At 69.7% G+C, this 57,045-nt stretch carries 49 protein-coding genes (2 of these 49 cut by a window edge); 27 read left to right on the forward strand and 22 right to left on the reverse strand.

Annotation, left to right across the window (positions count from 1 at the left end):
- The 3 genes from folB to SY84_RS11420 form a co-directional block, all read left to right on the forward strand.
- Positions 1-126, forward strand: the 3' portion of a protein-coding gene (gene folB / locus SY84_RS11410) for a dihydroneopterin aldolase (RefSeq protein ID WP_046844115.1). Its footprint begins 258 nt before the window's first position; only the last 126 of its 384 coding nucleotides appear in the window; its start codon lies beyond the left edge, outside the window; its stop codon occupies positions 124-126.
- On the forward strand, positions 123-638 hold the full coding sequence (gene folK, locus SY84_RS11415) for a 2-amino-4-hydroxy-6-hydroxymethyldihydropteridine diphosphokinase (protein ID WP_046844116.1): 516 nt from the start codon (positions 123-125) through the stop codon (positions 636-638). Before folB ends, folK begins: the two co-directional genes overlap by 4 nt.
- Before the next feature lie 91 nt (positions 639-729).
- A complete protein-coding gene (locus SY84_RS11420) occupies positions 730-1,224 on the forward strand; it encodes a hypothetical protein (protein ID WP_046845162.1) in 495 nt (164 codons plus the stop codon).
- Between the two features lie 74 nt (positions 1,225-1,298).
- Here the strand turns inward: SY84_RS11420 and SY84_RS11425 are convergent, their stop codons facing one another.
- The 4 genes from SY84_RS11425 to SY84_RS11440 are packed head-to-tail and all read right to left on the reverse strand — an operon-like array spanning position 1,299 to position 3,074.
- Positions 1,299-1,613: a hypothetical protein gene (locus SY84_RS11425; protein ID WP_046844117.1), complete on the reverse strand. Its 315-nt coding sequence runs from the start codon at positions 1,611-1,613 to the stop codon at positions 1,299-1,301.
- 24 nt (positions 1,614-1,637) lie between these two features.
- Positions 1,638-1,979: a YraN family protein gene (locus SY84_RS11430; protein ID WP_046844118.1), complete on the reverse strand. Its 342-nt coding sequence runs from the start codon at positions 1,977-1,979 to the stop codon at positions 1,638-1,640.
- Between the two features lie 13 nt (positions 1,980-1,992).
- Entirely contained in the window at positions 1,993-2,616 is a 624-nt protein-coding gene (locus SY84_RS11435) for an HAD family hydrolase (RefSeq protein ID WP_046845163.1), read from the reverse strand.
- A gap of 41 nt (positions 2,617-2,657) precedes the next feature.
- Positions 2,658-3,074, reverse strand: a complete 417-nt coding sequence (locus tag SY84_RS11440; RefSeq protein ID WP_046844119.1) for a putative dsRNA-binding protein — start codon at positions 3,072-3,074, stop codon at positions 2,658-2,660.
- Positions 3,075-3,104: 30 nt separating this feature from the next.
- Between SY84_RS11440 and SY84_RS11445 the strand changes: the two genes are divergently transcribed.
- The 3 genes from SY84_RS11445 to SY84_RS11455 all read left to right on the forward strand — a co-directional run bounded on the left by SY84_RS11445 (position 3,105) and on the right by SY84_RS11455 (position 5,585).
- Entirely contained in the window at positions 3,105-3,581 is a 477-nt protein-coding gene (locus SY84_RS11445) for a hypothetical protein (protein ID WP_046844120.1), read from the forward strand.
- A gap of 158 nt (positions 3,582-3,739) precedes the next feature.
- Positions 3,740-4,981 carry a uracil-xanthine permease family protein gene (locus SY84_RS11450; RefSeq protein ID WP_081424577.1) on the forward strand — a complete coding sequence of 414 codons (1,242 nt, stop codon included), beginning with the start codon at positions 3,740-3,742 and terminating at the stop codon, positions 4,979-4,981.
- Positions 4,982-5,054: 73 nt separating this feature from the next.
- Positions 5,055-5,585: a hypothetical protein gene (locus SY84_RS11455; protein WP_046844121.1), complete on the forward strand. Its 531-nt coding sequence runs from the start codon at positions 5,055-5,057 to the stop codon at positions 5,583-5,585.
- Positions 5,586-5,645: 60 nt separating this feature from the next.
- On the opposite strand, the gene uvrB is transcribed toward SY84_RS11455, so the two are convergent.
- On the reverse strand, positions 5,646-7,661 hold the full coding sequence (gene uvrB / locus SY84_RS11460; protein WP_046844122.1) for an excinuclease ABC subunit UvrB: 2,016 nt from the start codon (positions 7,659-7,661) through the stop codon (positions 5,646-5,648).
- Positions 7,662-7,870: 209 nt separating this feature from the next.
- On the opposite strand from uvrB, the gene SY84_RS11465 reads away from it, so the two are divergent.
- The 3 genes from SY84_RS11465 to SY84_RS11475 are packed head-to-tail and all read left to right on the forward strand — an operon-like array spanning position 7,871 to position 13,049.
- A complete protein-coding gene (locus SY84_RS11465; RefSeq protein ID WP_046844123.1) occupies positions 7,871-10,372 on the forward strand; it encodes a polynucleotide kinase-phosphatase in 2,502 nt (833 codons plus the stop codon).
- Between the two features lie 46 nt (positions 10,373-10,418).
- Entirely contained in the window at positions 10,419-11,810 is a 1,392-nt protein-coding gene (locus tag SY84_RS11470; protein WP_046844124.1) for a 3' terminal RNA ribose 2'-O-methyltransferase Hen1, read from the forward strand.
- 18 nt (positions 11,811-11,828) lie between these two features.
- Positions 11,829-13,049: a TCR/Tet family MFS transporter gene (locus SY84_RS11475; RefSeq protein WP_046844125.1), complete on the forward strand. Its 1,221-nt coding sequence runs from the start codon at positions 11,829-11,831 to the stop codon at positions 13,047-13,049.
- Between the two features lie 26 nt (positions 13,050-13,075).
- On the opposite strand, the gene SY84_RS11480 is transcribed toward SY84_RS11475, so the two are convergent.
- On the reverse strand, positions 13,076-13,990 hold the full coding sequence (locus SY84_RS11480) for a LysR substrate-binding domain-containing protein (protein ID WP_046844126.1): 915 nt from the start codon (positions 13,988-13,990) through the stop codon (positions 13,076-13,078).
- Between the two features lie 154 nt (positions 13,991-14,144).
- Here SY84_RS11480 and aceE point away from each other — a divergent pair, with 154 nt between their 5' ends.
- Positions 14,145-16,835: a pyruvate dehydrogenase (acetyl-transferring), homodimeric type gene (aceE, locus tag SY84_RS11485; protein WP_046845165.1), complete on the forward strand. Its 2,691-nt coding sequence runs from the start codon at positions 14,145-14,147 to the stop codon at positions 16,833-16,835.
- Positions 16,836-16,923: 88 nt separating this feature from the next.
- Complete coding sequence (gene aceF / locus SY84_RS11490; protein ID WP_046844127.1) at positions 16,924-18,651, forward strand: dihydrolipoyllysine-residue acetyltransferase; 1,728 nt, start codon at positions 16,924-16,926, stop codon at positions 18,649-18,651.
- A 72-nt stretch (positions 18,652-18,723) separates the two neighbouring features.
- Here the strand turns inward: aceF and SY84_RS11495 are convergent, their stop codons facing one another.
- The 3 genes from SY84_RS11495 to SY84_RS11505 all read right to left on the reverse strand — a co-directional run bounded on the left by SY84_RS11495 (position 18,724) and on the right by SY84_RS11505 (position 21,900).
- Positions 18,724-19,587 carry a carbohydrate ABC transporter permease gene (locus tag SY84_RS11495; protein ID WP_081424578.1) on the reverse strand — a complete coding sequence of 288 codons (864 nt, stop codon included), beginning with the start codon at positions 19,585-19,587 and terminating at the stop codon, positions 18,724-18,726.
- Entirely contained in the window at positions 19,577-20,515 is a 939-nt protein-coding gene (locus SY84_RS11500) for a carbohydrate ABC transporter permease (protein WP_046844128.1), read from the reverse strand. Before SY84_RS11500 ends, SY84_RS11495 begins: the two co-directional genes overlap by 11 nt.
- 89 nt (positions 20,516-20,604) lie before the next feature.
- Positions 20,605-21,900, reverse strand: a complete 1,296-nt coding sequence (locus SY84_RS11505) for an ABC transporter substrate-binding protein (RefSeq protein WP_081424579.1) — start codon at positions 21,898-21,900, stop codon at positions 20,605-20,607.
- 183 nt (positions 21,901-22,083) lie between these two features.
- Here SY84_RS11505 and SY84_RS11510 point away from each other — a divergent pair, with 183 nt between their 5' ends.
- Entirely contained in the window at positions 22,084-22,920 is an 837-nt protein-coding gene (locus SY84_RS11510) for an NAD(P)H-binding protein (protein ID WP_052751132.1), read from the forward strand.
- 19 nt (positions 22,921-22,939) lie between these two features.
- Here the strand turns inward: SY84_RS11510 and SY84_RS11515 are convergent, their stop codons facing one another.
- The gene (locus SY84_RS11515; RefSeq protein WP_046844129.1) at positions 22,940-23,611 is read right to left on the reverse strand and encodes a glycerophosphodiester phosphodiesterase; all 672 of its coding nucleotides are present in this window, start codon (positions 23,609-23,611) and stop codon (positions 22,940-22,942) included.
- 136 nt (positions 23,612-23,747) lie between these two features.
- Between SY84_RS11515 and SY84_RS11520 the strand changes: the two genes are divergently transcribed.
- From SY84_RS11520 to SY84_RS11530, 3 genes are all read left to right on the forward strand, one after another.
- On the forward strand, positions 23,748-24,563 hold the full coding sequence (locus tag SY84_RS11520) for a MerR family transcriptional regulator (protein WP_245621329.1): 816 nt from the start codon (positions 23,748-23,750) through the stop codon (positions 24,561-24,563).
- Positions 24,564-24,634: 71 nt separating this feature from the next.
- A complete protein-coding gene (locus SY84_RS11525) occupies positions 24,635-25,570 on the forward strand; it encodes an SDR family oxidoreductase (RefSeq protein WP_157882967.1) in 936 nt (311 codons plus the stop codon).
- 69 nt (positions 25,571-25,639) lie between these two features.
- Positions 25,640-26,728 (forward strand): App1 family protein, encoded by a 1,089-nt coding sequence (locus SY84_RS11530; RefSeq protein WP_157882968.1) that lies wholly within the window; start codon positions 25,640-25,642, stop codon positions 26,726-26,728.
- Positions 26,729-26,821: 93 nt separating this feature from the next.
- On the opposite strand, the gene glgX is transcribed toward SY84_RS11530, so the two are convergent.
- The 4 genes from glgX to SY84_RS11550 all read right to left on the reverse strand — a co-directional run bounded on the left by glgX (position 26,822) and on the right by SY84_RS11550 (position 33,962).
- Positions 26,822-28,939: a glycogen debranching protein GlgX gene (glgX, locus tag SY84_RS11535; protein ID WP_046844131.1), complete on the reverse strand. Its 2,118-nt coding sequence runs from the start codon at positions 28,937-28,939 to the stop codon at positions 26,822-26,824.
- A gap of 406 nt (positions 28,940-29,345) precedes the next feature.
- The gene (locus SY84_RS11540) at positions 29,346-30,164 is read right to left on the reverse strand and encodes a hypothetical protein (protein ID WP_046844132.1); all 819 of its coding nucleotides are present in this window, start codon (positions 30,162-30,164) and stop codon (positions 29,346-29,348) included.
- A gap of 85 nt (positions 30,165-30,249) precedes the next feature.
- Positions 30,250-31,224 (reverse strand): ABC transporter substrate-binding protein, encoded by a 975-nt coding sequence (locus tag SY84_RS11545; RefSeq protein ID WP_046844133.1) that lies wholly within the window; start codon positions 31,222-31,224, stop codon positions 30,250-30,252.
- Between the two features lie 140 nt (positions 31,225-31,364).
- On the reverse strand, positions 31,365-33,962 hold the full coding sequence (locus SY84_RS11550; RefSeq protein ID WP_157882969.1) for a glycoside hydrolase family 9 protein: 2,598 nt from the start codon (positions 33,960-33,962) through the stop codon (positions 31,365-31,367).
- A gap of 526 nt (positions 33,963-34,488) precedes the next feature.
- On the opposite strand from SY84_RS11550, the gene SY84_RS11555 reads away from it, so the two are divergent.
- The 3 genes from SY84_RS11555 to SY84_RS11565 all read left to right on the forward strand — a co-directional run bounded on the left by SY84_RS11555 (position 34,489) and on the right by SY84_RS11565 (position 38,641).
- Positions 34,489-35,268: a glycoside hydrolase family 16 protein gene (locus tag SY84_RS11555; protein ID WP_046844134.1), complete on the forward strand. Its 780-nt coding sequence runs from the start codon at positions 34,489-34,491 to the stop codon at positions 35,266-35,268.
- A gap of 26 nt (positions 35,269-35,294) precedes the next feature.
- The gene (locus tag SY84_RS11560; protein ID WP_328512056.1) at positions 35,295-36,317 is read left to right on the forward strand and encodes a LacI family DNA-binding transcriptional regulator; all 1,023 of its coding nucleotides are present in this window, start codon (positions 35,295-35,297) and stop codon (positions 36,315-36,317) included.
- Between the two features lie 98 nt (positions 36,318-36,415).
- Complete coding sequence (locus tag SY84_RS11565; protein WP_052751133.1) at positions 36,416-38,641, forward strand: glycerophosphodiester phosphodiesterase family protein; 2,226 nt, start codon at positions 36,416-36,418, stop codon at positions 38,639-38,641.
- Positions 38,642-38,869: 228 nt separating this feature from the next.
- Here the strand turns inward: SY84_RS11565 and SY84_RS11570 are convergent, their stop codons facing one another.
- Positions 38,870-39,253, reverse strand: a complete 384-nt coding sequence (locus tag SY84_RS11570; protein ID WP_157882970.1) for a GNAT family N-acetyltransferase — start codon at positions 39,251-39,253, stop codon at positions 38,870-38,872.
- Between the two features lie 23 nt (positions 39,254-39,276).
- Positions 39,277-40,761 carry a proline--tRNA ligase gene (gene proS, locus SY84_RS11575; protein ID WP_046844135.1) on the reverse strand — a complete coding sequence of 495 codons (1,485 nt, stop codon included), beginning with the start codon at positions 40,759-40,761 and terminating at the stop codon, positions 39,277-39,279.
- A gap of 108 nt (positions 40,762-40,869) precedes the next feature.
- Between proS and SY84_RS11580 the strand changes: the two genes are divergently transcribed.
- From SY84_RS11580 to SY84_RS11595, 4 genes are all read left to right on the forward strand, one after another.
- Complete coding sequence (locus tag SY84_RS11580) at positions 40,870-41,370, forward strand: NADAR family protein (RefSeq protein WP_046844136.1); 501 nt, start codon at positions 40,870-40,872, stop codon at positions 41,368-41,370.
- 51 nt (positions 41,371-41,421) lie between these two features.
- The gene (locus SY84_RS11585; RefSeq protein WP_052751135.1) at positions 41,422-41,685 is read left to right on the forward strand and encodes a DUF2171 domain-containing protein; all 264 of its coding nucleotides are present in this window, start codon (positions 41,422-41,424) and stop codon (positions 41,683-41,685) included.
- Positions 41,686-41,889: 204 nt separating this feature from the next.
- Entirely contained in the window at positions 41,890-42,726 is an 837-nt protein-coding gene (locus SY84_RS11590) for an alpha/beta fold hydrolase (RefSeq protein ID WP_046844137.1), read from the forward strand.
- A 117-nt stretch (positions 42,727-42,843) separates the two neighbouring features.
- A complete protein-coding gene (locus tag SY84_RS11595) occupies positions 42,844-44,790 on the forward strand; it encodes an alpha-amylase family protein (protein WP_052751136.1) in 1,947 nt (648 codons plus the stop codon).
- Positions 44,791-44,805: 15 nt separating this feature from the next.
- Here the strand turns inward: SY84_RS11595 and SY84_RS11600 are convergent, their stop codons facing one another.
- A complete protein-coding gene (locus SY84_RS11600) occupies positions 44,806-45,984 on the reverse strand; it encodes a sensor histidine kinase (RefSeq protein WP_245621330.1) in 1,179 nt (392 codons plus the stop codon).
- Positions 45,985-46,165: 181 nt separating this feature from the next.
- Between SY84_RS11600 and SY84_RS11605 the strand changes: the two genes are divergently transcribed.
- A complete protein-coding gene (locus SY84_RS11605) occupies positions 46,166-46,600 on the forward strand; it encodes a response regulator (RefSeq protein WP_046844140.1) in 435 nt (144 codons plus the stop codon).
- A gap of 81 nt (positions 46,601-46,681) precedes the next feature.
- On the opposite strand, the gene SY84_RS11610 is transcribed toward SY84_RS11605, so the two are convergent.
- The 3 genes from SY84_RS11610 to SY84_RS11620 form a co-directional block, all read right to left on the reverse strand.
- Positions 46,682-47,677 (reverse strand): inorganic phosphate transporter, encoded by a 996-nt coding sequence (locus SY84_RS11610; RefSeq protein WP_046844141.1) that lies wholly within the window; start codon positions 47,675-47,677, stop codon positions 46,682-46,684.
- A gap of 11 nt (positions 47,678-47,688) precedes the next feature.
- Complete coding sequence (locus SY84_RS11615; protein ID WP_046844142.1) at positions 47,689-48,327, reverse strand: DUF47 domain-containing protein; 639 nt, start codon at positions 48,325-48,327, stop codon at positions 47,689-47,691.
- Positions 48,328-48,443: 116 nt separating this feature from the next.
- Positions 48,444-51,506 (reverse strand): alpha-amylase family glycosyl hydrolase, encoded by a 3,063-nt coding sequence (locus tag SY84_RS11620; protein WP_046844143.1) that lies wholly within the window; start codon positions 51,504-51,506, stop codon positions 48,444-48,446.
- A gap of 111 nt (positions 51,507-51,617) precedes the next feature.
- Between SY84_RS11620 and SY84_RS11625 the strand changes: the two genes are divergently transcribed.
- A complete protein-coding gene (locus SY84_RS11625) occupies positions 51,618-51,902 on the forward strand; it encodes a DUF427 domain-containing protein (protein ID WP_046844144.1) in 285 nt (94 codons plus the stop codon).
- A gap of 14 nt (positions 51,903-51,916) precedes the next feature.
- Here SY84_RS11625 and SY84_RS11630 read toward each other — a convergent pair whose 3' ends face one another.
- Together SY84_RS11630 and SY84_RS11635 are read right to left on the reverse strand one after the other, a co-directional pair.
- On the reverse strand, positions 51,917-53,260 hold the full coding sequence (locus SY84_RS11630) for a TrkH family potassium uptake protein (protein ID WP_046844145.1): 1,344 nt from the start codon (positions 53,258-53,260) through the stop codon (positions 51,917-51,919).
- On the reverse strand, positions 53,257-54,672 hold the full coding sequence (locus SY84_RS11635; protein WP_046844146.1) for a TrkH family potassium uptake protein: 1,416 nt from the start codon (positions 54,670-54,672) through the stop codon (positions 53,257-53,259). Before SY84_RS11635 ends, SY84_RS11630 begins: the two co-directional genes overlap by 4 nt.
- A gap of 52 nt (positions 54,673-54,724) precedes the next feature.
- Here SY84_RS11635 and SY84_RS11640 point away from each other — a divergent pair, with 52 nt between their 5' ends.
- From SY84_RS11640 to SY84_RS11650, 3 genes are all read left to right on the forward strand, one after another.
- Positions 54,725-55,798: a methyltransferase domain-containing protein gene (locus tag SY84_RS11640; RefSeq protein WP_046844147.1), complete on the forward strand. Its 1,074-nt coding sequence runs from the start codon at positions 54,725-54,727 to the stop codon at positions 55,796-55,798.
- Between the two features lie 83 nt (positions 55,799-55,881).
- Entirely contained in the window at positions 55,882-56,871 is a 990-nt protein-coding gene (locus SY84_RS11645; protein WP_046844148.1) for a Gfo/Idh/MocA family protein, read from the forward strand.
- 31 nt (positions 56,872-56,902) lie between these two features.
- Positions 56,903-57,045, forward strand: partial view of a hypothetical protein gene (locus tag SY84_RS11650; protein ID WP_046844149.1) — the start only. It continues 793 nt past the right edge of the window; the window shows 143 of its 936 coding nt (coding positions 1-143); the start codon lies at positions 56,903-56,905; the stop codon falls past the right edge of the window.

The following is a 57,045-nucleotide window of genomic DNA, read 5'->3' on the forward strand; positions in this document are numbered from 1 at the left end:
CGCATCCTGCGCGAGCAGCCGCGTCTAACGCACGTCACCGTGCGCGTGCACAAACCCTTCGCGCCGCTGCCCGGCGTGTTCCGCGACGTGTACGCCGAACTGACCCTGCGCCGCGAGGACCTGTGAGCGCCCCGCAGACCGCCGCGTTCATCGCGCTGGGCGCCAACCTGGGCGACCCCCTGACCACCCTGCGCTGGGCCGTGACCGAACTGCGGACCCTGGGGACGGTGAAGGCCCTGTCGCGGCTGTACCGCACCGCGCCCGTCGGCGGACCCGCCGGGCAGCCCGAGTACCTGAACGCCGCGACCTGCCTGCACACCCCCCTGAGCGCCCCGGACCTCCTGGCGGGCCTGCACGACATCGAGGCCCGCGCCGGACGCACCCGCGCCGAACGCTGGGAAGCCCGCACCCTCGACCTCGACCTGATCCTGTACGGCCAGCTGACCAGCGACGCGCCGGACCTGCTGCTGCCCCACCCGCGCGCGTGGGACCGCGCGTTCGTCCTGGCGCCCCTGAGCGACCTGCACCCGCACCTGACGCACCCCGCGACCGGCGAGACCGTCAGCGCCGCACTGGCCCGCACCGACCGCCGGGGCGTGGAAGCCCACATCGACGACTGGTACAACGACTGGCACTGACCCGCGCCCGACCGGGTTCCCCACCCGGTGACCACACTGCGGCGCCGCCCGCCATTCCCAGGCGGCGCGGGACGCTATGCTGGGCAGTGACATGAGCAAGCACACCACATCCACCAGCCACGGAGGCGCTGGCCGCGCGCTGCTGTGGGTTGCCATCCTGCTGACCGTGGCCCTCCTGGGCTTCGTGACCGCCACCGCCGTCCGCGCCAACCCCATCTACAGCGACCGGGACGCCAACGGCATCAGCAAGTACAAGTTCATCGAGGCCTGCAAGGAAATCGCACACGACACCGAGGAACTCACCGTCGGCGCGATGGGCCAGGCCATTCCCCTCAAGACGCTGGTCGAGCAGAGCAGCCCCCTGAAGGCCGGGGATGAACTGCATGCCGGGATCGAGGCGGAACCCGCCGAGATCATCAAGGCCACCCAGACCGTCGAGGGCGGCGGCTGGACACTCACCGCACCCGTCACCATCGCCGTGCACAGCGGCGAGCGCGTGAACACCCTGGGTCAGCTGCCCATGGCCTGCACGCACGACAAGAAGACCGGCAAGACCACCGCGACCCTGAACCTTCCCGGTCAATAAGCGCAGAACACAGAAAGGCCCCGGCGGACGCATCTGCCGGGGCCTTCCCCTGTCTCTGGAAGATCCCGGAGCCGCTACAGCACGACGTCCAGGCCGCTCAGGCACTCCTCGGCAATCGCGCGGGCCAGCGGATCCCGGGTGCTGCGCGCGTAACTGACGCCCAGTTGCAGGTGCCGTTGCCCGTCCGGGCCGCCCAGCAGCTCCAGCGTCTGGAAGAACGCCAGGTGCGTGTGCGCCAGCAGCACGTCCCGCGTCCGCTCGGGCGGCAGGACGCTCAGGAGGTCCAGCGCCTCGCGGTACAGGCGCAGCGCCCGCGCCTGATCGCCCTCCACGGCACTCTCCCGCCCCAGTTGCAGGGCGCGGGCGGCCGACAGGTAATCACTGCGCATGCCGGGGATTCTAGCGCGGGCCGGTCACTCGACCGCGTGCAGGCTCAGCGTGCCTTCCCCGGCGCTGCCGTCGATGGTCAGCACCTCCAGGCGGCACGGCAGGTCGTCGCGGCCCAGTTCGCGCGTCAGGTAGGTCAGCGCGGCCCGGTGCATCAGCGCCAGCTTGCGCGGCGTGACGGACTCCGCCGCGCTGCCGAAGCGCGCCGAGCGCCGCTGGCGGACCTCGGTGAACACCAGCGTCCCGCCCGGCTCGCGCGAGATCACGTCGATCTCCCCGCCGGGAATGCGGTAGTTGCGGGCCAGCACCTCGCGGCCCAGCCCGCTCAGGAACGCGGCGGCGCGGTCCTCGGCCTGCGCGCCCTTCACGCCGCGTACCCGCTCAGGCCAGCCACGCCGCCCAGCCCGTGAAGTCCGGCACGGCCAGCGCCGCCCCTGCCGCCAGCAGCGCCGAGTCCGGCGCGGTGGTCGTCAGGGCCACCACCCGGCAGCCCGCCCCGGCCGCGCTGCGCACACCGTTCACGGCGTCCTCGTGCGCGAGGCAGTCGGCGGCATTCAGGCCCAGCCGCTGCGCGCCCAGCAGGAACGGCTCCGGGTGAGGTTTGCCGCGCGTGACGTCCTCGCCCAGCACCCGCGTCACGAAGCGCGGCCCGAAGCCCAGCTGCTCCATGCCGAACGCCACGTTCACCGCGTCAGCACTCGTGACCAGCGAGAACGGAATCCCGCGCCCATCCAGGGCGTCCAGGTAGGCGCTCAGGCCCGCCACCTCGCGCAGCGCGCCCGCCGCCAGGGACCGGTAGCGGCCCTCCTTCGCGTCGTGAAAGCGGGCGGCCAGCGCCTCGTCCGGGTAGGTGCCGGTCAGGCGCTCGATGATCTCCGGATTGCGGCCCCCGTCCACCTTGTGGTCCAGGTCAGCTGGCGAGAGGTTCAGGCCCAGCACCTCCAGCGCCACCTCCTGCCACGCCTGCCGGTGAAAGGCGTTGTTCGCGGTCAGGACGCCGTCCATGTCGAACAGCACCCCGGCGGGCCGCCACGGCCACGCGCCGCTCACAGGGGGTCTGGCCCGTGCCCGAGATCCAGCAGCAGCTCGCGGTACAGGCGGCCCGCGTCGCGGCGCACGTCGTCCAGCGAGGCGTCCTCGTCCGCGAACTCCGTGGCGGTCTCCAGCGCGGCCTCCAGCACCCCCGCGTAGATCGGCCAGCGGCCGGCGGGGGCCTCGTCGTGGACCTCCTCGGAGTCCGCCATCGGCTCGCCGTCCAGCACGCGCAGCGCCGAATCCGCCGCCGCCCGCTCGGCGTCCTTGCGGCTGCGGCCCGATCCGCCCTCGCCCAGCGGCTCGCCGCCGATCCGCACCGTCACGTGGAACGTCCGCTGGTGGGGCGGACCGTCGGACGACACCTCGAATTCCGGCGCGCCCAGGCCCAGGCTCAGGGCGCGCGCGATCAGGTCACCTTTCGCGTTCATGCACCCCAGCCTACCCGCTACGCTGAGGGTATGCGTCTCCCAACCCTCCTGCTGCCCCTGCTGCTCGGCGCGGCCCTCGCCGCCCCGGCCCCCGCGTCCGTCCAGCCGGGGCAGACCTGGACGCTGAGCGCCACCACCTTCGACGGCGAGGTACTGAGTACCACCCTGCGCCTGCCCGCTGCGCCGCCCGCCCCCACCGCGCCCGGCACCTACCGCGCCGACCGCGGCAGCCTGCTGCTGGACGTGCAGGCCGACACGCTGATCGCCCTGGACCTGAAAGACGCCCGCGAGGGCGGGCTGGGCCTCGCCTGCGCGCTGCGCCTGAGCACCCTGGGTCAGCCCGGCGCGACCGGCGTGCTCGCCAGCGGCCCCCTGAGCGACCTGCCCGCCGCGCTGGAACGCGCCCTGGCCGTTCTGGACGTGACCCGCACGCCGCAGGAACAGGCCGACGCCGCGCGCGAACTGCGCCTGGGACAGTGCACCCTGACGCTGGCCCCCACGCCCTGACCACCCGGCGCTGCCCGCCTGCCCGGCACCCACCCGTCCGGTGACCACCTGACCAGCCGCCGGGCCGCGGGTGCGCTACCCTGAACCCCCGGAGCAACGCCGCCCCCACCCGCCCCTCCCGCGCGGGTGCCGACCCATGCCCTCCGGAGGCCCCCGCCGTGACCCTGACCCCCACCCGCCCCAGCGCCCGCCAGATCGTGCTGGGCCTGCAACACTCCATCGCCATGTTCGGCGCGACCGTCCTGGTCCCCATCCTGGTCGGCCTGTCCCCCAGCGTCGCGCTGTTCGGTGCGGGCGTCGCCACGCTGCTGTTCCACCTGCTCACGCGCGGCCAGGTCCCGATCTTCCTGGGCAGCTCCTTCGCGTTCATCGCGCCCACCGCGCTGGTCGTCAAGGAATTCGGCCCTGCCGCCGCCGGGGGCGGCCTGATCGCCGCCGGGGCCATGTACCTGCTGTTCAGCGGCCTCGTGAAACTCCTCGGCGTAGGTCGCCTGCTGCGGGTGTTCCCGCCCGTCGTGACCGGCCCCGTCATCATCGTGATCGGCCTGGGCCTGAGCAGCGTCGCCGTGAACCAGGCCAAGACGAACTGGTGGCTGGCCCTCGTCACGCTGGCCGCCGCCGTCATCGCCAGCATCTACGGGAAGGGCCTGTTCCGCATGATTCCCATCCTGGTCGGCGTCGTCACCGGGTACGTCGTGTCCCTCCTGACCGGGCAGGTGACCCAGGACGGCCTGAACGCCATCGCCGCCGCGCCCCTGCTGGGCCTCCCGGACTTCCATGCACCCACCCTGGACTGGCGGGCCGTGGCGATCATCGCGCCCGTCGCGGTCGTCACGTTCATCGAACACGTCGGGGACGTCATCGTGAACGGCCGCGTCGTCGGGAAGAACTTCCTCGAGAAGCCCGGCCTGAGCCGCACCCTGTTCGCCGACGGGCTGGCGAACATGAGCAGCGCCGCGCTCGGCGGACCCGCCGCTACCACCTACGCCGAGAACACCGGCGTCCTCGCCCTGACCCGCGTGTACGACCCGCGCGTCCTGCAGATCGGCGCCGTGTTCGCCGTCCTGTTCGGCTGCTCCCCGAAACTCGCGGCGGTGCTGAAAAGCCTCCCGCAGGGCGTGCTGGGCGGCGTGAGCATCCTCCTGTTCGGCATGATCGCCTCTGTCGGCATCCGCACCCTCAGTGAGGCGCGGATCGACTTCGCGCACAGCCGCAACCTCATCATCGTGTCCCTGATCCTCGTGCTGGGCCTGGGCGGCGCCGCGTTCCCCATCAGCGTCGCGGGCACCAGCCTCGAACTGCACGGCATGGCCCTCGCCGCGCTGGTCGGCATCGTCGCGAACCTGATCCTGCCCGCGCAGACACCCGAGACGGACGAACCCGAACGCACCCTGCACTGAAGATGTCCTGCGCCCCGGCCCGACCTGTCACCTGAGGCAGCGGGCCGGGGCGCACGTTGCTAGGCTCGGGGTCATGAAACGACACCTCGTGCTGGCCGCCCTGCTGACCCTCACGCCCCTCGCGCACGCCGGGAGTGGCAACGCCGCCCCGCGCGCCGTGACGCCCTTCGGCGCACCGAAAGCCCTGCCCGCGAACGCCCTGGTCCGCCCCGGCCAGACCTGGGTCATGAGCGGCACCACCGCCGCCGGCGAACGCATCACCCGCGACCTGAAACTGAGCACCCAGGCCCCCGAGTGGGACGACGGCTGGGACTTTGAGGCGGACAACGGCCCGTTCAGCTGGAAGCCCGAGGACCGCATGATCCTCGCGGCGGACGTCCGCACCGGCATGATGAACGACAGCGACATTCACCTTTGCCTGGGCATGATCGAGGGCAGCAGCGTGCGCGGCGTGCTCCTCAGCGGCACTCTGGAGGAACTGGACGCCGACATGGACAAACTCGACAGCGCGACCGGCGAGCCCCGCACCACCGACGAGATCATCCAGGCCGTGCGCAAGGCGGGCGTGAACGCTGGGACCTGCACCCTCACCCTCAAACGCTGAACCGGCAAGGCGGCGGGCCACCCCGGATCAGGAGGTGGCCCGCCGCTTCATGGTTGTGGGTCAGCGTCTGCCCTTGCGGCGGACCTTCTGCCCGGGGACGGTGGCCTGCTGGAATTCCTTGCCCTGCAACTTCGCCTCGATGGCGCGGATCTGGTCGCGCAGGGACGCGGCGCGTTCGAAGTCGAGGTCCTCGGAGGCCTGCCACATGTCGAGCTCCAGGTCCGTGAGCTGCGCGGAGAGGGCGTCGCGGTCGTCGCCGACGGTGGCGGAGCTGATCTCGTCGGGCTGCTCCTCGCCGCGGATGACGTCGCGCACGCCCTTGATGACGGTGGTGGGGGTGATGCCGTGCGCCTCGTTGTACGCCATCTGTTTCTCGCGGCGCCTCTGCGTCTCGTCCATGGCGAACTGCATGGCGGGCGTGACCGTGTCGGCGTACAGGATGACCTCACCGTTCACGTTGCGGGCCGCGCGGCCGATGGTCTGGATCAGGGCGCGTTCGGACCGCAGGAAGCCGGGCTTGTCCGCGTCGAGGATGGCGACCAGCGAGACTTCCGGCAGGTCGAGGCCCTCGCGCAGCAGGTTGATGCCGACCAGCACGTCGTAATGCCCCAGCCTGAGGTCACGGATGATCACCTGACGCTCCACACTGTCGATGTCGCTGTGCATGTAGCGCGCCTTCACGCCCTTCTCAAGCAGGTACTCGGTGAGGTCCTCGGACATCCGCTTCGTGAGGGTCGTGACCAGGGTGCGTTCGCCCTTCGCGCTGCGCTCGCGGACGCGGCCCAGCAGGTCCTCGATCTGCCCCTGGATGGGCCGGATGCCGACTGGCGGGTCAATCAGGCCGGTCGGGCGGATGATCTGATCCGCCACCGAGTCGCTGTTCTCCCGTTCGAAGGGGCCGGGCGTGGCGGACACGAACACGAGCTGCCCGGTCTTGCTCATGAACTCGTCGAAGTTCAGCGGGCGGTTGTCCATCGCCGACGGCAGGCGGAAGCCGTAGTCCACCAGCGTCTGCTTGCGCGCGCGGTCGCCGTTCGCCATCCCGCCGATCTGCGGGACCGTCACGTGCGACTCGTCGATGAACGTCACGAAGTCGTCCGGGAAGTAATCCAGCATGGTGTACGGCGTGTGCCCCGCCGCGCGCCCGTCGATGTGCCGCGAGTAGTTCTCGATGCCCGAGCAGTACCCCAGCACCTTCAGCATCTCCAGGTCGTACAGGGTGCGTTCCTTCAGGCGCTGCGCCTCCAGCAGTTTCCCGGTCGACCTGAAGTACTCCAGTCGCTCGTCGAGTTCCTGCTGGATGGTCACGATGGCCCGCTCGATGTTCCCCGCGCTGGAGACGTAATGCTTGGCGGGGTACACCACGGTCGCGTCCAGATCCGCCAGCCGGTCCCCGGTCAGCGGGTGCACCACGCTGATGCGCTCCACGTCGTCGCCCCACAGCTCGATCCGCAGCGGCTGCTCGTCGTACGCGGGCCACACCGTGACCACCTCGCCCTTCACCGCGAAGCGGCCCGGCATGATTTCCACGTCGTTGCGTTCGTACTGCATGTTCACCAGCCGCCCCAGCAGCTCGTCACGCGGCATCTGCCCGCCCTTCTTGAGCACCGCGTTCAGCGCCGTGTACTCCTTCGGGTCGCCCAGGCCGTAGATGCAGCTGACACTGGCGACCACGATCGTGTCCCGCCGCGTCAGCAGGCTGCGCGTGGTCGAGTGCCGCAGCCGCTCGATCTCCTGGTTGATGCTGGCGTCCTTCTCGATGAACAGGTCCTTCCCGGGCACGTACGCCTCGGGCTGGTAGTAGTCGTAGTAGCTGATGAAGAACTCCACCGCCGCGTCCGGGAAGAACTCCCGGAACTCGGATGCCAGCTGCGCCGTCAGGATCTTGTTCGGCGCCATGATCAGCGCCGGTCGCCCCGTTTCCTCGATGACCTTCGCCATGGAGTACGTCTTGCCGGTGCCGGTCGCGCCGAGCAGCGTCTGGAAGCGCAGGCCGGAATCCAGGCCGTCCACCAGGGAACGGATGGCGGTGGGCTGATCCCCGGAGGGCTGGAACGCGGACGTGACCTTGAGCATGTAACCTCCAGAAACAGGTGGGAAAGGGGAGAGTGGGCGCAGACCGAACGAATCTCCGTATTTTACGCCCCGGACGTAAGTGCACGGTAAGCCGGATGACTCATCCGAACTTGAGGTACGGGTCCGCCCGGCAGGTCATTTGACGCAGGTGCCCCCCGGACGCGGCCGATAGAGTGAATGCTGGTGCCCCGCACCGGAAAGAAGGCCCCATGACCCAGATCCCCCTGCCTGAACTTGCCCTGGTCGCGCTGATCGGCGTGTCATCCTCCGGAAAAACGACTTTTGCCGCACGTCATTTCGGTGCTTACGAGGTGCTGAGCAGTGACCATTTTCGTGCGCTTGTCAGCGGCAGTGAGCACACGCTGGACGCCAATGAGGCCGCGTTCAGCAGTCTCTATCACGTGGCGGCGCGGCGTCTGGAACGTGGTCTGCTGACGGTGGTGGACGCAACCTCTGTCCGCGCGGAGGATCGCCGCCGCCTCGTGGACCTGGCCCGCGCGCACGACGTGCTGCCCGTGGCGATCGTGCTGGACCTGCCGCGCAGCGTGCTGGACGCCCGGCATGAGGCGCGCCTGGACCGGCCCTTCAGTGGCGCCGTGATCGGCCGTCAGCAGACCGATCTGCGCCGCAGCCTGCGCGGCCTGAGCCGCGAGGGATTCCGGCACGTCTGGACCCTGCGATCGGTGGATGACGTGGAGACTACGCAGGTCACGCGCGTGCCGCTGTACTCGAACCGCCGTGAACTGCGCGGCCCGTTCGATTTCATCGGGGACGTACACGGCTGCCTGCCCGAACTGCGCGACCTGCTCACCGATCTGGGCTACGCCCTGGACGGAGATCAGGTCACGCCTCCGGAAGGCCGCACGGCCGTGTTCGTGGGCGATCTGGTGGACCGGGGACCGGACAGCGCGGGCGTCCTGCGACTGGTAATGAACATGGTCGCCAGCGGCGCGGCCCTGTGCGTGCCCGGCAACCACGAAGAAAAACTGAAGCGGGCGCTGGAGGGCAAGCAGGTGCAGGCCCTGCATGGCCTGGACGGCACCCTGGCGCAGATCGGGGCGGCAGGGCCCGACTTCCGTCAGGACGTCCGGCGGTTCCTGGGCAGCCTGATCAGTCACCTCGTGCTGGACGAGGGCCGGGTGGTCGTCGCGCACGCGGGCCTGCCCGAACGCTACCAGGGGCGCAGCAGTGCCCGGGTGCGCAGCTTCGCGCTGTACGGGGACGTGGACGGCAGCACCGACGAACTGGGCCTACCGGTCCGCCGTGACTGGGCCGCGACGTACAAGGGGGCCGCCTACGTGGTGTACGGCCACACGCCGGTCGGGCAGGCGCGGTGGGTCAACCGCACCATCGACCTGGACACCGGCTGCGTATTCGGCGGTCAGCTGACCGCCCTGCGCTACCCGGAGATGGAGCTTCGCAGCGTCCCGGCGCGCGACCAGTACGCCGTGCCTGCCCGGCCGCTGGAGGCCGCGCCGGACCCGGCCGCCGCCGCGCCCTTCGATCTGGCCGAGTTCCTGAAGCCGGGGCGGATCGAGACCCGTTCGGTGGGTGGCGTGATGCTGCGGGCCGGTGAGCGCGCCGCGGCGGTCGAGACCTTCAGCCGGTACGGTGTGGACCCCCGCTGGTGCCTGTACCTGCCGCCCACCATGAGTCCGGTCGAGACGAGCGCCCGCCCGGACTATCTGGAGCATCCGGACGAGGCCTTCGCGTACTTCCGCGCGCAGGGCGCGGCGCAGGTCGTGTGCGAGGAAAAGCACATGGGCAGCCGGGCCCTACTGGTGCTCACGCGGGACGAGGCCGCCGCCCGCCGCTTCGGCGCAGCTGGGCAGGGCAGCGTCTACACCCGCACGGGCCGCCCGTTCCTCCGGCCAGAGTGGGAGGCGGACGTCCTGACCCGCGCCCGTGAGGCCGCCACCCGCGCGGGCCTGTGGGACACGCTGGATACCGACTGGCTGCTGCTGGACGCCGAGATCCTGCCCTGGAGCCTGAAGGCCGAGGAGCTCATCAGGGGACAGTACGCCGCTGTGGGGGCCGCCGGGAACGCGGCGCTTCCGGCCGCTGCGGCGGCCCTTCAGGCGGCTCAGGCGCGCGGCGTGCCGGTGGCGGAGTGGCTGACGCGCACGCAGGAGCGCGCCGGGGACCTGCACCGCTACCGCGACGCGTACCGTGCGTACGTGAGGCGCGTGACCGGCCCTCAGGACCTGCAGATCCGCCCCTTCCACCTGCTCGCCTCCCAGGGGCGCGTGCATGACGACCGGGACCACCTGTGGCACATGACAACACTGGGCGCCCTGGCGGACGCCGATCCGGTCCTCTTCGGGCGGACCGCGCACCGCGTCGTGACCCTGGGCACTCCCGACGAGGCGCAGGCCACTGCCTGGTGGGACGCGCTGACCGCCGCAGGCGGCGAGGGCATGGTTGTCAAACCACTGGACTTCCTCCCGGCCGGGCGGCAAGGACAGCCCGCCGTGAAGGTCCGGGGACGTGAGTACCTGCGGATCATCTACGGCCCGGAGTACACCCGCCCCGAACACCTGACCCGCCTGAAGGCCCGCGCCCTGAACGCCAAGCGCGCCCGCGCCACCCGCGAATTCCACCTGGGCCTGGAGGGCCTGCACCGCTTCGCGGAGGGCGCCGCGGGCCGTGTGCACGAGTGCGTGCTGGGTGTCCTGGCGCTGGAAAGCGATCCGATCGACGTGCGGCTGTGATGCCCTCGCCTGCCACTCCGTTCTCCTGCGGCCTGGAGGGCCAGTCATGCTCCTGACCATCACCACCACCCACAGCCCGGCCACTGACCTGGGCTTCGTACTCATGAAGCACCCGGACCGCACCCTGGAACGGCCCCTGCCGTTCGGGAAGTCCCTGGTGTTCTACCCCGAGGCCACTCCGGAGCGCACCACCGCCGCGCTGCTCGTCGAGGTGGACCCGGTCGCGCTGTCCCGCGCCCCCGCGGGCGGCGAGTCCGGCACGCTCGAACCCTACGTGAACGACCGCCCCTACGCGTCCGGGAGCTTCCTGTCGGTGGCGCTGCGCGACGCGTTCGGGACCGCCATGACCGGCCAGAGCCGTGATCGCCCCGAACTGGCCGCCATGCCCCTGCCCCTTATCCTGACCCTGCCGTGCGTGGCCGCGCGTGGGCAGACAGACCTGCCAGAGCGGCTGTTCGGTCCATTGGGGTACGAGGTCGGGGTGCAGGCCATTCCCCTGGACGCCCTGTACCCCGAGTGGGGCGAGCGGCCGTACGTCACACTGACGCTGCGCGGCACGGTGCGGGTCGCAGACGCCCTGCGGCACCTATACGTGCTGCTGCCCGTTCTGGACGGCAAGAAGCACTACTACGTCGGTGAGGCCGAGGTGGACAAGCTGCTCCGGCACGGGCAGGACTGGCTGGACACCCACCCGGAACGGGACCTGATCGCGGCGCGGTACCTGCGGTTCCGGGGACTGGTGGCGCAGGCTCAGGCCCGACTGACTGACCAGCAGACCGACCCGCAGGACGCTTCCGACGCTGAGTCCTCAGCGGACACGCCGGTCATCCTGCCGCCCCGCGTGCACGACGCACGACTGGACGCCGTGGCGGCACTGCTGGAACAGACCGGAGCGCGGCGCGTGCTGGATCTCGGCTGCGGCGAGGGCAAACTGCTGCGCCGCCTGCTGCGCTCGCCGCAGTTCCGCGAACTGGTCGGCGTGGACCTCAGTGCCCGCAGCCTGGAGATCGCCGCCGAGCGTCTGAAACTGGATGAACGCCCCGAACTGCGGGACCGCGTGACGCTTCTGCACGGCAGTCTCGCCTACCCGGACTCCCGACTCAGGGGCTTTGACGCGGCCGCCCTGGTCGAGGTGATTGAGCACCTAGAACCGCACCGCCTGACCGCCCTGACCGACAATGTGCTGGGGCACGCGCGCCCTGGCACGCTGATCGTCACCACGCCCAACCGCGAGTACAACGCCACCTTCGAGGAGGCCCGCACCCTGCGGCACGCGGACCACCGCTTCGAATGGACCCGCGCCGAGTTCCAGGCCTGGGCTCAGGCGGCCGCCGAACAGTACGGGTACGCCGTGACCTTCCAGGACCTGGGGGACGTGCACCCCGAGTACGGACCCATCACGCAACTGGCCCTGTTCCAGCAGACTCCGGTCGCCTGACCCCCTACACTGCCCCCCATGCGTTCCCGTCCCGCCGCGATGATCTTCATTCTCCTGACAGCCCTGATCGACATCATCGGGATCGGGCTGATCATCCCGGTGCTGCCGGGGCTGGTGAAGGAACTGGCGGGGTCGGAGGTGGCGGGCGCGCGGACGATCGGGCTGCTGACGGCGGCGTACGCGGTGATGCAGTTCATCTTCGCCCCGATCCTGGGGGTGCTGAGTGACCGCTTCGGGCGGCGGCCGGTGCTGCTGTTCGCGCTGACGGGCATGGCGCTGGATTACCTGCTGCTGGCGTTCGCGCCGAATCTGGCGTGGCTGTTCGTGGGGCGCATCCTGGCGGGGATCACCGGGGCGAGCCTGACGGTCGCGAACGCGTACATCGCGGACGTCACGCCGCCCGAGGCGCGCGCGAGGAACTTCGGGCTGCTGGGCGCGACCTTCGGGGTGGGCTTCATTCTGGGGCCCGCGCTGGGGGGCCTGCTGGGCGAGTACGGGCTGCGCGTGCCGTTTCTCGTCGCGGCGGGCCTGACCGGCCTGAACGTCCTGTACGGTCTGTTCGTCCTGCCCGAGTCACTGCCGCCCTCGGCCCGGACGCGCGACCTGCGCCGGGGTGACCTGAACCCCTTAAAGCCCCTGGCGGCGCTGGCGCAGTACCCGATCCTGCGCAGCCTGACGCTGACGTTCGTGCTGCTGGGCCTTGCCGGGCAGGTGATCTTCAGCACATGGGTGCTGTACACCGAGCGCGTCCTGTCCTGGAGCCCGTCGCAGAACGGCGTGGCGCTGGCGTTCTTCGGCGTGCTGACCGCCGCCGTGCAGGGTGGCCTGATCGGGCCGTTCATCGCCCGCTTCGGCGAGCGGCGCACCATCATGACCGGGCTGGTCAGCAGCGTCCTGGAATTCCTGGTGCTCAGCGTCGCCCGCAGCGGCCCGCTGCTGTACGCGTCCCTGGTGGTGGGGGCGCTGGGCGGTCTCGCGAACCCCGCCATCCAGGGCCTGATCTCCCGTCAGGTGGGCGAGACCGAGCAGGGCCGCGTGCAGGGCGCCATCACCAGCCTGAACAGCCTCGTGGGCGTGGTGGGGCCCATCGTGGCGACCAGCGTGTACGCCGCCGGGGCCGGCGCGGGCTTTCCCGGCGCGGCCTTCCTGATGGGCGCCGCACTGTCCGTGATCGGCACGTTTGTTCTTCTGGGCGTCCTGCGCGGCCTTCCGGACACGGGGCGACCGGCGCAGGGCTAAGGGAGGACAGCGCGTGAGGGGCGGCCTTACTTCGGGCTCCCCTCTGCCGGGTCGCCACGCAGGACTTCCTCCGCGACGGTCAGGAACGCGCGGATGATGGGGTTGCGGCCGTCGCCGCGCCGCCATACGGCCACGATGTCCACGATCGGGGCGTCCTCGATGGGGCGGTAGGCGACGCCGGGCAGCGAGAGGCGGCTGAAGAACTCGATAGGGAGGAACACGCCGACGCCCGCCGCGACCAGCGAGAGCAGGGTGGGCACCTCGATGGCTTCCTGCACGACGTGCGGGGTAAATCCAGCGGCGGCGCACCAGCGCATGACCTGATCGAAGTACGTGGCGCGGATCTGCCGGGGGAAGAACACGAAGGCCTCCGCGCGCAGATCGCTGATCTTCAGTTTGCGTTTGCGGGCCAGGGGGTGCGCGGCGGGCAGAGCCGCCACCAGCGGCTGGCGCCACAACGCGCGGGAGTCGAGGCTGGGGTCACGCACGGGCAGCAGCATCAGGCCGATGCCCACCTGTCCGCCGCGCAGCGCGGCTTCCTGCTCCTGCGCGGTCAGTTCGCGCAGGTCCACGCTGACGTTCGGGTACAGCTCGCGGAAGCGTCGCACGATCTCTGGCAGGCCGCCGAACGCCAGGCCGCTGACGAAGCCCACACTCAGGCGACCCACCTCTCCGCGGGCGGCGCGGCGGGCGCGTTCGACGGTCTGTCCGGCCAGGGCGAGCGTCTCGCGCGCGCCGATCAGGAATTCCTGCCCGGCAGGGGTGAGCTGCACGCGGCGGGTGGTGCGCAGCACCAGGGGCACCCCGACCTCCTCTTCCAGGTTGCGGATGGAGTTGCTGAGGGCCTGCTGGACGACGAACACGCGTTCGGCGGCCCGCCCGAAGTGTTCCTCCTCGGCCAGGGCCACGAAGTGCCGCAGGTGACGCAGTTCGACCGACATTCCACTCAGCGTAGCGTCCGCCACCCACCAGTGTCAGTGGTGAATCCCATGAGAATTCCCTGTTGGAAGTGTGGGACCGGCGGGGCCTATGCTGGGCAGCATGACGCAGTCTCCCAAGAACACGGCCCCGCCTAACCGGCCCGCGCGCGCCGGCATGAACGCGCAGGAACGCCAGCAGCTCAACGCGGTCGAGACGCAGGAGTGGCTGGACTCCCTGGCGTACGTGTTCGCGGACGCCGGGGACAACCGCGCGGCGGAACTGCTCGAGGAACTCGATCACTACGCGTACTTCCACGGCGCGCCGATCACGTTCAAGCAGAACACTCCCTACATCAACACCATCGACGTCGATCAGCAGCCCGAGTACCCCGGTGACGCCGAGATCGAACGCAAGATCCGCAACATCATCCGCTGGAACGCCGTCGCCATGGTCATCAAGGCGAACAAGAACAGCGACGGGATCGGCGGGCACCTGTCCACCTACGCCAGCGCCGCCGAGCTGCTGGAGGTGGGCTTCAACCACTTCTTCCGCGGCCACGGCGCCGGGCAGGACCGCGACCTGATCTTCTACCAGGGGCACGCCAGCCCCGGCGTGTACGCCCGCTCCTTCCTGGAGGGCCGTTTCGACGAGGCCCGCATGAACCGCTTCCGCCGCGAACTGCAACCCGAGGGCGCGGGCCTCTCAAGCTACCCGCACCCCTGGCTGATGCCCGACTACTGGGAGTTCCCGACCGTCAGCATGGGCCTGGGCCCCATCCAGGCGATCTACCAGGCGCGCTTCATCAAGTACCTCGAGAACCGCAGCCTGAAACCCAAGGGGGACGCGAAGGTCTGGGCGTTCCTGGGTGACGGCGAGATGGACGAGCCGCAGAGCATCGGCGCGATCCGCTTCGCCGCGTACGAGAACCTCGACAACCTGATCTTCGTGCTGAACGCGAACCTCCAGCGCCTCGACGGGCCGGTGCGCGCGAACAGCAAGGTCATCCAGGAATTCGAGGCGCTGTTCCGCGGCGCGGGCTGGAACGTCATCAAGGTCATCTGGGACAGCAAGTGGGACGAACTGCTCTCCCGGGACTACAACGGCCACATCGTCAAGCGCTTCGAGCTGCTCGTGGACGGCGAATCGCAGCGCTACGCGGCGTTCGGCGGCAAGGAACTGCGCGAGAAGTTCTTCAACACCCCCGAACTCAAGGCCCTGATCGAGGGCTGGAGCGACGCGGACCTGGAACTGCTGAACCGCGGCGGGCACGACATCAACAAGATCTACGCCGCGTACGCCTCTGCCGTGAAGCACCAGGGCAGCCCCACCATCATCATTCCGCGCACCATCAAGGGCTACGGCCTCGGCGAGAGCGCCCAGGCCCGCAACGTCGCCCACCAGGTCAAGAAGCTCGACTTCCACACCCTCAAGGACCTGCGCGACACGCTGGAACTCCCCCTGACTGACGAGCAGGTCGAGCACCTCGAGTACTACCACCCCGGCCCCGACAGCCCGGAAGTGAAGTACGCCCTGGAACGCCGCGCGGCGCTCGGCGGGCCGATTCCCGCCCGCAAGGTCGAGTACCCGCACCCCACCATCCCGAACGGCGAATTCTACGAGGAGTTCGCCAAGGGCAGCGGCGACCGTCAGGTGAGCACCACCATGGCCGCCGTGCAGATCATCAGCAAACTCCTGCGCGACAAGGAGATCGGCAAACTCGTCGTGCCCATCGTGCCCGACGAGGCCCGCACCTTCGGCATGGACGCCCTGGTGCCCCGCATCGGCATCTACTCCCCGCGCGGCCAGACGTACACCCCGGTCGACAGCGGCTCCCTGATGGCCTACAAGGAAAGCGTGGACGGCCAGATGCTCGAGGAGGGCATCACCGAGGACGGCGCGATGGCCTCCTGGATCGCGGCGGGCACCGCGTACGCCAACCACGGCGTGCCGACCATCCCGTTCTTCGTGCTGTACTCCATGTTCGGCATGCAGCGCGTCGGTGACCTCGTGTGGGCCGCCGCCGACCAGCGCGCCCGCGGCTTCATCCTCGGCGCGACCGCCGGCCGCACCACCCTGGCCGGCGAGGGTCTCCAGCACCAGGACGGCAACAGCCACCTCCAGGCGTACGTCGTCCCGAACCTCAAGACCTACGACCCGGCCTTCGCGTACGAACTGGCCGTGATCATCGAGAGCGGCATCCAGCGCATGTACGTGGACGGCATTGACGAGTTCTACTACGTCACCATCGACAACGAGAACGAGGTCCAGCCCGCCATGCCCGCCGACGGCCGCAGCCACGAGGAGATCCGCGAGGGCATCATCCGCGGCCTCTACCGCCTGAACCGCAGCCCCATGAAGAAACCCAAGCTCCAGGCGCAGATCCTCGCCGGGGGCCCCGCCATGGGCGCCGCACAGGAAGCCGTCACCATGCTGGAGAAGTACGGCGTGGCCGCCGACCTGTGGAGTGTCACGAGCTACAAGGAACTCCACCAGGACGCCCTGCTGGCCCAGCGCCACAACATGCTCCACCCGACCGCCGAACCCCGCGTGCCGTACGTCGCGCAGCAGCTGAGCCGCGAGAACGCCCCCGGCGTCCTGATCTCGGTCAGCGACTACATCAAGCTCGGCGCGGACGGCCTGAACGGCCACCTCGATCGCAAACTCTGGACGCTCGGCACCGACGGCTTCGGCCGCAGCGAGGCGCGCAAGGAACTCCGCGACTTCTTCGAAGTGGACGCCAAGCACGTCGTCCTCGCCACCCTGTACGCCCTCCAGCGCGACGGCAAGATCAAGGGTGAAGTGGTCGCCCAGGCCATTGCCGACCTCGGCATCGACACGGAACGCGACGCTCCTGTCCTGCGTTAAAGGGTGACCGTTGATGGTTGATGGAACACCTGTCGACCATCAACCATCTCCTATCAACTATCAACCCCTCTCCGAAGGAGAACCAATCATGGCGACTGAACTGAAACTGCCCGACGTGGGCGACAACATTGAGCAGGGCACGGTCGTGACGGTGCTCGTGAAGGCCGGGGACAGCGTGACCGAGGGGCAACCCATCATCGAGATCGAGACCGACAAGGCTGTCATCGAGGTGCCCGCCGAGGCCACCGGGACCGTGGAGGCCGTGAACGTGACCGTGGGCGACACCGTGAAGGTCGGCGGTGTGATCGCCACCCTCAGCGGCGGTACCAGCACCCCGGCCGCCCCCGCCAGCGGCCCGGTCGACGAGGCCGAGGTCGGCAGCAGCAAGGCGGTCGCGCAGGCGCAGCAGGACGCGCAGAAGGAACAGGCCGGTGAGGCGGCCGCGCCCGCCGCCTCCGCTCCGGTCGCCAGCGCCGGCGGGCAGATCACCCTGCCGGACGTGGGCGACAACATCGAGCAGGGCACCGTCGTCAGCGTCCTCGTGAAGGAAGGCGACACGGTCAGCGAGGGCCAGCCCGTCATCGAGATCGAGACGGACAAGGCCGTCGTGGAAGTCCCCGCCAACGCGGGCGGCACCGTGACCGGCGTGAACGTGAAGGTCGGGGACACCGTCAAGGTGGGCGGCGTGATCGCCACCCTGGGCGGCGGCAGCGCCCCCGCCGCACCGGCCAGCGCGCCCGCCCCGGCTGCCCCTGCGGCCGCCCCGGCAGCCTCCACGCCGGCCAGCGCCCCCAGCGTCGTGAAGGTGAACATCAGCGGCGGCGAGCAGCCCGCCGCACAGTTCCCCAAGTCGCAGGGCACCCAGAACCCCCAGACCTTCGACGGCCGCACCGTCGTGGCCGCCGCGCCCAGCGTGCGCCGCCTCGCGCGGGAACTCGGCGTGGACATTCACGCCGTGCACGGCACCGGCATCGCGGGCCGCATCAGCGAGGAGGACGTGCGCCGCACCGGCGGCACCCCCACCGTCACCACGCCCGCCGCCGCCCCGGCCACCAGCACCCCCGCGGCCGCCGCCCCGGCCGTGGCCGCCGCGCCGCTGCCCGACTTCACGAAGTGGGGCACCGTCACCCGCGAGGACATGAGCGGCATCCGTAAGGCCACCGTCCGCTCCATGACCGCCAGCACCGCCATCCCCATGGTCACGCACTTCGACAAGGCCGACGTGACCGTCATGGAAGAGGTCCGCAAACGCTTCGGCGCGCGCGTGGAGAAGGCGGGCGGCAAGCTCACCATGACCCACATCCTCATGAAGGTCGTCGCGAACGCCCTGCGCAAATTCCCCAAATTCGGCGCCAGCCTCGACCTCGACGCCCAGCAGGTCATCTACAAGGACTTCGTGAACATCGGCGTCGCTGTCGATACGCCCGTCGGCCTGCTCGTGCCCGTCGTCAAGGACGCCGACCGCAAGAGCATCACCGACCTCGTCCTCGAACTGAGCGAACTGGCCGCCAAGGCCCGCGACCGCAAACTGAAACCCGACGAGATGCAGGGCGCCACCTTCACGATCAGCAACCTCGGCGGGATCGGCGGGCACGCCTTCACGCCCATCGTGAACAGCCCCGAAGTCGCCATCCTCGGCGTGAGCCGCGGCGGCATGGAACCCGTCTGGAACAGGGAGAAGGGTGAGTTCGAACCCCGCAACATGCTCCCCATCAGCCTCACCTACGACCACCGCCTGATCGACGGCGCCGACGCCGCCCGCTTCGTGCGCTTCATCTGCGAGTCGCTGGAAGACCCCTTCCTGATCTCGCTGTAAAGTAGGCTGAAGGCAACAGAGAAGACCCCCGCCACTCGGACGGGGGTCTTCTGTCTCTCGTGTGTCTGCGGGTTACTTGTCCTCGCTGAGGGCGAAGCCGCGGCTGAACTGTTCCTGCAGGGCGGTGAACACGATCAGGGGGGGCAGCATGGTGATGACGGCGCCCGCCATGACGGCGCCCCAGTCGGTCTGGCCGCCCACCTCGATGAGTTTGCGTAGGCCGACCTGCACGACCTGGTGGTCGTCGCGCTGCATGATGACCAGTGGCCAGAGGTACTGGTCCCAGGCGTACACGAACTGGATGACGGCCAGCGCGCCGATGGTGTTCCAGCTCATGGGGATGAGGATGCGGGTGAGGTAGCGCAGGGGGCCGCAGCCGTCGATGCGGGCGGCGTCGGCGAGGCTGGCGGGGATGTTCAGGAAGTGCTGGCGGAACAGGAATGTGCCGGTGGCGCTGGCGAGGAACGGCACGATGATCGCGGCGAATGAGTCGGCCCAGTTGAGGTCGCGGCTGACGAGGTCGAACAGCGCGACGATGAGGACCTCGGTGGGGAGCATCAGGGACACGAGGACCAGGGCGAACGCCGCGCCCTTGAGGGGGAAGCGGAAGTACACGAAGGCCAGCGCGGCCAGCAGGGCCAGGATGGTCTTGCCAGTGGTGACGGTGACGGCCACGATGAGGCTGTTGAGCATGGAGCGGCCCAGGTGGGCGTCCACCCACACGCGCTCGAGGTTGCTCAGGAATGCGCCGCTGGGCAGCAGGGAGGGGCTCAGGACCGCGCTGGACGGTTGCGTGGCCTTGATCAGCGCCAGGATCAGCGGGGCGCTGATCAGCAGTGCGGCCAGGATCAGCGCGGCGTGGGTGCCCCAGTCGCCCCGGCGGGCGCGCGGGGACGTGGCGGTGCGGGTGCGGGGCAGGTGGCGGTCACGCACCATAGTGCACCCGCCGTTCGCCCAGCCGGAACTGCATGAACGTCACGAACGCCACGAGGGCCAGCATCAGCGCGCCCTGCGCGGCCGCCGCGCCGGTCCGGAAGTTCACGAAGCCGTCCTGGTACAGCTGGTACACCAGGAACGTCGTGATCCCCGCGTGGCCCACGTACGGTCCGCCGCGCGTGAGCAGGTCGGTCAGCGCGAACGAGTCGAACAGCGCCGCGACGATGTTCGTGAATACCAGGAAGAACGTGACCGGGCTCAGCAGCGGGAACGCCACGCGCCAGAACACTTGCGCGGGGGTCGCCCCGTCGATCTGCGCGGCCTCCATGACGTCGGTCGGGAGGTTCCGGATGCTGGCCAGGTAGAACACGATGTTGTACGCCAGTCCCTTCCAGATGGCCGCGACCGTCACCAGCGCGAACGCCAACAGCGGCGTGTCCAGCCAGCGGGGGCGGACGCCCACCAGTTCACCCAGCAGCTGGTTCACCACGCCGATCTCCGGGTTGAACAGGAACAGCCACAGTGTCCCGGCAATGGCGGGACTCAGCGCGTACGGGTAGATCAGCAGCAGCCGGTACGCGCGTGACCCCCGGACGGGACGGCTGGCCAGCCACGCCAGCCCCAGCGACAGCAGCAGCCCGCCCGTGACGCTCAGCAGCGTGAACACCAGCGTCTGCAGCGCCACCTGCCGGTACGTGGCGCTGCCCAGCAGGTCCGTGATGTTCCCCAGGCCCACCCACTGCTCGGTGCCCAGGATCAGGTTCGCGCGGTACCCCGCCAGCCGCAGCGTGCGCAGGGTCGGCAGGTAGATGAACACCGCCAGGATCAGAAGGCTGGGCAGCAGGAACAGCCACGGCAGCGCCGCGCCCCGGAACACCGCCCGGTCCTCCCGCCCGCCCGCGTTCCTTTTCTGGCGGACGCTCAGCACGCCGCGCCCCTCGAATCGTCGGTCATACCCTCTCCTTCAACGCCGGGCGCGACCCGCCCCGGTCGGGGCGGGTCGCGCGGAGAGCGCTGTTATCTGAAGTTCGCGTTGTACTCGCCCAGCGCGGCGTCGGCGCGGGCCTTGGTGTCCTTCAGCGCGGCGTCCACGCCCTGGCCGCCCAGCACCTTCTGGAGGCCTTCTTCGATGATGCGGCGGGTCTGGATGGCCGCGCCGTTCAGGCCGCCGGCCGTGGCAGGGCTGGGCACGGTGCGGGTCAGCTGGTTGAACGCCACGAGTTGCAGCGGCGTCTGGCTGAACCAGCCCTGTTTGCGCAGCAGGTCGATGCTGCTCTGGCGCACGGGGTAGTACCCGGTGAGTTTGTGCCACTCGGCCATGTTCTGCGTGTTCGTCATGAACAGCGCGAAGTCCAGCGCGCCCTCGGCCTGGGCCTTGCTGACGCCCCGGCTGATCCACAGGCTGGCCCCGCCGATCACGACGCCGTTGCGTTTGCTGCCGTCCGGGATGGGCAGCGCGCCCACGCCGACCGTGAAGCCGTTCTTCTTCGCGGCGTCGCGGATGTTGCCGATGTCGGCGGTGGACGTGATGTGGAACGCGGCCTTCTGGTTCGTGAAGATGGCGTCGCTGCCGTCCCAGTCTTCCAGTTTGCCGGTGTAGGTGTAGTAGCCGCGGTCCTGCATGGTCTTGAAGAAGCTGAAGATGTTCTGCGCGGCTTTGCTGTCCAGGGTGGTGCTCGTGGCGCGGCCCTGGCGGCCGTTGCCGTTGTTCAGGAGGGTCTGGCCCTGCTGCGCCATCCACTGCTCGACGAACCAGCCGTTCAGGCTCATGCCGAAGCACTTGGCGTCCAGTTTCGCGGCCTCGATCTTCTGGCAGGCTTTCATCAGCGCGCCGAAGGTGGTGGGCGGCGCCTTGGGGTCCAGGCCCGCTTTCTTCAGCAGCTCCTGGTTGAAGTACAGGACCGGGCTGCTGGAGTTGAACGGCAGGCTGTTCACCTTCCCGCCGATCGTGTAGTAGTTGATGACCGGCTTGATGTAGTCGCTGAAGTCCACGTTCTTCACGCTGCTGACAGGCTGGAACGCGCCGCTGTCCAGCGCGAGCTGACTGCCCACCTCGAAGATCTGCACGAGGGCGGGGGCCTTGCCCTGCCGCGCGGCCAGGATGGTCGCCTGGAGGCTGTCGTTGTAGCTGCCCTTGTAGCTGGGCACGACCTTCACGCCGGGGTTGGCCTTGTTGAACGCGTCGGCGCGCGCCTGGATCCAGCCGCTGCGTTTGGCGTCCCCGAAGGAATGCCAGAACTCGATGATGGTCTGGGCCTGGGCGGCGGAGGCGGCGGGCCCGACCAGGGCCAGTGTCAGCAGGAGTTTCTTCACGTTTCGGAGGCTAGGCTCTCATGTTCAGGCGACAATCAGCGGCGCGTGACGGGACGGTCAGCGGGCCGTCGGCCCCCGGTCAGCTGGGCCCGCAGCGGGATGAGGCGGAGGTCAGGGGACCTTCAGGGCGGATCGTGCGGCCGGTGACGCACGCCGCCGGGAGCGGGCCGTACAGTCGGGGGCATGATCCTCGTGACTGCCGCCACCGGAAACGTGGGCCGTGAACTCGTGCCCCAGCTGCTGGAAACCGGGCAGCCCGTCCGCGCCGGGAGCCGCCACCCCGACCCGGCCCGCTGGCCGGACGCCGAGGCCGTCCCCCTGGACCTGACCGACCAGGACAGCGTGCGGGCCGCCGCGCAGGGCGTCACTGCCGCGTACCTGATCGTCCCGGAGACGCTGGAGGCCGCGGACGTGCAGGATACACTGCGCACCCTGCGGGACGCGGGCGTGGCGCGCGTGGTCCTCCAGAGCGGGTTCGGTGTGCAGGGCGAGGGGAACCTGCTCGGGGACGCCGAGGCCGCCGTGCGCGCCAGCGGCCTGGAGTGGACGATCCTGCAACCGAACTGGTTCATGCAGAACTACAACCAGATGTTCCGCCGCGGCGTCCGTGACCGCCACGAGTTCGCGGAACCGGCCGGGACGCACCGTACGAGCTTCATCGACACGCGCGACATCGCGGCGGCTGCCGTGACGGTCCTCACGGGGAACGGGCACGCGGGGCGCGTGTACCCGCTGACCGGCCCGGCCGCCCTCGACCGGCACGAGGTGGCGGCCGCCCTGAGCCGCGCGCTGGGCCATGAGGTCACGTACCGCCCGGTGGACGACGACGGCTTCGTGGAGTTCCTGGTGTCCACCGGCGAGAGTGACAAGGAGGAGGCGCGCGCCATCGCCTCGATCTACCCGCCCATCCGCGCGGACGCCACCGCGCCCGTCACGGACGACCTGCCGCGCCTGATCGGCCGCGCCGGGCACACCATCGACGACTTCGCGCGGCACTACCGCGCCGACTGGCGGGCCTGACCGACCACAGGCTTGCCTCTCAGCGCACCGTGAGCAGCACGTCCGGGTGATCCCCGATCAGGGCGTGCACGCCCAGCGCGCTCAGGCGGGCAGCCTCGGCGGGGTCGTTCACAGTCCAGGTGTTCACCTGCCAGCCCAGGCGGCGCGCGGTGGTCATCAGGGCGGCGTCGATCAGGGCGTGGTGGGGGTGCAGGGCGGCGCTGCCGGTCCAGGCCATCGCGGCGCGCACCAGCAGCGGCGGGTATGGTTTGTGGGTCAAGAGGCCGCGTTCGATCTCCGGTGCGGCGTCGCGCGCGGCGCGCAGCAGGGTCGGCATGAATGAACTCACGATCACGCGCCGCGAGACCCCGTGGGCGCGGACGGCGTCCAGCGTGCGGCCCACCCGGTCGTCGGGCCGGGCGGCCTCGTGCTTGAGTTCCACGTTCACGAACGCCCCGGTGTCCGCCGCCCAGGCCAGGACGGCATCCAGTGTGGGGACGAAGGCGGGCAGCTCGGCGGCACGCAGCGTGGGGAGTGCCCGGCCGTCCTCCAGCTGCGCGTCGTGATGCACGACCAGCGTCCCGTCGCCCAGGCGGCGCACGTCCAGTTCCACGCCGTCCAGGCCAGCGTCCAGCGCGGCCTGGAAGCCGGTCAGGGTGTTCTCGCGGTGCAGGGCAGGCGTGCCCCGGTGGCCCAGCAGGAGTGGCGTCATCTACGGTCACGCTACCGCGCCGCCGTCAGCGCGGCGTGTCGTTGCCCGGGCCCACCCCTTGACCTTCTCCCAGGGGCAGGGCGCACGCTGGGGGTACCTCCGGAGGTTCCGCCCGCCCATGACCACACCAGCCCTCATGACCATTGGCGCGTTCGCGCAGGCGACCGGCCTGAGTGCCAAGGCGCTGCGCCTGTACGACGACCTGGGTCTGCTGCGCCCCGCGCAGGTGGACCCGGACAGCGGGTACCGCCGCTACGACCCGGCGCAGGTCGCGGACGCCCGACTGATCGGCCTGCTGCGCCGCGCCGACCTGCCCCTGAACGACATCCGCCTGTTGCTGGACACGCCTGCCCCGGAGCGGCCCGCCGCGCTGCGCGCCCACCTCACCCGGCTGGACCGCCTGCACCGCGAGCGGCGCGACCTGACCCTGTACCTGATCTCACGCCTGCAAGGAGAGACCCCCATGACCCTGCCCCCCGTCCAGACCCGCCCCCAGCCCCAGCAGAACGTCGCCACCCTGACCCGTCACGTGTTCGTCGCGGACCTGCCCGCCGCCATTCAGGGAGGGATGCAGACCCTGCTGGCGCACGTCGCCGCGCAGGGCTCGGTGACCGGCGCACCGTTCGTGATCTATCACGGCGAGGTGAACGCCGACAGCGACGGCCCTATCGAGATCTGCGTGCCGTACGGCGGGCCGGTCACGCCCGGCGGGGCCGTCGCCCTGCGCGTCGAACCCGCCCGGCACGAGGCGTTCCTGGCCCTGACCCGCGAGCAGTTCGAGTTCCCGCAGATTCTCGCCGCGTACGACGCCACCTGCGCCCACGCGACCGCGCACGGCACCTGCACGCTGCGCCCCCGCGAGGTCTACGGGTACGACTGGGACGGCGCCGCGCCCGGTGAACCGGTCGGGGACGTCGCGTGGCCGTACGAACCGGCCGCCGTGACCACCTGACCGGCAACACCCGGGGTGCCCTTCACGTCCCTGTCACGCCCCACTGAGGCGCGCGGGGGACGCTGGAGGGCATGAGCGACCAGGACAGCACCCCACCCGGTAACATCACGCCCAGCGTGAACCAGTTCGGCATGCAGGACCCCCGCGCGCAGTACCCCGCGCCGCCCTTCCCGCGCCAGCCGCAGGAGGCCCCGGGCACGGTGGGCGCCATGCAGCCCCGCCCGGACCACGGCGAGGAGAGTTACATGGGCTTCGGCCGCCTCAGGGGCCGCCGGGCGCTGATCACCGGCGCGGACTCCGGCATCGGCCGCGCCGCGGCCATCGCCTTTGCCCGCGAGGGCGCGGACGTGGCCCTGAACTACCTGCCCGACGAGGAGGGGGACGCGCGGGAGGTCGTGGCGCTGATCGAGGCGGCGGGGCAGCGCGCCGTGGCGATCCCCGGCGACCTGAAGGACGAGGCGTTCTGCCGGGACCTCGTGAAGCGCGCCGTGCAGGAACTGGGCGGGCTGGACATCCTGGTGAACAACGCCGGGAAGCAGGTCAGCCAGGAGCGCATCGAGGACATCACCACCGAGCAGTTCGACCAGACGTTCCGCACGAACGTGTACGCGATGTTCTGGATCACGCAGGAGGCCGCGCGGCACCTGGGGCCCGGCGCGAGCATCATCAACACCAGCAGCATCCAGGCGTACCGGCCCAGCCCGAACCTGCTGGATTACGCGAGTACGAAGGCGGCGATCGTGGCGTTCACGCAGGCGCTCGCGCAGCAGCTCGGGCCGCGCGGCATCCGCGTGAACGCCGTCGCGCCCGGCCCCTTCTGGACGCCGCTGCAACCCAGCGGCGGGCAGCCGCAGGAGAAGGTGCAGCAGTTCGGGGCGTCCACGCCGCTGGGCCGCCCGGGGCAACCGGCGGAACTCGCGCCGCTGTACGTGTTCCTGGCGTCGCAGGAGAGCAGTTACAGCAGCGGCGGCACCTTCGGCGCGACCGGTGGGCAGGTGCTGTTCTAGACGGGAAGGTCAGCGAAGAGCAAAGGAGTCCCTCGCCCCGGGGCCCTGGGGGCCGCTTAGACTGGGCGGGTGTTCAAGACCGCTTTCAAGGCCCTGCTGCCCCTGCTGGAGCGCGGCGCGCTGACCGCCGACCGCGCCTTCAGCGGGTACGTGCAGCCCCGCCGGGCGCGCGGGAAGCTGCTGCTCCAGCCGTACGTGGGCTGGGGCACCCCGGGTCGCGTGGAACTGCGCGGCCGGGTGCTGCTGCCCCGCACCGTCGCGCCCGCGCGCCGCACCGACCCCCGCCTGCGCAACGCGCAGAACGTCCTGCGCCGCCTGTTCTCCCGCGAGGTGGGCGGCGTGACCGTCAGTGGCGTCCTGAACGGTCAGCGGGCCGCGGCGGTCAGTGACAGCGACGGGTACTTCACGCTGGAGTTCACGCCGCCCAGCCCGCTGCCCGGCGGGTGGCATCAGGTGCCGCTGCAACTCGACGGGCGCGAGGTACAGGCCAGCGCACGCGTGCATGTCGTCGCGGACGCCCGCTTCGGCGTGATCAGCGACCTGGACGACACGGTCATTCAGTCCGACGTGACCAGCGTGCCGCGCATGCTGAGCACCGTCCTGACCGGCAACGCGCGCACCCGCCTGCCCTTCCCGGGCGTGGGTGCCCTGTACCGCGCCCTGACCCGCGACGGCGAGGCCCGCAACCCCATCTTCTACGTGTCCAGCAGCCCGTGGAACTTCTTCGACCTGCTGTGGCAGTTCCTGGATTACCGCCGCATTCCGCTGGGCCCGCTGTTCCTGCGCAACTGGGGCATGGACCTGCTCGGCGGGCACGGTGGGTACAAGCACGGCGTGATCGAGCAGATCTTCCAGCGCTTCCCGGACCTGAAGTTCGTGCTCGTGGGCGACAGCGGCGAGAAGGACCCGGAAATCTACGCCGAGGTCGTGCACCGTCACCCGGGCCGCGTGCTGGCCGTGTACATCCGCGACGTGACCGAGGCGCACCGCGACGAGGGCGTCCTGAAACTCCGCGAGGAGGTCCGCAAGGCGGGCGTGGACCTCGTGCTGGCCGCCGACAGCCTGAACGCTGCGAGTCACGCCATGGCGATGGGCCTGATCACGCCCGGCGAGTACCGCAGCGTCCTGACCAGCGTGGCCCGCAGCTACGAGACGTGAGGGGGGAAGTGGGGCGTAGGTAGTGGGGAGTAGGAAAGACACGAAGAGGGGAGAGGCGGCCCCGGTGTGCGGACCGCCCCTCTCTGATCTGCGTTACTGGCGGGGGCAGCGGTACAGCTTCACGCTGCGGGCCGCGAGATTGGTTTCCTCGCCGGCCTTCACGGCGCCGCTGGCGTGGTCGTCGGTGGTGTCGAGTTGCAGGTCCCACTCCTGGCAGCCGGCCAGGTCCGGCAGGCGGAAGGGGAGATCCACGTGCGAGGCGTTCAGCAGCAGCAGCAGGTGGTCGTCCAGCAGCGGCTCGCCGCGTTCGTCCACGTCGTCCAGGCCGTTGCCGTCCAGGAAGATGCCCATGCTCTGCGTCTGGGGGTTGTTCCAGTCCTCGTCGCTCATCTCCTCGCCGTCAAAGCGCAGCCACACGATGTCGCGCACGTCCTCGCCGCGGATGGTGCGGCCACTGAAGAACTTGCGGCGGTGCAGCGCCGGGTGGGACTTGCGCAGCGCGATGACCTTCTTCGTGAACGCCAGCAGGTCCTCGTCGAGATTCGCCCAGTCGTACCAGCTGATCTCGTTGTCCTGACAGTAGGCGTTGTTGTTGCCGCCCTGCGTGCGGCCGATCTCGTCGCCGCCCAGAAGCATTGGCGTGCCCTGCCCGAGCAGAAGGGTCGCCAGGAAGTTGCGCTGCTGCTGACGCCTCAGGGCGTTGATGGCGGGGTCGTCCGTCTTGCCTTCCGCGCCGCAGTTCCAGGTGATGTTGTGGTTGTGGCCGTCGTTGCCGCCTTCCTGGTTGGCGTCGTTGTGTTTCTGCTCGTACGTGACGGTGTCGCGCAGCGTGAAGCCGTCGTGGGCGGTCACGAAGTTGATGCTCGCGTAGGGTTTGCGGCCGTCGTTCTGGTACAGGTCAGAGGAGCCGGTCAGGCGGTAGCCGATCTCGGACGCCAGTCCGCCGTCGCCCTTCCAGAAGGCGCGCATGTCGTCGCGGTAGATGCCGTTCCACTCGGCCCAGTTCACGGGGAAGTTTCCGACCTGGTAGCCGCCCTCGCCGACGTCCCAGGGCTCGGCGATCAGCTTGACCTGCCCGATGATGGGGTCCTGGTGGATGATGGTGAAGAAGCCCGACAGCTGATCCACCTCGTGCAGGCCGCGCGCCAGCGTGGAAGCCAGATCGAAACGGAAGCCGTCCACGTGCATGTCCGTCACCCAGTAGCGCAGGCTGTCCATGATCAGTTGCAGGGTCTGCGGGTGGCGGACGTTCAGGCTGTTGCCGGTGCCGGTGTAGTCGAAGTAGAAGCGGGGGTCCTCGGCGACCAGCCGGTAGTACGTGGGGTTGTCGATGCCCTTGAAGGACATGGTGGGCCCCATGTGATTCCCTTCCGCGGTGTGGTTGTACACCACGTCCAGAATGACCTCGATGCCGCTGGCGTGCAGCGCCTTGACCATCTGCTTGAACTCGTCCACGGCCCCGGCGGGGTTGCCCTTGCGGGCCTCGGCGCTGTAGCGGACGTCCGGCGCGAAGAACGACAGGGTGCTGTAGCCCCAGTAGTTCGTCAGGCCCTTGTCGAGCAGGAAGGGGTCGTCCACGTGCTGGTGCACGGGCATCAGTTCGATGCTGGTGATGCCCAGTTCCCGCAGGTAGAACAGGATCGGTTCGGTGGCGATCCCGGCGTACGTGCCGCGCAACTCGTCCGGCACGTCCGGGTGGGTCATGGTCAGGCCCTTGACGTGCGCCTCGTAGATCACGGACTGGTGGAAGGGCACGTCGGGTTTCTGGCTGTCCCCCCAGTCGAAGCGGGGGTCCACGACGATGCCCAGGGGCGCGCCGCGCTGCTCCTCTTCCTGCATGACGCTGTCCTCGCCGCCGGGCACGTAGCCGAACACGCCCCGGTCGAACTGCTCGGTGCCGTCGAGGGCCTTGGCGTAGGGGTCGAGCAGGACCACGTTCGGGTTGAAGCGCAGGCCGCGTTCCGGGGCGTACTCGCCGTGCACGCGGTAGCCGTAGCGCTGGCCCGGTTTCACGCTGGGCAGGTAGCCGTGCCACACGAAGGCGGTCTGTTCGCGCAGCGGCACGCGGGTTTCCACGCCCTGCTCGTCGAAGAGGCACAGCTCGATGCCGGTGGCGTTCTCGGAGTACAGGGCGAAGTTGGTGCCTTTGCCGTCCCAGGTGGCTCCCAGGGGGTAGGGTCGGCCGGGTCGAAGGATGGGGGGGGTGGTCATCAGGCTGCGCTCTCCTTTCGTGGCGGGGCAGGCGCCGCAGCGCTGCCCGGAACGTGGAAACGGTACCAGACCACCCCGGGCAGACCACAGCCCCGGGCACAAACCCAAGCGAAGCCCAAGAGGGCTCTCATGCGACTCACGGGCGCCTGGCGCCCTTTCAGACGCAGATGTACGCACGAAAAAGCCTCCGTTCAGGTGCCGGAGGCTCTCAGATGAGGGACTTTTTAGCGGGGCGTCAAGCTGACCCGAATCATCCGAACTCCGGGTGAAAGGTTGACACAATCTTTCACCCCGAGCGGACCCGGAGAGCTGCGGAGCAGAGCCAGGAGGAGATCAACGGGTTCCGGGCGTGGAGTTGGCAACACGGTGAAGTTCCAAGTTGTCAACGGAACAGACGCAATCCGTATCAGAACTCCAGACGGCCGCGCGGCCCGCTCAGGCGGTACAGCTTCTCCGGGGTCCACAGCTCGTAGGCGTACATCGGGTACTGGCGCTTGAAGCGGCCCACCCGGTCCCAGACGTCGCGCGACTCGAACGGCACGACCAGGATCAGGCGGATCACGCTGTCCTCGTAGTCGTAGATGTAGAAGTCGAAGTGGAAGGTCTGCTCGCCGCCCCGGTCCGTGAACAGCGGGAACGAGAACGGCCGGTACCGCCACGCCTTGTTCTTCTCCGTCAGGATCTTCGCGGCCACGCGCTTGAGGTTGCTGTCCGGGAAGGTCATCTTCTCGCCGTCCCGGTCGGTGAAGACCGTGTCCGGGGCGGGCGCGTCGAGCTGCACGCGCTTGAGTTCCGGCAGGGCCTTCTTCACCTTGGGCGGCGCAGCGCGGCGCGGCCCGCTCCCGGGGCGACCGCCCGCGCGGCCCTCCGAGCTGCGGCCCTCACCGCTGCCCTGGGCGGCCTCGCCGGGCTTGCGGCGCGCCGGGTTGGTGCCACCCCGCGCGCTGCTGTTCCCTCCGGTTTTCGACCCGCCGAACTTCGCGCCGGTCCGGCCGCCGCTGGTGCCGCCGCTCTGGGCGCCTCCCGTCCGGGCCGGGCTGCGGCGCGGCCCGCCGGTCCCGCTCAGCTCGGTGCGGACAGGACGACTGTCACCGCGCGAGTCGTTGCGGCTCCCCTCGCTGCGTTCGCGCGCCGGGCGGGTCGTTTCGCGGGTCGCGCCGCCCCGGCCCTGCGCAGTGTTTCGTTTGGGGGCACGGCCCCGTGAACCTTTCTTTGGCCCCGTCATAGCGTCCCAGTGTAGTGCACCCGCGCCAGAAAGGGCGAACGCCGAACCCCAGTCGCAACTGGAGTCCGGCGCGCGCGAGGTCGGATTACTTCGCGAGGCTGCGGATCAGGTCCAGGTTCACGAAGCGGTTCAGGTCCGGCACGTCCCGCGCGAAGCCCGCCTCCTTGTTCAGCTGCGCGTACTCCGCGAGGGTCTTGAGGTTGATGTCCCAGGTGACGCGCGTGCGGGCCAGCGCCTTGAACAGCTCGTTCGTGTTGGGGCGCTTGCCGGTGAAGGCGTAGATCTGCTCGGCGATGGATTTCTGCGCGCCCGCGTTGCTGCCCTTGATGTAATTGATCGCGGCGAGGTGCCCCTTCAGGAGGCCCTTGACGGTGTCGGCATTCGCGGCGGCGTACTTCGTGTTCACGGTCAGGACGGTGGTGGTGTAGTTGCCGCCCTCCCAGATGCCCTTCTCGTTCACGATCAGCTTGGCGCCCTGCGTTTCCATGACGGCGCCCCAGGGTTCCTGCACGAGCGCGGCGTCCACCTGCTTCGCGGCGAACGCGGCGGGCATGTTCGCCGGGTCGATGGGCACGATGCTGACGGTGCCGCCCTCGTCGGTGGCTTTCAGGCCGTTCTCGTGCAGCAGGTGGCGCAGGCTGATGTCCTGCGTGCTGCCGCGCGTGGGCACCGCGACCTTCTTCCCGCTCAGTCCCTTGACGTTGCGCACGCCGCTGTCCTTGCGGGCGACCAGCACCGCCCCGGCGTTCGCAGCGCCCGCGTACACCTGGATGGGCACACCGCGCATGAAGGCGTTCATGGCCGGGCCGGGGCCGACGTACGCGGCGTCGATGGCGCCCGCGGCGAAGGCCTCGTTGATCTGGCTGCCGTTGGCGAATTCCTTGATGACCAGTTTCACGCCGTCCGGGAGGTTCTTCTGGATCAGGCCGCGCTGCACGCCGACCAGTCCGGCGGCGTGGGTGACGTTCGGGAACACGCCCAGGCGCAGTTCTTTCGCCTGCTGCGCGCTGGCGCTGGCGATCAGGGAGAGGGTCAGGAGGGGAAGCAGGGCACGGGTCATATCACCCCAGGATACCAGACCAGTTGAGTAAACTTGTCAATTGAGTGACACAGTCCCGACCTTCCCCGCGACCGTGACCACCCCACGAAAGAGGGGAGGAGGACCGCCGCACGGTCCCCTCCCCCCCGCACCCCACGTGTTCAGCGTCGGGTGCTGTGCTCCACGAACGCCGCCACCCACGCCAGCGGCGCGTTCCAGTTGATGGTCACCTCGTTCATGGTGTACGCGCCGATGTCGTCGGTGTAGCAGCGCAGGCCCACGCAGCGGCCCCTGAGTTTCGCCGCGACCGGATCGCTGAAGTTCACGCTGTTCGGGCCGCCCGACACCACCCCGCGCGGCGGGCCGGGCAGCGCCGCGTCCAGCGACCGCGCCCAGAAGCGGTGGTGCGGGTTCAGCAGCGGACGCTCGCCGTACCCGGACACGTACGACTTGTCCATGGGGTTGCGGCCCAGCAGGTAATTCAGGCCCTCCAGCACGACATTCACGAACGAGTCGTCACCCGTGAAGTCCCACGCGGCGCCCATCACGACCGAGCGGTTCAGCACGCCACTGTTCGACCCCCACGTGGCGGTCGCGCCGGTCATCGGCAGGCGGTAGCCCTGCGTGCCCGCCGCGTCCCGGAACGCCCGCGCCGCCGCCACGACGTTCGCGCGCGCCTGCTGCACGTCCGCGGCGGGCAGCGCCGTGGGCACGCTGGCGAGCGTCAGGGTGCCCGCCGCCGTCAGGTCGCTCCAGCCCAGTTCACGCCCTTCGGGCATCTGCAGGAACAGCGGACTGGCCCGCAGCGCCTCCAGGAACGCCGCCTCGCCGGTCGTGGCGTACAGTTCCGCCGCCGCCCAATAGAACTCGTCGCTGACGTCCGTGTCGTCGTACGGGCCGCCACCCACGAACAGGTCGTACGCGTACACGTCCGGCGCGGCCTTCGCGGCCTGCCACGCGCGGCGCGCGGCGCTCAGGCAGCGGTCCGCGAAGGCCGGGTCCGAGGCGCGGTACACGCGGGCGCACTGCGCGGCCACGCCCGCGAGGTTCAGGGTCGCGGCGGTCGTGGGGTAGTACAGCGCGCGCGGCTGCGGGTCCTGATCGGGGCGCAGCGGCAGCCCGGTCCAGGCGACGTCCGTGAGTTTCTGGTGCACCAGCCCGCCCGCCGGGGTGGGCGTGAGGGTCAGCGGGGCGCCGCGCTGGTTGCCGCGTGGCAGGGGCAGCGTCTGCCCGTCCGGGATCTGCATGCGCAGCATGAAGTCCAGTTCCCAGCGGACCTCGTCCAGCAGGTCGCTGCGGCCGTTTCCGCTTTCCGGGATGCTGAGGCTGCCGTCCGCGTCCGGGATGTTCAGGCGCGCGCCCCGCTCGGCGAGGTTCAGGAGCGTCCAGACGCTCACGCCGCCGTTCACGACGTACTTCCCGTGATCCCCGGCGTCGTACCAGCCGCCGCTGGCGTCCAGTTCGTACGCGCAGCCGGGCCAGACGTTCCCGGCCTGATCGGTGCCCCTGAAGCAGCTGACGCGCGTGTCCCCCTGGTTCGGGCTGCTGCCCGCATGACCGGCCGGGCGGGCCCAGGCGTCCCCGACGTACTTCGCCTCGATGGGCGTGCCGCTGCGGTTGTGGTAGAAGTACGCCAGCGCGTCGCGTTTCAGGCCGTCGTACACGCGTCCGATCCGGAACGGGTGACTGCGGAACCCCGCGACGTCCAGCACCAGCCCGTCCGCCGGGGCGGTCACGGCACTGAAATCCACCTGATGCAGATGCTCGCCGGACGCGGCGTCCGCGCCGAACACGCGCGTCACGCCGCTGGCGACCGCGCGCGTGCCGTCCAGCAGCGTCCACGGCAGCGGCCGGTCCGAGTCGAACGGCAGGGCCGCCAGTTTCGGCCGGTCCGGCAGGTACCCGGTCTGGTTGAGCCGCACCAGATTCAGGTCGTCCGCACCGGCAGCCGGGACGGCGCTGCCGAAGGCCGGGCCGGTCAGTGAAATGCGGCTGAAGCACACGGTCGTGGCGGCCTTCGCGCCCAGCTGGAACTGGAACGCGGCCTTCGCGTCGCCCGGCTGCGCCATCGTGAACGTGGACGTGAAGGTCTTCGGCTGGCTGGTCACGTCCACCTCCTGCACGAAGTAGTTGGTGTACGGCGCGCCGTCGAACTGCAGCAGCGTCCGGAACGACGTGGGCTGCGCGGCGCGCGCCGTGAAACTCAGGGTGTACGTGCCGCCCTCGTTCAGGCCCACGCCGCCCTGCCCGAACAGCACGTCCCAGGGGTTGCTGCCCGGCTGCGTGATGGTCAGGCAGGCTTCGCCGCCAGTCGTGCTGGCAGCCGTTCCGGCGGTCCACCAGGGATTCAGGCCCTGACTGAAATCCCCGTTGTTCAGCAGTTCGGTCGTGCGGGTGTCCGCGATGCGGATCTGCACGCTGACCGGCGCCGAGATCCCCGCCACGTCCCCCGCCACGGCCTGCGCGGAGTAGGCGTGCGTGCCGTTCAGGCCAGGGTCGGCGTTCACCGTGAACTCGTACGGGGCGGTCGTGTCCTCGCCGAGTTTCACGCCCCGGTCGTAGAAGATCACGCGGCTGGCGCTGCCCGTCACGGCCGCGCTCAGGCGCAGCGGGCCGCTGGCGTCCAGGCTGGCGGCGCTGCTGCTCAGGGTGACGGTGGGCGGCGGGGTGGCAGGAGTGACGGCGGCGCAGGCGCTGAGGATCAGCGCGCAGGACAGCGCGGTCAGGTGCAGGGGGCGGGCGGGCTGGGGGTGCGGCATGGGGGAGGACCTCCGGGGCGGGCAGGGTGGGAGACACTCCGGCCCGGACGGCGGGAACCGGAGCGGACGCGGACGTCCGGCTGGGCGTGAGGATGTGAATGAACCGTAACAGGCGCACTCCGCTCCGTCAAGAAAAGCCTTTCATGAGATCTGGCGGGATGCAGCGCCGCATCTGCGAAAGGGGGCTTCCGGCGAGGGAGCGGGCCTTGCTCCGGCGCGAGAGTCAGTGAGCAGAACAGAAATCCTCCTCGACTACCTGCGCGGAAGGGTCGGTGTCGACCGCCCCCAGGAGGCCGAGGGCAGGGCGGACAGTCCCCCTCTTGCTGAAAGGCTTTTCATGGCATACGCTCCGGCTGGATCGCCCACAACCCACCCGCTGCCCACCGACGGACAGCTCCGGAGTCCACCGGCCCACGCCATGCCCGGCCGGCCGGACGGTGCGGTCCACCCCGGCCCTCCTCACCCACCGCCCGGCGCGAGTTCCCCCGCGCCCCTCTCACCGCTGCCGCGCAGCACCGGAGTTCACATGACCACGTCCCCCCGATCCATCCTCCTGCTGCTGCTCGGCGCGGCCCTCAGCGCCTGCGGCCAGACCACCAGCCCCACCAGCCCCGGCCTGGCCGCGCAGGCGGTCAGCGGCGACTTCAGCCGCTGGGGCATGAGCTGGAGCCCCTCCACCTGGAAGAACGGTGACCCCCTGTTCGGCTGCACCTTCTCGAAGAACAACCTCACCCTGGGGGGCGGCAGCGACGCCGCCGTGTACGGCTGGCTGGACAGCAGCACCTGCAGCGAGATCAAATCCAACCGCTGGAAGACCCAGGGCACCCGCTTCGGCGGGGACATCTACGTCCCGAACGTCGCGGGCACCACCACCACCCTGTTCACGTACTTCAACGACGGCACCGTCTGGAACGAGATCGACGTGGAATTCGTCCCCAGCCGCGGCAGCCTGCACCCCGCCCTGATCTACCGGAACGGCGGCAGCCGCTACGTGTACGAAGCGTGGATTCCCGCCGCCAGCAACGCCTGGCACCGCGTGGACGTCAACTGGACCGCCAGCAGCATCATCTGGACGCTGAACGGCCGGGTCGTGTTCACCATGTACCGCAACGCCTCCCTGCCGCTCGGCGCGACCGTCGTGACCGGCAGCGGCAGCAGCATGCAGATCCCGGCTGCCGCGTGGCCCACCCGCAGCCAGCAGCTCATCGCGAACTTCTGGCGGGGCAGCAACACCGCCGACGCCCGCGGCTTCCTCGGCTCGTACGGGGGCGGCACCGGGCAGGCCATCTGGAACAACCTCTACTGACGGTCACCACCCGCTAGAGTGACGCGGTGGCGGGCCACGGCAAACGCATGACGCACGGCGTCACCATCAACGAGGTCGCCCGCGAGGCCGGGGTGTCCATCAGCACCGTCTCGCGGATCATCAACGGCACGGCGTTCGTCGCGGACGACAAGCGCCGCGCCGTCGAGACCGCCATGCAGCGCCTGGGCTTCCAGCCGAACTACCTCGCCCGGACGCTCATCACCGGGCGCAGCATGACCGTCGGCGTGATCGCCGAGGACATCGTCAGTCCCTTCTACGCCGACGTGATCCGCGGCATCGAGCACGCCCTGCTGGACACGCCCTACCAGCCCGTCCTGAACAGCGGCCACTGGTCCATTCGGCACGAGACGCGCGCCATCGACACCCTGATCTACCGCAAGGTGGACGCCCTGCTGCTGCTGGGCAGCACCCTGCCCGACGACACGCTGCGGGACGTGGCCGCGCGCGTCCCGCTGGTCCTGTTCGGCCGCCGCGTGCCCGGCCTGGAAGGCCACTGCCTGACCCTCGACCAGCGCGGCGCCGCCCTGAACGCCACCCGCCACCTGATCGAACTCGGGCACCGCCGCATCGTGCACCTGCACGGCCCGCCCGGCCAGCAGGACGCGCAGGAACGCCGCGCCGGGTACCGCGACGCCCTGACCGGCACTGGCCTGCCCCTGCACCCCGAACTGGAACTCCAGGGCGATTTCCTGGAGCAGTCCGCCGCGCAGGCCCTGACGCACCTGCTGGGCGCCCGCGTGCCCTTCACGGCCGTGTTCGCCGGGAACGACCAGATGGCCGCCGGGGCCCGACTGGCCCTGCACCGCCGCGGGCTGCGCGTCCCGGACGACGTGTCCCTGATCGGCTTTGACGACCTGCCCGCCAGCGCGTTCACCATCCCGCCCCTGACGACCGTCCGGCAGCCCACCTACCAGATCGGGCAGGCGCTCGCCCGGCATGTCCTGCACGTCCTGGCGGGCGAGGCGTCCAGCCTGCCGGACTTCGACCTGCCGCTGATCCTGCGGGAATCCACCCGGCCGCTGCGCTGAAATGACGGCTGGGCTGAAATGACCACTACGCTGTGCTGACCGCGCCCTGACCGCCCGCGCACACGCCCCTGACCGCCCGGCGCGAGGGTGGACGGCACATGCGACCCCTGAAGACCGCCCTGCTGGCCCTGACCCTCTCGCTGGGAGGCGCGCACGCCGCCACCCTCATTGGCTTCGCGCAGCTGCCCGCCGACACCCTCGCCGACGGCCCGACCAGCGGCGCCTGGAACGGCGGCCTGCGCGGCCAGCCCCGCTTTCAGGGGCAGCCGGTGCAGGGGTTCAGCGGCGTGCAGTTCACGGCAGGCGGCGAATACCTCCTGCTCAGCGACAACGGCTTCGGCGCGAAGAACAACAGCGCCGATTACCTCCTGCGCCTGTACCGCCTGAGCGTCACGCCCAACACTGCCGCGAAGGCCGGGACCGGGCAGGTCGGCGTGCGCGGCTTCATCAGCCTGCGCGACCCGGACCGCCGCGTGCCGTGGCAGATCGTGAACGAGGCCACCCCGGACCGCCTGCTGACCGGCGCGGACTTCGACCCGGAAGGTTTCGTGATCGCCCCCGACGGCACCCTGTGGATCGGGGACGAGTTCGGCCCCTACCTGCTGCACTTCAGCGCCGACGGCCGCCTGCTAGACGCGCCCACCCCCACGCCCAACCTGCACGGGCGGCCCACCCTGCGCGGCCAGAACCCCATCGTAATCGCGCATCGCGGCAGCAGCGGCACCCGCCCCGAACACACCCTGGAAAGCTACCGGGTCGCCATTGAGGGCGGCGCGGACTTCATCGAACCCGACCTCGTCGTCACGAAGGACGGCGTGCTCGTCGCCCGGCACGAACCCGTCATGGTCGTCCTCGATAAGGACGGCAAGGTCACGGAGGCCACCACCGACGTCGCCACCCGCCCCGAATTCAAAGGCCGCGTGCGGACCAAGACGCTCGACGGGACCAGCGTCACCGGGTACTGGGTGGAGGACTTCACCCTGGCGGAACTCAAGACCCTGCGCGCCGTGGAACGCCTCCCCGCGCTGCGCGGCCGCGCCTTCGACGGCCGCTTCGAGGTGCCCACCCTCGCCGAGATCATCGCGCTCGTGCGCGACACGGAAGCCCGCACCGGACGCAAGGTCGGCCTCTACCCCGAAACGAAACACCCCACATACATGAAAGCCGCCGGGTTCGACACCAGCCAGCTGCTGATCGACACGCTGACCCGCGAGAAATTCACCGACCCCGCCCGCGTGTTCATCCAGTCGTTCGAAACCGCCAACCTCCGCGACCTCAAGACCCGCATCATGCCCGCCGCGGGCGTCACCCTGCCGCTCGTGCAGCTCGTCAGCGGCCCCACCGAGGCCCCCTACGACTGGGCCGCCAGCGGCGACACCCGCCGGTACGACGCCCTGACCACCCCCGAGGGCCTGCGTGACCTCGCCACGTACGCCAGCGGCGTCGGCCCCACCAAACGCTGGATCATCACCGACAAGGGCGACACCACCGACTTCGTCAGCCGCGCGCACGCCGCCGGACTGCTCGTGCACCCCTGGACGCTGCGCAGCGAACCCACCTACCTGCTGCCCACGTACGCCGGGAACCCCGAAGAGGAAATGCGTCAGGTGCTGCGCGCCGGCGTGGACGGCTTCTTCACCGACTTCCCCGCCACCGGCGCGCGCGTCGCCGCGCAACTGGCCGCCCCCGAGGTCCGCAGCCCCCAGCACCCCGCCTTCACGCAGGGGGCCAGCAGCGCCGACGCCACCCTGGGCGCCAGCGGCGGCTTCGAGGGCCTCGCCCTGAGCGCCGACGGCACCACCCTGTACGGCCTGCTGGAAAAGACCGTCACCGGCGACCTGCCCGGCCAGCTGCGCCTGAACGCCCTGAACCTGGGCACCCGCCAGTGGAGCCTCGCGGGCCGCTACGCGCTCGACGCGGGCAGTGACGCCATCGGCGACCTCGCCACCGTCAACGACACCCAGTACCTCGTGCTGGAACGCGACAACAAGGTCCACACCGACGCCCGCAACAAACGCGTGTACCTCATCGACCTCAAACGCCTGAACGCCGACGGCACCTTCCAGAAGACCCTGATCGCCGACCTGATGAACATCGCCGACCCACAGGGCCTCGCGCCCGACACGCGCGGCGGCACCCTGACCTTCCCGTACGTCACCATCGAGAACGTCATCGTCCTGAACCCCACCACCCTCCTGATCGCCAACGACAACAACTACCCCGCCACCGGCGGCCGCGGCCCCGGCGTGAAGGACGACACGCAGTTCCTGTGGCTGCGCCTGGGCGAGCCTCTGAACCTCGCCCCGAACCTCGGCGGACGCTGAACCCAGCACAAGGAGGAGGCCACCCAGATTGACCGGGTGGCCTCCTGCCTTGCCGCGCTGCTTCAGGGCCGGACGAGCAGCACCATCCGCCCCGCCCGCCGGAAGTCGAAGCGGCCGTAGAACGTCTCGGCCGGTGACTCCCGCGCGGTCATACGGATTCCGTTTGTTTCGCCGACAATCCGGAACTTCACCGGATTGCCAGCTCCACGTCCGGAACCCGTTTCACTCCTACTCGCATCCGCTCGGATTGAACGGCTTGATAAGCCATTCAATCGGAGTCTGTATCAGGAGCGATACGTTCGTCACCCCACGCGCCCCGGCGGCCGCCAGATGCGCGTCCAGCAGCGCCCGGCCCACCCCGCCGCGCTGACGCTCGGGCCGCACGAACATCTCCTGAACCTCATGTGACAGGAACGAAGCCCGCACCTGATCGCGTCCCAGCACCGCCCCCACGCACACCCCACCGTCCAAGGCGACCAGCGCGGCACTCCGGAGCGTGGCGAGCAGGTCACTCAGGGCCGCGCGGGCCGATCCGTCCGTCCAGGCCTCGTTCCAGGGCGCCGCGCCAAACGTCGCGCAGAACGCGTCGGCCAGGGCAGGCAGATCAGCCACAGAGGCGGGGCGGAGATCCATATTCAGTACTGACGGCCGAAGATCACGCGCTTGCCGTACGCGGCGGGGCGGCCGGTGTGCACGCACACGCCCTGCTCGGCCTCGTTGAAGAACTCCGCGTCGTCCAGGGGGACGTTGCGGGCGGTGGCCTTGGTGTCCTCCTTGATCTGCCGTTCGCTCTCGGGGTCGCCGCAGTGGAAGGCGCGCACCCACTTGCCCGCCTCGATGGCGGCCTTGAACTCCCCGTAGGTGTCCACCGTGACGGTGTTCTCCAGCATGAAGCTCGTGGCGCGTTCCAGCAGCCAGTCGTGAATGCCGTCCAGGCGCGCGGTCATGCCGCCCACCGCCTCGGCGCGGGGCAGGGTTTCCTTCTCGTCGCCGTTGCGGTTTTTCACGACGACCACGCCGCTCTCCAGGTCGCGGGGGCCGAGTTCGATTCGGACGGGCACGCCCTTGAGTTCCCAGTCGTTGTACTTGAAGCCGTTCGTCACGCCGTCACGTTTGTCGACCTTGACCTTCAGGCCCTGAGCGCGCAGTTCGGCGGCCAGTTTCTCGCCTTCCTCGACCATCTGGTCGAAGTTGTCCTTGCGGCCCACGGGAATCACGACCACCTGAATGGGCGCGATGCGGGGCGGCATGATCAGCCCGAAGTCGTCCCCGTGCGTCATGATGATCGCCCCGATGATGCGGCTGGAGATCGCCCAGGAGGTCGTGTGCGCGAACTCCTCGCGCTGCTCGCGCGTCTGGAACTTCACGTCGAACGCTTTGCTGAAGTTCTGGCCCAGGTAGTGTGACGTTCCGCTCTGGAGGGCCTTCCCGTCGCGCATCATGCCCTCGATGGAGTACGTGGCGACCGCCCCGGCGAAGCGCTCGCTGGCGGTCTTCTCGCCGCGCACCACGGGCAGCGCCAGCACGTCCCGGCAGAACTCGTGGTAGATGTCCAGCATCTGCCGCACCTCGCCGCGCGCCTCGCTTTCGTCGGCGTGCGCGGTGTGGCCCTCGTGCCAGAAGAATTCGCTGGTGCGCAGGAACGCCTTCGTGCGCAGCTCCGCGCGGAACACGCTGCCCCACTGGTAGTGCAGGAACGGCAGGTCACGGTAGGAGTTCAGCCAGCCGCTCCACATGTGCCCGATGATCGTCTCGGACGTGGGCCGCATCACGTACGGCTCGGCGAGTTCCTCGGTGCCGATCTTGTTCACCGTGAACAGCTCCGGCGCGAAGCCCTCCACGTGATCCGCTTCCTTGGTGATGAAGCCCATGGGAATCAAGGTGGGGAAGATCAGCGACTCGTGCCCGGTCGCCTTGAACCTGTCGTCCAGCCAGCGCTGAATGTTCTCCCACAGCGCGCTGCCGTAGGGCCGCACGACCATCGCGCCCGCCACCGGGCTGTTGTCGGCCAGGTCGGCCTTCTTCACGACCTCGTTGTACCAGTCGTTGAAATCCACGCTCTGGGGCGTCACGCCGTACTGCTGCGCCTTCCTGTCCTGTTTGCCGCCGTCTTTCGTCATCGCCCCGCATGATACCGGGCGCGGGCAAAGCGCCGCGCCGAACCGGGCACGCGTCCGCTGCGCCACCCTGCGGATGCCGGGTCAGGCCGGGTGGGGGAGACTGGGCCTATGAGTCCCGAGCCCGTGTTCTTCTACCGGACGGCACATCCGTTCTCTAACTTCCATCCCAGTGTGTTCACGGAAGGCGGGGTCACGTATCAGTGGGCGGAGCAGTACCTGATGGCCCGCAAGGCCGCGCTGTTCGGGGATGAGGTGACCCGGCGGGCGATCCTGGCCGCCCGCACGCCGGGCGAGTGCAAGGCGCTGGGCCGCCGCGTGAGCCCGTACGACGATGCCCGCTGGGCGCAGGAACGGTTCGGAGCAGCGCTGGACATGCTGCGTCTGAAGTTCGGTCAGAACGCGCGGCTGCGGGCGGCGCTGCTGGCGACCGGCGAGGCAGAACTGGTGGAGGCCGCCCCGGACGACCGGATCTGGGGCGTGGGGTTCAGCGAGCAGGACGCGCCGGGCGTGCGGCAGGCGTGGGGGGCGAACCTGCTGGGCCGTGCGCTGATGGCGGTGCGCGCGGAGCTGACGGCGGATGACGGTTCCCTCAAGGTCGGGTCAGGCTGACCTGAATGGTTCTGTCATGGGGCGGCCATCTGGCAGGGTGACACTGCTCGCATGACGAAGATGAATGTCGGAGAGATCAGCGATCACATTGCGCAGTCCGTGAAGGCCCGCCTGGAGCAGGGTGGCGAGCATCTTCAGGTGAAGGACGTGAACGGTGAGCACGTGGGCACCGTGGATCACATGGATGGCGAGCGCGTGAAGCTCACGAAGACGGACAGCGCGGACGGGCAGCATCATTACCTGAGCCTGGATCAGGTGGAGAGCGTGGATGACGTGGCGGTGTACCTGAACGTGGAGCGCAGCGCCATCGCGTAACCCCGACTGCTGAACCCCCGGCGGCGTGACGAGCAGGTCACGCCGCCTTTCTTCTGCCTGTCCGGAAGGTTCAGGTGCGCTGAAGTGTTGCTGAGGGGGCCTGAAGGTGCCGCTCAGGGGAGGCGAGTGGGGCGGGCCTAGGGTGGTGAGCGGAACGGTTTAACGTCATACGACCTCATTCACGCGACCCCATTGGAGGTTCCGATGCCCACGATTCAGACGAAGCACGCCCACGCCCCGCAGACCGAGCTGTACTACGAAACCTATGGCCAGGGACGCCCGGTCGTGCTCATCCATGGCTGGCCGCTGTCGGGCCGCATGTGGGAAGGGCAGATCGACGCGCTGCGCCATGCCGGGTATCAGGTCGTGTCGTACGACCGCCGCGGCTTCGGCCAGAGCGGCAAGACCGCCACCGGTTACACGTACGACGTGTTTGCCAGTGATCTGAAGGACCTGCTGGAGGCACTGAACCTGACCGACGTGACGCTGGTGGGCTTCAGCATGGGTGGGGGCGAGGTTAGCCGCTACGCCGGGCTGTACGGCACGGACCGCGTGCGCAGCGCGATGCTGGTGGCGTCCGTCGCGCCTTACCTGCTCAAGACTGCGGACAACCCTGATGGCGGCATGACCCACGAGGATGTGGAGGGCATGGTGAAGCAGGTGGCGCAGAACCGCCCGCAGTTCCTGGCCGGATTTACGAAGAAGTTCCTGAACTGGGACGAGAACGGCGCGAAGCTGGGCGACGAGTTCCTGGATTTCGCGGCGGCGATGTACATGCAGGCGTCCCCGGTGGCGACGCAGGAGTGCGTGCGGGCCTTCGGCGAGACGGACTTCCGCGCAGACCTGGCGCGGCTGACCGTGCCGACGCTCGTCGTGCACGGTGACAAGGACCAGATCGTGCCGCTCGCGGCGAGCGGACAGCGCGTGCCGCAGTACGCGCCGAACGCCGAGTTGCACGTGATGACGGGTGCGCCGCACGGCCTGAACGCCACGCACAACGACGAGTTCAACAAGATCCTGCTGGACTTCGTGGCCCGCTGATTGATGACTGAGTCGGGGCGGTCTGGCCGGGTGCCGGGCCGCCTCTGCCCGTGGTGGGGGAGGGGGGGACCCCCCATCTTGGAAACAGTTCCAAAATCTGGGTATGCTGGGGGAGCCATGCCTCAACCTGCCCTTTCCCGGACGCTGATGACCGGGGCGCTACGCGCCGCCTTCGACGACGACCGCGACGCCGACACCTTCGCGCTGCGCCTCGACCGCTACGGCCCGGAACTGATCGCCAGCCTGCAGGCCGTATACGGCGAGCAGGCTGAGCCCCTGCTGGCCGGGCTGCTGGAGGTCATGCTGCACGCCTACCACACCCGCCCCGCCGACCTGAAACGGCTGGATGAGGCCCGGCTGCTGACCCCCGACTGGCTCCAGCGCCCCGACACCGTCGGGTACGTGGCCTACACCGACCGCTTCGCGGGCACCCTGAAGGGCGTGCAGGGCCACCTCCCGTACCTGGAGGAGCTGGGCGTCACGTACCTGCACCTCATGCCACTGCTCAAACCCCGGCCCGGCGAGAACGATGGCGGGTACGCCGTGCAGGACTACCGCGCCGTGCGGGACGACCTGGGCAGCATGGACGACCTCTCGGCGCTGGCCGCCGACCTCCGGGCGCGCGGCATGAGCCTCGTGCTCGATCTGGTGCTCAACCACGTGGCGCAGGAACACGAGTGGGCACAGAGGGCCCGCGCGGGCGATCCCACCTACCGCGCGTACTTCCATATCTATCCCGACCGCACCGAACCGGACGCCTACGAGCGCACCCTGCCGGAGGTCTTCCCGGACTTCGCACCCGGCAACTTCACCTGGGACGCCGCCGCGCAGGGCTGGGTCTGGACGACCTTCAACACCTACCAGTGGGACCTGAACTGGTCGAACCCCGACGTGCTGCGCGAGTTCGTGGACATCATCCTGCACCTCGCCAACCGCGGCGTGGAGGTCTTCCGGCTGGACGCCATCGCGTTCCTGTGGAAGCGGCTGGGCACCGACTGCCAGAACCAGCCCGAGGTGCACCACCTCACCCGCGCGCTGCGTGCCTGCGCCCGCATCGTGGCGCCCGCCGTGGCCTTCAAGGCCGAGGCGATCGTGGCGCCCGCCGACCTGATCCACTACCTGGGCACCCGGGACCACCACGGGAAGGTCAGTGACATGGCGTACCACAACTCGCTGATGGTGCAGCTCTGGAGCAGCCTCGCCAGCCGCGACACGCGCCTGTTCACGCAGGCCCTGTCCGCCTTCCCGCCCAAACCCACGAACACCACCTGGGGCGTGTACGTCCGCTGCCACGACGACATCGGCTGGGCGATCAGCGACGCCGACACGAACGCCGTGGGCCTCAGCGGGCCCGGGCACCGGCACTTCCTGTCGGACTTCTACAGCGGCGAGTATCCGGGGACCTTCGCGCGCGGGCTGGTCTTCCAGTTCAACCCGCAGACCGGGGACCGCCGCATCAGCGGCACGCTCGCCAGCCTCGCCGGACTGGAGGCCGCGCTGGACACCGGCCACCCGCAGGCCGTGGATCACGCCGTGCGGCGCATCCTGCTGCTGCACGCCGTCATCCTGGCGTTTGGCGGTGTGCCGCTGCTGTACATGGGCGACGAACTGGCCTTCCTGAACGACCACGCGTTCGCGGACACGCCCGAGCACGCCGCCGACAACCGCTGGGTGCACCGTCCCCGCATGGACTGGACCCGCGCGCAGGACGCCGCCCGCGACGCGGGCACCCCGCACGGCCGCGTGAACGCCGGACTGCGCCACCTGATCCACGTGCGGCGGGCGCTGCCGCACCTGCACGCCAGCATCGAGAGCCGCCCCCTGCCCAGCCCCGACCCCTGCGTGCTGCTGCTGCGCCGCGACCACCCGCAGGGCACGTTCCTGGGCGTGTACAACTTCAGCGAGCACACCATCCAGTTCCCCGCCCACGTCCTGCGGGACGTGCTGGGCGAGCACGCCGTGGATCACGTCGCGGGCAGCGCCTTCAGTTTCGGCGGGCAGCCCGTCCTGCTCGAACCCTACCGGGCGCTGTGGCTGACCGCCGGGACCGGCCCGCTGGGCTGACCGTCCGCCGGGAGCTCACTCCGGCGCGGGTTCTCCGTCTGCTGGCACGGCGGGCAGCGTGAAGTGCACCTGCACGCCCTCGGGGCGCGACTCGATCCAGATGCGGCCCCCGTGACGTTCCACCACGCGGCGGCACACCGCCAGCCCGATCCCGTTCCCCCCCGCCGCCGCGCGCGAATGCAGCCGCTGGAACATCCCGAACACCTGCTCGGCATGCTTCGGCGCGATCCCGATCCCGTTGTCGGTCACCGTGAACTGCACCCAATCTCCCTGCTCCTGCGTGGACAGGTGCACCCGCAGGGGCCGGTCCGCGCGGAACTTCAGCGCGTTCCCCAGCAGGTTCGTCAGCAGCTGCCGCACCTGCGGCGCGTTCGCGTGCACCTCCGGCAGGTCGTCCCGCGACACCCGCGCGCCCTCCGGCCACGGCAGCGCCCGGCACGCCTCGTCCCACAGCGGCCCCAGGTTCAGCGGGCTCATGGGCGGCTGGGTGGCCACGTTCGACAGCGTCAGGATGTCCCGCACGAGCTGCCGCGCCCGGAACGCCTGCTCGGTGATGCGCTGCAGGTACGTGTCGGCCCGCTCGTCCAGCACCTTCCCGGCGTAGCGGTGCCGCAGGATATCCGCGTACGCGCCCAGCGTCCGCAGCGGCTCCTGGAGGTCGTGACTGGCCACGTACGCGAACTGCGCCAGCGCCTGGTTGCGGTCCTCCAGCTCGGCGTTCTGCCGCTCCAGCGCCGCCTGACTGGCCGCCAGCGCCTGCGTGCGCTCCTGGATGCGGCTTTCGAGTTCCAGGGTCAGCTCCGCGGCCTCTAGCTCGGCCAGTTTGCGCCGCGTGATGTTCTCGTGCGCCACCAGCGCGAACTGCGCACCGTCCTGCGTGAACGCCGTGACGCGCGCCACGAAGAACCGCTGCTCGGTCGGCGAGTGGCACGGGTACTCCAGTTCGAACAGGGCCGCCCGGCCGGCCAGCACGTCCCGGATCCCTGCCGCGATCTGCTGCGCGTCCTCCTGATCGGCCCCCAGCGCCGCCTCGCACACGGACAGGTAGTTCACGCCGACGTCGTCGCTGCCCCCATTCTCCTGCGAGAAGACCCGCCACGCCGCATTCACGGCCAGGATCACGCCCCGGTCATCCAGGATGGCAATGATGGCGGACAGCGCGTCGAAGGCGGCGCCGGCAAATCGCTGCGGCACCGTCGTCACATCCGGCCCGCGACTGGAGGACGGACGCGGTGGCCGGCGCGGGCAGTCATGCCGCTCACCCTAACAGCTTCCCCTGCCGCGCACCCGGGCGGACGTCACAGGCTGCCCGGGTGCGGCAACCGTAAAGCCTGCCGCGCTGGTCGCCCCGCCCGACCTGCGCTAGGCTGAAGCGATGTCCAGACCCTTCACCGTCCTGCTGGTCGAGGACGAGCCCGCCGACGCCGAACTGTTCCAGGACCTGCTCGCCGAGGTGGCCGCCGACATCCGCGTGGAACACGCCGAGAACGGGCAGGCCGCCCTGGACCTCCTGCAACGCCCCGGCGCCCAGCGCCCCGACCTGATCGTCCTCGACCTGAACATGCCCGTCATGAACGGGCACGACTTCCTGTCGCAGGCCAAGGCTGTTGCGGACCTGCGGGCCATTCCCGTGATGGTCCTCTCGACCAGCGACCACCCGGACGACATTCACCGCGCGTACGACGCCCACGCCGGCGGGTACGTCGTGAAGCCCGGCAGCTACCAGGAGTACACCCAGGTGCTCGACACCGTGCAGGCCTACTGGCGCGGCCTCGTGCGCCTGCCCCGCCTGGAGGACCTGGCCCGCTGAGTGCTCCTGGGAAGCCCACGGGCCGTACAGAGAAGGGGCACCTGAACGCGGGTGCCCCTCCTCTGTACGGCGTGCGCAGCGTCAGCCCAGCAGCAGCAGCGCCTTGTGGAACGCCCAGCCGAGCACGATGCACACGGGGATCGTGAACACCCACGCCTGCACGATCCGGCCCGCGACCTGCCACTTGACCTTCTTGAAGCCCTTGGTGGTGCCCACGCCCATGATGCTGGTGCTGATGGTGTGCGTGGTGCTCACCGGGATGCCCAGCGCGGTGGCGCCCGTGATGATCGCGGCGGCGCTCGCCTCGGCGACGAAGCCGTCCACGGGTTTGAGATCCACGACCTTGAAGCCCATGGTCTTGATGATGCGCCAGCCGCCCATGGCGGTCCCCAGGCCCATCGCGGCGGCGGCCGACAGGATGATCCACAGCGGCACCTGCTCGACCTGCGTGCCCAGGTAGGCGCTCAGGGCGAAGGTCATGATGCCCATGGCCTTCTGCGCGTCGTTCCCACCGTGGCTGAAGGCCATGAAGGCCGCCGAGCCGATCTGCAGCCAGCGGAACGTGCCGGTCACGGTGCGGGGCCGCATGTGCCGCAGCACCAGCCACGACAGCAGCGCCATCAGCAGGATCGGCACGATGAAGCCCAGGACGGGACTGGTGAACAGACCGGTGACGGTCTTCTGCACGCCCTTGGGAATGATGATGCCCCACCCGCCGGCCGCGACGCCCGCGCCCACCAGCGAGAAGATCAGCGCGTGGCTGGAGCTGCTGGGCAGGCCCTTCCACCACGTGAACAGGTTCCAGACGATGGCGCTCAGCAGCGCCGCGCCGGTCAGTTGCAGGGTCGCGAACTCCTGCGGGACGATGGACGTGGCGATCGTCTTGGCGACGGCCGTGCCGGCCAGGGCGCCCACCACGTTCAGGATGGCGGCCATGGCGATGGCCTGCGCGGGTGTCAGGACCTTCGTGGCGACCGAGGTCGCGATGGCGTTCGCGGTGTCGTGAAAGCCGTTGATGAAGTCGAAGGCCAGCGCCAGGAAGATGATGATGAGAAAACCGATCAGCAGAGGTTCCATGCAGCCGGGCCTCAGGCGTTCTTCAGCAGGATGCTTTCGACGGTCTTCGCGACCCGCTGCGCCTGATCGCTGGCGTCCTCGATCAGCGCCACGATCTCGCCGCCACGCATGGCGCGGATCATGCCCGGCACGTCGTTCACGCCGTCGTACAGGTGACGCTGCACCTCGTCGCTGATGGTGTCGCCCTGGTCCTCCAGCGCGCGGATCTCGCGGGCGATGCGGGTCAGTTCACCCAGCTGCCCCTTGTTCTCGATCAGCGGCATGCCCTGCGCCAGCAGCGCGCACTGCTGCTCGACGATGCGGGCCAGCTGCGCCATCTGCGGCAGGGGCTGCTCCACGCCGTACAGGCTGAGTTTGCGCGCAGCGTCCTCCATGTCGTCCACGAGGTCGTCGAGTTCGTTGTTCAGGCTGATGATGTCCTCACGGTCGAAGGGCACGATGAACGACTCGGCGAGCAGGTTGGTGATCTCGCCGGTCAGGCGGTCGCCCTCGTGCTCCAGGTCACGCACGCGCTTCACCTTGGCGTCCACGTCGGTGTAGTTCTCCAGCAGATCGACCAGTGCGGTGGCGGTCGCGTGGGCGTTGCGGGCGGCTTCAGCGAACTTCAGGCTGAATTTGGGGTTGCTGGGCATGAATTTAGACAGAACCATGACAATCCTCCCGATTCTCCACCCGAATGTCATGGGAATGTCAGCCCGGGCGGTCAAGGTGAGGCGGGAGGGCCAGTCTGGTCGCCTCCCGCCGTTGAAGGGTTAGTGTACCGGGTTCAGGGCAGCTTGAGGGGTTCTGTGAAGGTGGCGCGGCAGCTGCCGTAGCAGTCGGTGATGGTGTTCGCGCCCGCCGGGGTGCTCTTGTCATCCGGGATGATGTCGCCCGCGCCGTAGCCGTCCCCACCGAAGATGCCGCCCATCAGGCCGATCCCGGCAGCAGGTTTGCCGCTCAGGCCCAGCGCCGTCCAGGGAATGGCGAGTTCCACGGTCTGCTCGGGGGCCGTCCCGCTGCTGGCCTGCAGGTAGTCAGCGGCACTCCCCTCGGTGGTGGCGGTGTCGCTCTGCACGAGGCGCAGCTGGGCCTTCTCGGTGCCGTAGCGGGCGATGAAGGCGTTCACGCCGTCCACCTGACCGCCGAAGGTCGCGGCGCGTTTCCAGGCGTCGAACTGATCGGCCTGTTTCGCGCCGCCGGGCGCGGTGTCGAGGTACAGGATGGCACTGTTGCCGTCCACGCGGTACGTGTACGCGAGGTACAGGTACTGGGCGTCACTATCGGCCCGCAGGCTCAGCCAGTTGTTGTTCGCGCCGAAGGTCCCCTCGGCGGGGCTCTGCACGCTGACGGGGGGAGCGGTCCAGTCGCTCAGGTCGCCGTCAATGGTGTACTTCGTGCGCAGGTCGCGGGCCAGATCGATGTTCGCGTCCTGCGCGGGCGCCGTGACGTTCAGGGTGCCGTCCACGTACCCGCCCGCGCTGGCTTTCAGGGTCTGCGCCCCGGCGGGCACCCGCAGGGTGTAGGTGCCGTCCGGGAAGGTGATCGCGTAGTTCAGGCTGGGGGTGGCGCTCGTGGCCTCCACCAGGGCCCCGCCCAGGTTCTGCCCGCCGCCCGTGACGCGCCCGGTGATCGTGGCGGCCGGGACGGGCTGCTCGCTGAAGTCGTACGTGCCGCTGTAGGCGTTGCCGTTCGTGCCGACCACGTAGGCGCGGTCGCCCTGGCCCGGGGCCTCGTAGCCGCCGTTCTTCGCGCTGGCGCTGTCGTTGCCGAACTTGAACTTCACCTCGCGGAAGAGGGGCAGGTCGATGCTGGTCTTCCACACGCCCGGCGTGTCCTGGGTCATGGGGTACTCGATCTGGCTGCCGGTGTCGAAGCGGCGCAGTTCGATGGGCCCGTTGCCCTGGGTGCGGGCGTCCACGGTGAACGTCACCTTGGCGGTGTTCTTGCTGCTCGCCGTGCCGGTGACCGTCACGCCCCTGCTCTCGGCCCCGGCGCTGTCCACCGTGACCACGCGGAAGGTGGTGTTGACGTCGTTCGTCAGGCCGCGCACCAGGAAGCTGCCCTGCGTGGCCGGGATGGGCGCGAAGTTCACGAGGCGCTCGGTGCCGCCCGCGGGCGTCACGTACACGCGGTACCCGGCGACCTTTGCGTCCGTGCCCGGCGTCCAGGTGAGCTGCGCGGCGCTGTCCCCGGCTTTCGCGGTCAGCCCCGCGACCTCGGGCAGCGCCGGGTTCACGGTGCCCGCCGCGCCGGAGCCGCTGGGCGCGGTGACCGCCAGCACGCTGCGGGCGGGCACGCGGCCCACCAGTTTGCCCCCGCTGACGCTCAGGGTCATGGTGCGGCCCGTCACCTCGGTCAGCGCGGTGCCGGAGAAGGTGCCCAGCAGCGGAATCCCGCCGCCACTCAGGCTGCCCAGATCCAGTTCGGTGTCGCCGTTGTTCACGACGAACACCACAGGCTGCCCGGCCACGCCCTGCACGCCGCTGAGCACGCGGCGGTACGCCAGGACGGGCGCGCCGCCGTTCGGGCGCCAGAGTTCCTGCTGCGCGCCGCGCGTCAGGGCGCGGTACTTGGCGCGCGCGGCGGCCAGCGCCCCCAGGCGCTCGTCCAGCGTGCTACTGCCCAGGCGGGTGAAGTCCATGTCCTCGCGGTTGCCCTGCCCCAGCGGGTAGTCGTAGGGATCCCCCTTGCCAGCCTGGGCGTACTCGGTGCCCTGCCAGACGCTGGGCGTGCCGCGCGAGAAGTACATCGTGGACAGCGCCAGGTCGAGGCGCTCGGCCGCCTGCGCGGCGCTGCCGCCCCGCTCGGTCACCTCGGTCACGAAACGGCGCACGTCGTGGTTGTCCACGAAGGTCGTCAGGCGGGTGGGGTCGCGGTATACGCCGTCCTGCGCGAACACGTCCGCCACGCGGTCCAGGTTGCCGCCCGCGCTGCTCATCTGATCCTTGAACGCGAAGTACAGCGCGAAGTCGAACACGCTGGGCGCGCCGAGTTCATTCATGAAGCGCGCGAGGTATGCGGGGTTGCCGTCGAACACCTCACCGACCGACCAGATCTTGGCCGGGTCGCCCGCGCCGCCCGCCTTGAAGAACTGCGTCCAGTACGCGTCGGGCACGTGCTTCATGGTGTCGATGCGCAGCCCGTCGATGCCGGTCGCGCCGCGCCAGTACGTCACGAAGTCGTTCAGGTACGCCGTGACGGCCGGAAGTTCCTGCTTGAAGTCCGGCAGGCCCGCCAGATCGCAGTCGGTGGTCTTGTTACTTGACGCGTCGCAGTCCGCCTGGGTGTGGAACCAGTCGGGGTTCGTCTTCGTGAGGGTCGCGCCGTACCCGGCGTGGTTGACCACGATGTCCTGAATGACCTTGATGCCGTTCCGGTGCGCCGTGTCGATCAGCGCCTTGTACTCATCGAGGGTTCCGAAGTGCGGGTCGACCTTCTGGAAGTCCTCGGCCCAGTAGCCGTGGTACCCGGCGAACGGTTTGCCCTGACTGGGGCCGCTGCCGGTGTTGATGGCGGGGACCTGCAGCACGACCGGGCTGACCCAGATGGCCGTGAAGCCCATCTTTTTGAAGTACCCCTCGTCGATCTTGGCCTTCAGGCCCGCGAAGTCCCCGCCGTGCCACGCCAGGGGGTTGGTGCGGTCGGTGCGGTCACCCGCGTCGCGGCCGGGCCCGTTGTCGTTGGCGGGGTTGCCGTTGGCGAAACGGTCGGTCATCGCGAAGTAGATGACCTCGTCCTGCCACGTGCGAGGGGTTGCGTTGGGAGCCTTGAACAGGCTACAGGCCGACAGAGACAGCGTGAGGGCCGCCAGGGCGCCCGCGCGCCCGACCATATGGAAGCGTTTCATGTTAGGTCTCTATTCAAATGTGAAGCGCTTCCGAAAGTCAACCTTCATCGTTCGCTCACGCCGCGAGGTCGCTGACAGTCGTCGCCCCCACCACCCCGTAGGTTGACCGCTATGAAAGCCACCTGGAACGGCGCCACCATCGCCCAGTCCGACGACACTGTGGTCGTCGAGGGCAACCACTACTTCCCCGCAGGCAGCGTCAACCCCGAGTACCTGCGCCCCAGCGCCACCCACACCACCTGCCCCTGGAAGGGCGAGGCCAGCTACCACACCCTCCACGTGAACGGCCAGGAGAACCCCGACGCCGCGTGGTACTACCCCGAGCCCAAAGACGCCGCGCGGCAGATCGCGGGCCGCGTCGCCTTCTGGAAGGGCGTGCAGGTCACCCAGGACTGACCGGCAGGGCCGGGTCAGCCCACCAGGATGTCCCGCTCCGGCGGGTACTTGATCACGCCGCGGGACGTCTCGCGCAGGTTCAGCGCCAGCGCGAACGTCACGGGCCCGATGCGGCCCAGGTACATCAGCGCACACAGCACGGTCAATCCCGCGTCGTTCAGGCGGTGCGTCACGTCCAGACTCAGGCCCACGGTCGCGGCGGCACTGACCGTCTCGAACAGCAGCGGCGTGAAGCCCAGCGTGGGGTTCGTGACCAGCATCAGGAAAAAGCCCGTGAACACCAGCAGCGTGTAGATGGTCGTGATCGTCCCGGCCCGCACCACGTTCTCAGGGACGATCTGCCGCCCGAACGCGATCAGTTCCGTGCGGCCACGGATCAGGTTCCAGGCGCTGACCAGCAGGATCGCGAAGGTACTCGTCTTGATCCCGCCGCCCGTGGAACCGCTGTTCGCGCCGATGAACATCAGCGCGATCATCACGAAGACGCTGCCCGGCGCCAGCGCCGTCATGTCCACCGTGGCGAAGCCCCCGGAACGCGGCGTGACGCTCTGGAAGAACGCGGTCAGCAGCTTCCCGCCCGTGCCCAGCCCCTTCAGAGCGCCGGTCCATTCCAGCGCGAGCAGCACGGCGGTCCCCAGGACCAGCAGCGCCCCGGTCGTCACCAGCGTCAGGCGGCTGTACACCATCAGGCGGTTGCGCCGTGGACTGGCCAGGTGCGTCAGGACGTTCAGCTGCACCAGGAAACCCAGGCCGCCCAGCACGATCAGCAGCGCGATCACCCCGCTGACCAGCGGGTCCTGCGCGTACGGGAGCATGCCGCCGGGCACCACCACGAAGCCCGCGTTGTTGTAGGCGCTGACCGCGTGGAACACCGACTGGTACAGGCCCTCGCCCAGCCCGAACTGCGGCACGAACCGTAGCGACAGCAGCAGCGTCCCCACGCCCTGCGCCGCCACGGTATACAGAACGATGATCCGCAGCAGCCCCAGCACGCCGCCCACGTTTAGGGCGTTCACCTGCTGCGCCAGCTGCTGCCGCTCGCTGAAGTTCACGCGCCGCCCGGTCAGCAGCGCGAACAGCGTCCCGAACGTGATGATCCCCAGCCCCCCCACCTGCGCCAGCAGCAGGATCGTCACCTGCCCCAGCCGCGTGAACGTCTCGCCGGTGTCGGCCACGACCAGCCCCGTGATGCAGATCGCGCTGGTCGCCGTGAAGATCAGGTCCACCGCGTTCAGGTCCGCGCCGGGCCGCGTCATGCCCGGCAGGTGCAGCGCCGCCGCGCCCAGCGCGATACCCAGCAGGTACACCAGCGCGATCAGCTGCGGGGGGTTCAGGCGTCTGCGCCGCCGCCGGCTCATCCGATCAGGATGTCCTTGTCCGCCGGGTAGCGGATCAGCGCGCGGCTGTCCGGGCGGTTGAACGCCACCGCGAACGTCAGCGGCCCGATGCGGCCCAGGAACATCAGCGCGATCAGCACGACGTGCTGTTCCGGGTTTAGCAGCGGCGTGGTGTTCATGCTCAGGCCCACCGTGCCGAACGCGCTGACCGCCTCGAAGAACAGGTTCACGAACAGCACGTCCGCGCGGGTGTTGAACACCAGCAGCAGCAGGAACATCCCGTTCACCAGCCCGATGCTCAGCAGGCCGACCGTCATGGCCCGCAGGATCGTGTCCGTGTCGATGCGGCGACGGAACAGCGTCGTGTCGCGCCGCCCGCGCACCATGCTCCAGGCCGACGCCATCATCACGTAGAAGGTGCTCGTCTTGATGCCGCCGCCCGTCCCGCCGGGGTTCGCGCCGATGAACATCAGGATGATCGACATGAACAGCGCAGGCAGCTGCATCGCGCCGTAATCCAGCGTGTTGAAGCCCGCCGTGCGCAGCGTGACGCTCTGGAAGAAGCTCGCCAGCAGCTTCCCCCCGAAGCCCAGCGGCGCCAGGGTCCTGGGGTTGCTCCACTCGAACACGAGGTACACCAGCGTGCCCACCACCAGCAGGGCCGCCATCATGGTCAGCACCAGCTTGCTGTGCACCATCAGGCGGTTGCGGCGCGGACTGAGCAGGTGCGCGACCACGTTCAGCTGCACCAGGAAGCCCGTGCCGCCCAGGATGATCAGCAGCGCGATCACCAGGCTCACCAGCGGGTCGTCCACGAAGCCCATCAGGTTGTCGCTGTACAGCGCGAAGCCCGCGTTGTTGAACGCACTCACCGAGTGGAACAGCGCGTAGAACAGGCCCCGCCCCCAGCCTTCCAGCGGCACGAACCGGAACGCCAGCAGCGCCGCGCCGACCAGTTCGATCACGAAGGTGTACAGGAAGATGCTGCGGATCAGGCCTAACACCCCGCCCGCGTTCAGCGCGCCCACCTGCTGCGCCACCCGCATCCGCTCGGTGAAGTTCACGCGGCGGCGCGACAGCAGCGCGAACGACGTCCCGAACGTGATGATCCCCAGCCCCCCCAGCTGAATGAGCAGCATGATCACCAGCTGCCCCGCCCGGTTGAAGTCCCGGCTGGGGTCGATGACGTTCAGACCCGTCACGCACAGCGCGCTCGTGGACGTGAACAGCGCCTGCAGGAAGTTCACGCTGCGGCGCGTGCCGTCCTCGTTCACGCCGTGCAGCCCTGGCATGGTCAGGATCAGCCCGCCGATCAGGATGGCCACCGCAAACGACAGCGCGATCAGCTGCGGCGGGTTCAGGCGGGCCAGCAGAGGTTTGCGGCGACTGGCGCGGCCTGGTTCCGGCGCGTGGGGTGGGAGAGAGGCGCTCATAGGTGCGGCCCGGATTCTACGCCCCGCCGCGCAGCCCGTATACTGATCTGCTATGCCGCGCCCTGCCCGCTCCGACCGTAACGCGCCCAAGGGCCGCCCCCGCCCCAAAGTGGACCACCGCACCCGCCAGCCCGCCCGCGAATACGAACTGGACGTCCTGGCCGGACTGGAAGACGTCGCCGCGACCGAACTGAGCGGCGTGCCCCTGGCCCGCGACGTGCGCGGCCTGCGCTTCTGGTTCCCCGGCAGCCCCGACCGCCTGACCCGCATGCGCAGCGTCGTCGCCGTGTACCGCATCCAGAGCTGGGACGTGCCCCGTCCGCGCGGCCTGCTGGGCAACCAGCAGCTCTCCGAACTGACCGGGTACCTGCGCGAGGTCATCGAGGTCGGCGGGCACCGCTCCTTCCGCTTCGGCGCGGCCGGGAAGGACAGCCCCGTCATGCAGCGTCTCGCAGAGGAACTGCAGGGCACGCTGGACCTCCCGCACGACCCCGAGGCAGGCGAACTGCTGATCCGCCTGCGGCCCAGCGAGGACGGGCAGGGCTGGGACGTCCTCGCCCGCATCACCCCCAGGCCCCTCAGCGCCCGCCCGTGGCGCGTGTGCAACATGGCGGGCGGCCTGAACGCCACCATCGCCTACGCCGCGCACAAACTCGCTGGGCAGCGCGACAACGACCGCATCTTCAACCCCATGAGCGGCAGCGGCACCCTCCTGATCGAACGCGACCTGATGGGCCCCAGTGCCGCGCTCGTCGGCGTGGACGTGAACCCCGAAGCGGTGCGCTGCGCGCAGGAGAACATCCGCGCCGCCAAACGCCAGATCGAGGTCGCGCAGCGCGACGCCCTGCACACCGGCCTCCCCGCCCGGTCCTTCGACCTGATCATGGCCGACCTGCCCTGGGGCGACGCCATCAGCAGCCACGGCGCCAACGAGACCCTGTACCCCGCCTTCCTGACCGAGATGCACCGCCTGACCAGCCAGCGCGGCCGCCTGTGCGTGATCACCCACGAGATCCGCCTCTTCGAACGCGTCCTCCAGAACCAGCAGAAGTGGCACGCGCACGAACTCTTCCAGGTCGCCAGCGGCGGCCACCACCCCAAGGCGTACCTGCTCGGCAAACGCTGAGGCGCGGCGCGGTGGGCACGTGTGCCTGCCCCCGCCTGCACACCCCGGCCACCCCGAACCCGGCGACCCGGTACGCTGCTCGCATGACCGACCGACCGTTCCGCTGGGGGCTGCTGGGTGCCGCCCGCATTGCCCGCGCCCTCATTCCCGCCATCCGCGAGGCGGGCGGCGAGGTCGTGGGCTTCGGCGCGCGTGACCCGCACTCGGCGCGGGCGCAGGCCTTCGCGCAGCAGTGGGACGTGCCGGTGCTCGGCACGTACGAGGACGTCATCGCCGCCGACGTGGACGCCGTGTACAACCCCCTCCCGAACGACGCGCACCTGCCCTGGAGTGCGGCGGCCCTGCGCGCCGGGAAGAACGCCCTGACCGAGAAGCCCGTCGCGCTGAACACCGAGCAGGCGCAGGCCATCGCGGACGCCGCGCGCGAGACCGGACAGCTGCACCTCGAAGCCTTCGCGTACCGCTTCCAGCCGCACGTGGACCGCGTGCGCGAGATCGCTGCGCAGGAACTCGGGGAGATCCGCGCGGTGCGCGGCCTGTTCGGGTTCCACATGACCAACCCCGACGACTTCCGCTGGAACGCCGACCAGGGCGGCGGGGCGCTGCTCGACGTCGGCACGTACCCTGTGAACCTCATCCGCCTGCTGCTGGGCGAACCCGGGACTGTAACCGCCCAGGCCCGCTGGACGCCCGGCGGCGTGGATCTGGGTCTGAGCGGCACCCTGGAGTACCCGCACGCCCTGGCCAGCCTCGACTGCGGCTTCGACTGGGATCAGGGCGGCAGCACCCAGCGCCTGACCGTGACTGGCACGCGCGGCACCCTGGACGTGGACGGCGTGTTCCACAGCCACACCCAGGAGCCCACCACCCTGCGCGTCGAGACCGGCGGGCAGGTCCGCACCGAGTCGCTGGGGCCCGGCAACGGGTACGCGCGGATGGTCGCGCACTTCCAGCGCGCCGCGCGCGGCCAGGAGGCGCTGCGCTTTACGCCGGACGACGCCGTCGCGCAGGCCCGCGTCCTCGACGCGCTGCTTCAGGCCGCCCGCACCGGGCAGCGCGTCCCGCTGAACTGACCCGCGCGCCCGGGCCCGTAGAATGCCGCTCATGACCGACATCCTCCAGGGCTGGCAGCCCGCGCCCGCCGGGCACAAGCACGTCGTGAGCGTCAGCCTGGGCAGCAGCGCCCGCAACGCCCGCGAAGAAGTCACCGTGCTTGGCCAGCCGTTCATCATCGAACGCCTCGGCAC

The sequence above is a fragment of the Deinococcus soli (ex Cha et al. 2016) genome (assembly GCF_001007995.1).
GTDB lineage: Bacteria > Deinococcota > Deinococci > Deinococcales > Deinococcaceae > Deinococcus > Deinococcus soli.

What these genes read in the sequence shown, in the direction of transcription:
- SY84_RS11420 (WP_046845162.1), top strand. Translation starts at nt 730, where the DNA reads ATGAGCAAGCACACCACATCCACCAGCCACGGAGGCGCTGGCCGCGCG.
- SY84_RS11425 (WP_046844117.1), bottom strand. Translation starts at nt 1,613, where the DNA reads ATGCGCAGTGATTACCTGTCGGCCGCCCGCGCCCTGCAACTGGGGCGG.
- SY84_RS11435 (WP_046845163.1), bottom strand. Translation starts at nt 2,616, where the DNA reads ATGGACGGCGTCCTGACCGCGAACAACGCCTTTCACCGGCAGGCGTGG.
- SY84_RS11440 (WP_046844119.1), bottom strand. Translation starts at nt 3,074, where the DNA reads ATGAACGCGAAAGGTGACCTGATCGCGCGCGCCCTGAGCCTGGGCCTG.
- SY84_RS11445 (WP_046844120.1), top strand. Translation starts at nt 3,105, where the DNA reads ATGCGTCTCCCAACCCTCCTGCTGCCCCTGCTGCTCGGCGCGGCCCTC.
- SY84_RS11455 (WP_046844121.1), top strand. Translation starts at nt 5,055, where the DNA reads ATGAAACGACACCTCGTGCTGGCCGCCCTGCTGACCCTCACGCCCCTC.
- uvrB (WP_046844122.1), bottom strand. Translation starts at nt 7,661, where the DNA reads ATGCTCAAGGTCACGTCCGCGTTCCAGCCCTCCGGGGATCAGCCCACC.
- SY84_RS11465 (WP_046844123.1), top strand. Translation starts at nt 7,871, where the DNA reads ATGACCCAGATCCCCCTGCCTGAACTTGCCCTGGTCGCGCTGATCGGC.
- SY84_RS11470 (WP_046844124.1), top strand. Translation starts at nt 10,419, where the DNA reads ATGCTCCTGACCATCACCACCACCCACAGCCCGGCCACTGACCTGGGC.
- SY84_RS11475 (WP_046844125.1), top strand. Translation starts at nt 11,829, where the DNA reads ATGCGTTCCCGTCCCGCCGCGATGATCTTCATTCTCCTGACAGCCCTG.
- SY84_RS11480 (WP_046844126.1), bottom strand. Translation starts at nt 13,990, where the DNA reads ATGTCGGTCGAACTGCGTCACCTGCGGCACTTCGTGGCCCTGGCCGAG.
- aceE (WP_046845165.1), top strand. Translation starts at nt 14,145, where the DNA reads ATGAACGCGCAGGAACGCCAGCAGCTCAACGCGGTCGAGACGCAGGAG.
- aceF (WP_046844127.1), top strand. Translation starts at nt 16,924, where the DNA reads ATGGCGACTGAACTGAAACTGCCCGACGTGGGCGACAACATTGAGCAG.
- SY84_RS11495 (WP_081424578.1), bottom strand. Translation starts at nt 19,587, where the DNA reads ATGGTGCGTGACCGCCACCTGCCCCGCACCCGCACCGCCACGTCCCCG.
- SY84_RS11510 (WP_052751132.1), top strand. Translation starts at nt 22,084, where the DNA reads ATGATCCTCGTGACTGCCGCCACCGGAAACGTGGGCCGTGAACTCGTG.
- SY84_RS11515 (WP_046844129.1), bottom strand. Translation starts at nt 23,611, where the DNA reads ATGACGCCACTCCTGCTGGGCCACCGGGGCACGCCTGCCCTGCACCGC.
- SY84_RS11520 (WP_245621329.1), top strand. Translation starts at nt 23,748, where the DNA reads ATGACCATTGGCGCGTTCGCGCAGGCGACCGGCCTGAGTGCCAAGGCG.
- SY84_RS11525 (WP_157882967.1), top strand. Translation starts at nt 24,635, where the DNA reads ATGAGCGACCAGGACAGCACCCCACCCGGTAACATCACGCCCAGCGTG.
- glgX (WP_046844131.1), bottom strand. Translation starts at nt 28,939, where the DNA reads ATGACCACCCCCCCCATCCTTCGACCCGGCCGACCCTACCCCCTGGGA.
- SY84_RS11540 (WP_046844132.1), bottom strand. Translation starts at nt 30,164, where the DNA reads ATGACGGGGCCAAAGAAAGGTTCACGGGGCCGTGCCCCCAAACGAAAC.
- SY84_RS11545 (WP_046844133.1), bottom strand. Translation starts at nt 31,224, where the DNA reads ATGACCCGTGCCCTGCTTCCCCTCCTGACCCTCTCCCTGATCGCCAGC.
- SY84_RS11550 (WP_157882969.1), bottom strand. Translation starts at nt 33,962, where the DNA reads ATGCCGCACCCCCAGCCCGCCCGCCCCCTGCACCTGACCGCGCTGTCC.
- SY84_RS11555 (WP_046844134.1), top strand. Translation starts at nt 34,489, where the DNA reads ATGACCACGTCCCCCCGATCCATCCTCCTGCTGCTGCTCGGCGCGGCC.
- SY84_RS11565 (WP_052751133.1), top strand. Translation starts at nt 36,416, where the DNA reads ATGCGACCCCTGAAGACCGCCCTGCTGGCCCTGACCCTCTCGCTGGGA.
- proS (WP_046844135.1), bottom strand. Translation starts at nt 40,761, where the DNA reads ATGACGAAAGACGGCGGCAAACAGGACAGGAAGGCGCAGCAGTACGGC.
- SY84_RS11580 (WP_046844136.1), top strand. Translation starts at nt 40,870, where the DNA reads ATGAGTCCCGAGCCCGTGTTCTTCTACCGGACGGCACATCCGTTCTCT.
- SY84_RS11585 (WP_052751135.1), top strand. Translation starts at nt 41,422, where the DNA reads ATGACGAAGATGAATGTCGGAGAGATCAGCGATCACATTGCGCAGTCC.
- SY84_RS11590 (WP_046844137.1), top strand. Translation starts at nt 41,890, where the DNA reads ATGCCCACGATTCAGACGAAGCACGCCCACGCCCCGCAGACCGAGCTG.
- SY84_RS11595 (WP_052751136.1), top strand. Translation starts at nt 42,844, where the DNA reads ATGCCTCAACCTGCCCTTTCCCGGACGCTGATGACCGGGGCGCTACGC.
- SY84_RS11605 (WP_046844140.1), top strand. Translation starts at nt 46,166, where the DNA reads ATGTCCAGACCCTTCACCGTCCTGCTGGTCGAGGACGAGCCCGCCGAC.
- SY84_RS11610 (WP_046844141.1), bottom strand. Translation starts at nt 47,677, where the DNA reads ATGGAACCTCTGCTGATCGGTTTTCTCATCATCATCTTCCTGGCGCTG.
- SY84_RS11615 (WP_046844142.1), bottom strand. Translation starts at nt 48,327, where the DNA reads ATGGTTCTGTCTAAATTCATGCCCAGCAACCCCAAATTCAGCCTGAAG.
- SY84_RS11620 (WP_046844143.1), bottom strand. Translation starts at nt 51,506, where the DNA reads ATGAAACGCTTCCATATGGTCGGGCGCGCGGGCGCCCTGGCGGCCCTC.
- SY84_RS11625 (WP_046844144.1), top strand. Translation starts at nt 51,618, where the DNA reads ATGAAAGCCACCTGGAACGGCGCCACCATCGCCCAGTCCGACGACACT.
- SY84_RS11630 (WP_046844145.1), bottom strand. Translation starts at nt 53,260, where the DNA reads ATGAGCCGGCGGCGGCGCAGACGCCTGAACCCCCCGCAGCTGATCGCG.
- SY84_RS11635 (WP_046844146.1), bottom strand. Translation starts at nt 54,672, where the DNA reads ATGAGCGCCTCTCTCCCACCCCACGCGCCGGAACCAGGCCGCGCCAGT.
- SY84_RS11640 (WP_046844147.1), top strand. Translation starts at nt 54,725, where the DNA reads ATGCCGCGCCCTGCCCGCTCCGACCGTAACGCGCCCAAGGGCCGCCCC.
- SY84_RS11645 (WP_046844148.1), top strand. Translation starts at nt 55,882, where the DNA reads ATGACCGACCGACCGTTCCGCTGGGGGCTGCTGGGTGCCGCCCGCATT.